49 protein-coding genes (1 of these 49 cut by a window edge) are annotated in these 57,671 nt (G+C 34.1%); 44 read left to right on the forward strand and 5 right to left on the reverse strand.

The features are described 5' to 3' along the window. The first annotated feature begins 56 nt into the window (after positions 1-56). The 26 genes from A5819_RS06395 (at position 57) to A5819_RS06520 (ending at position 32,221) form a co-directional block, all read left to right on the forward strand. Positions 57-500, forward strand: a complete 444-nt coding sequence (locus A5819_RS06395) for a DUF3290 domain-containing protein (RefSeq protein ID WP_086277679.1) — start codon at positions 57-59, stop codon at positions 498-500. A 23-nt stretch (positions 501-523) separates the two neighbouring features. Next, entirely contained in the window at positions 524-1,165 is a 642-nt protein-coding gene (locus A5819_RS06400) for a DUF421 domain-containing protein (RefSeq protein ID WP_086277681.1), read from the forward strand. A 933-nt stretch (positions 1,166-2,098) separates the two neighbouring features. After that, positions 2,099-2,983, forward strand: coding sequence for a site-specific integrase (locus tag A5819_RS06405; RefSeq protein WP_254907226.1), 885 nt, complete (start codon positions 2,099-2,101; stop codon positions 2,981-2,983). Positions 2,984-3,225: 242 nt separating this feature from the next. Further along, complete coding sequence (locus A5819_RS06410) at positions 3,226-3,852, forward strand: helix-turn-helix domain-containing protein (RefSeq protein ID WP_086277684.1); 627 nt, start codon at positions 3,226-3,228, stop codon at positions 3,850-3,852. Positions 3,853-3,888: 36 nt separating this feature from the next. Next, positions 3,889-6,519 carry a WxL domain-containing protein gene (locus tag A5819_RS06415; RefSeq protein WP_086277686.1) on the forward strand — a complete coding sequence of 877 codons (2,631 nt, stop codon included), beginning with the start codon at positions 3,889-3,891 and terminating at the stop codon, positions 6,517-6,519. A 13-nt stretch (positions 6,520-6,532) separates the two neighbouring features. Next, positions 6,533-6,862, forward strand: coding sequence for an LPXTG cell wall anchor domain-containing protein (locus A5819_RS06420; protein ID WP_176271372.1), 330 nt, complete (start codon positions 6,533-6,535; stop codon positions 6,860-6,862). Continuing rightward, positions 6,859-7,662: a WxL domain-containing protein gene (locus A5819_RS06425; protein ID WP_086277690.1), complete on the forward strand. Its 804-nt coding sequence runs from the start codon at positions 6,859-6,861 to the stop codon at positions 7,660-7,662. The genes A5819_RS06420 and A5819_RS06425 overlap by 4 nt, the downstream gene beginning before the upstream one ends. A 30-nt stretch (positions 7,663-7,692) precedes the next feature. After that, a complete protein-coding gene (locus A5819_RS06430) occupies positions 7,693-8,484 on the forward strand; it encodes a WxL domain-containing protein (RefSeq protein ID WP_086277693.1) in 792 nt (263 codons plus the stop codon). Between the two features lie 97 nt (positions 8,485-8,581). Beyond that, complete coding sequence (locus A5819_RS06435; protein WP_254907227.1) at positions 8,582-9,691, forward strand: DUF916 and DUF3324 domain-containing protein; 1,110 nt, start codon at positions 8,582-8,584, stop codon at positions 9,689-9,691. Positions 9,692-9,759: 68 nt separating this feature from the next. Continuing rightward, complete coding sequence (locus tag A5819_RS06440; RefSeq protein WP_254907228.1) at positions 9,760-10,383, forward strand: hypothetical protein; 624 nt, start codon at positions 9,760-9,762, stop codon at positions 10,381-10,383. 509 nt (positions 10,384-10,892) lie between these two features. Next, positions 10,893-13,433: a cation-translocating P-type ATPase gene (locus A5819_RS06445; RefSeq protein ID WP_086279661.1), complete on the forward strand. Its 2,541-nt coding sequence runs from the start codon at positions 10,893-10,895 to the stop codon at positions 13,431-13,433. 367 nt (positions 13,434-13,800) lie between these two features. Then, positions 13,801-15,210 carry an ABC transporter permease gene (locus tag A5819_RS06450; protein WP_086277698.1) on the forward strand — a complete coding sequence of 470 codons (1,410 nt, stop codon included), beginning with the start codon at positions 13,801-13,803 and terminating at the stop codon, positions 15,208-15,210. An 11-nt stretch (positions 15,211-15,221) separates the two neighbouring features. Beyond that, positions 15,222-15,863 (forward strand): ABC transporter ATP-binding protein, encoded by a 642-nt coding sequence (locus A5819_RS06455; RefSeq protein ID WP_086277700.1) that lies wholly within the window; start codon positions 15,222-15,224, stop codon positions 15,861-15,863. Positions 15,864-15,896: 33 nt separating this feature from the next. Then, on the forward strand, positions 15,897-16,565 hold the full coding sequence (locus tag A5819_RS06460) for a response regulator transcription factor (protein WP_086277702.1): 669 nt from the start codon (positions 15,897-15,899) through the stop codon (positions 16,563-16,565). Continuing rightward, a complete protein-coding gene (locus A5819_RS06465) occupies positions 16,552-17,886 on the forward strand; it encodes a sensor histidine kinase KdpD (RefSeq protein WP_086277704.1) in 1,335 nt (444 codons plus the stop codon). Before A5819_RS06460 ends, A5819_RS06465 begins: the two co-directional genes overlap by 14 nt. 1,105 nt (positions 17,887-18,991) lie before the next feature. Further along, positions 18,992-20,110: a site-specific integrase gene (locus tag A5819_RS06470; RefSeq protein ID WP_086277706.1), complete on the forward strand. Its 1,119-nt coding sequence runs from the start codon at positions 18,992-18,994 to the stop codon at positions 20,108-20,110. A gap of 282 nt (positions 20,111-20,392) precedes the next feature. Next, complete coding sequence (locus A5819_RS06475; protein ID WP_176271373.1) at positions 20,393-21,103, forward strand: DNA-binding response regulator; 711 nt, start codon at positions 20,393-20,395, stop codon at positions 21,101-21,103. Between the two features lie 252 nt (positions 21,104-21,355). Continuing rightward, positions 21,356-24,496 (forward strand): pectate lyase-like adhesive domain-containing protein, encoded by a 3,141-nt coding sequence (locus A5819_RS06480; protein ID WP_176271374.1) that lies wholly within the window; start codon positions 21,356-21,358, stop codon positions 24,494-24,496. Positions 24,497-24,515: 19 nt separating this feature from the next. Then, on the forward strand, positions 24,516-24,869 hold the full coding sequence (locus tag A5819_RS06485) for an LPXTG cell wall anchor domain-containing protein (protein WP_086277713.1): 354 nt from the start codon (positions 24,516-24,518) through the stop codon (positions 24,867-24,869). Between the two features lie 5 nt (positions 24,870-24,874). Then, the gene (locus tag A5819_RS06490; RefSeq protein WP_086277715.1) at positions 24,875-25,675 is read left to right on the forward strand and encodes a WxL domain-containing protein; all 801 of its coding nucleotides are present in this window, start codon (positions 24,875-24,877) and stop codon (positions 25,673-25,675) included. A gap of 29 nt (positions 25,676-25,704) precedes the next feature. After that, complete coding sequence (locus A5819_RS06495; RefSeq protein ID WP_086277718.1) at positions 25,705-26,472, forward strand: WxL domain-containing protein; 768 nt, start codon at positions 25,705-25,707, stop codon at positions 26,470-26,472. Between the two features lie 81 nt (positions 26,473-26,553). Continuing rightward, positions 26,554-27,645 (forward strand): DUF916 and DUF3324 domain-containing protein, encoded by a 1,092-nt coding sequence (locus A5819_RS06500; RefSeq protein WP_254907229.1) that lies wholly within the window; start codon positions 26,554-26,556, stop codon positions 27,643-27,645. A gap of 21 nt (positions 27,646-27,666) precedes the next feature. Beyond that, positions 27,667-28,332, forward strand: coding sequence for a hypothetical protein (locus tag A5819_RS06505; RefSeq protein ID WP_086277720.1), 666 nt, complete (start codon positions 27,667-27,669; stop codon positions 28,330-28,332). Positions 28,333-28,462: 130 nt separating this feature from the next. Then, positions 28,463-29,005 carry a signal peptidase I gene (gene lepB, locus A5819_RS06510; protein ID WP_254907230.1) on the forward strand — a complete coding sequence of 181 codons (543 nt, stop codon included), beginning with the start codon at positions 28,463-28,465 and terminating at the stop codon, positions 29,003-29,005. 119 nt (positions 29,006-29,124) lie between these two features. Beyond that, positions 29,125-29,586 (forward strand): signal peptidase I, encoded by a 462-nt coding sequence (gene lepB / locus A5819_RS06515; RefSeq protein WP_176271375.1) that lies wholly within the window; start codon positions 29,125-29,127, stop codon positions 29,584-29,586. A gap of 31 nt (positions 29,587-29,617) precedes the next feature. Beyond that, positions 29,618-32,221, forward strand: a complete 2,604-nt coding sequence (locus tag A5819_RS06520; protein WP_086277726.1) for a YfhO family protein — start codon at positions 29,618-29,620, stop codon at positions 32,219-32,221. Between the two features lie 169 nt (positions 32,222-32,390). On the opposite strand, the gene A5819_RS06525 is transcribed toward A5819_RS06520, so the two are convergent. Further along, a complete protein-coding gene (locus A5819_RS06525) occupies positions 32,391-34,022 on the reverse strand; it encodes an ABC-F family ATP-binding cassette domain-containing protein (RefSeq protein ID WP_086277727.1) in 1,632 nt (543 codons plus the stop codon). A gap of 430 nt (positions 34,023-34,452) precedes the next feature. On the opposite strand from A5819_RS06525, the gene A5819_RS06530 reads away from it, so the two are divergent. The 6 genes from A5819_RS06530 (at position 34,453) to A5819_RS06555 (ending at position 41,660) form a co-directional block, all read left to right on the forward strand. Continuing rightward, a complete protein-coding gene (locus A5819_RS06530) occupies positions 34,453-37,350 on the forward strand; it encodes a sigma-54-dependent transcriptional regulator (RefSeq protein WP_086277729.1) in 2,898 nt (965 codons plus the stop codon). A 250-nt stretch (positions 37,351-37,600) separates the two neighbouring features. Beyond that, positions 37,601-38,095 carry a mannose/fructose/sorbose PTS transporter subunit IIB gene (locus A5819_RS06535; protein ID WP_086277731.1) on the forward strand — a complete coding sequence of 165 codons (495 nt, stop codon included), beginning with the start codon at positions 37,601-37,603 and terminating at the stop codon, positions 38,093-38,095. Between the two features lie 281 nt (positions 38,096-38,376). After that, the gene (locus tag A5819_RS06540) at positions 38,377-39,375 is read left to right on the forward strand and encodes a mannose/fructose/sorbose PTS transporter subunit IIA (protein ID WP_086277733.1); all 999 of its coding nucleotides are present in this window, start codon (positions 38,377-38,379) and stop codon (positions 39,373-39,375) included. 33 nt (positions 39,376-39,408) lie between these two features. Continuing rightward, positions 39,409-40,221, forward strand: coding sequence for a PTS mannose/fructose/sorbose transporter subunit IIC (locus tag A5819_RS06545; RefSeq protein WP_086277735.1), 813 nt, complete (start codon positions 39,409-39,411; stop codon positions 40,219-40,221). Positions 40,222-40,242: 21 nt separating this feature from the next. Next, on the forward strand, positions 40,243-41,154 hold the full coding sequence (locus A5819_RS06550; protein ID WP_086277737.1) for a PTS system mannose/fructose/sorbose family transporter subunit IID: 912 nt from the start codon (positions 40,243-40,245) through the stop codon (positions 41,152-41,154). 131 nt (positions 41,155-41,285) lie between these two features. Beyond that, a complete protein-coding gene (locus tag A5819_RS06555; RefSeq protein ID WP_086277739.1) occupies positions 41,286-41,660 on the forward strand; it encodes a DUF956 family protein in 375 nt (124 codons plus the stop codon). A 58-nt stretch (positions 41,661-41,718) separates the two neighbouring features. Here A5819_RS06555 and A5819_RS06560 read toward each other — a convergent pair whose 3' ends face one another. Together A5819_RS06560 and A5819_RS06565 are read right to left on the reverse strand one after the other, a co-directional pair. Further along, on the reverse strand, positions 41,719-42,510 hold the full coding sequence (locus tag A5819_RS06560; RefSeq protein WP_254907231.1) for a hypothetical protein: 792 nt from the start codon (positions 42,508-42,510) through the stop codon (positions 41,719-41,721). A gap of 17 nt (positions 42,511-42,527) precedes the next feature. Then, positions 42,528-42,851, reverse strand: coding sequence for a PadR family transcriptional regulator (locus tag A5819_RS06565; protein ID WP_086277743.1), 324 nt, complete (start codon positions 42,849-42,851; stop codon positions 42,528-42,530). Between the two features lie 279 nt (positions 42,852-43,130). On the opposite strand from A5819_RS06565, the gene A5819_RS06570 reads away from it, so the two are divergent. The 4 genes from A5819_RS06570 (at position 43,131) to A5819_RS06585 (ending at position 46,170) form a co-directional block, all read left to right on the forward strand. Further along, entirely contained in the window at positions 43,131-43,658 is a 528-nt protein-coding gene (locus A5819_RS06570; protein ID WP_086277745.1) for an HdeD family acid-resistance protein, read from the forward strand. An 18-nt stretch (positions 43,659-43,676) separates the two neighbouring features. Further along, a complete protein-coding gene (locus A5819_RS06575; protein ID WP_086277747.1) occupies positions 43,677-44,078 on the forward strand; it encodes a hypothetical protein in 402 nt (133 codons plus the stop codon). Positions 44,079-44,183: 105 nt separating this feature from the next. Then, entirely contained in the window at positions 44,184-44,966 is a 783-nt protein-coding gene (locus tag A5819_RS06580) for an HNH endonuclease (RefSeq protein WP_086277749.1), read from the forward strand. Positions 44,967-45,081: 115 nt separating this feature from the next. Then, complete coding sequence (locus A5819_RS06585) at positions 45,082-46,170, forward strand: DUF5105 domain-containing protein (RefSeq protein ID WP_176271376.1); 1,089 nt, start codon at positions 45,082-45,084, stop codon at positions 46,168-46,170. A gap of 248 nt (positions 46,171-46,418) precedes the next feature. Here A5819_RS06585 and A5819_RS06590 read toward each other — a convergent pair whose 3' ends face one another. Continuing rightward, positions 46,419-46,619 (reverse strand): hypothetical protein, encoded by a 201-nt coding sequence (locus A5819_RS06590; RefSeq protein ID WP_086277753.1) that lies wholly within the window; start codon positions 46,617-46,619, stop codon positions 46,419-46,421. A 164-nt stretch (positions 46,620-46,783) separates the two neighbouring features. Here A5819_RS06590 and A5819_RS06595 point away from each other — a divergent pair, with 164 nt between their 5' ends. The 3 genes from A5819_RS06595 to dhaS all read left to right on the forward strand — a co-directional run bounded on the left by A5819_RS06595 (position 46,784) and on the right by dhaS (position 50,676). Beyond that, positions 46,784-47,362 (forward strand): TMEM175 family protein, encoded by a 579-nt coding sequence (locus tag A5819_RS06595; protein WP_086277755.1) that lies wholly within the window; start codon positions 46,784-46,786, stop codon positions 47,360-47,362. 443 nt (positions 47,363-47,805) lie between these two features. Further along, positions 47,806-49,944 (forward strand): hypothetical protein, encoded by a 2,139-nt coding sequence (locus A5819_RS06600; RefSeq protein ID WP_086277757.1) that lies wholly within the window; start codon positions 47,806-47,808, stop codon positions 49,942-49,944. Positions 49,945-50,127: 183 nt separating this feature from the next. Next, on the forward strand, positions 50,128-50,676 hold the full coding sequence (dhaS, locus tag A5819_RS06605) for a dihydroxyacetone kinase transcriptional activator DhaS (protein WP_086277759.1): 549 nt from the start codon (positions 50,128-50,130) through the stop codon (positions 50,674-50,676). A gap of 318 nt (positions 50,677-50,994) precedes the next feature. On the opposite strand, the gene A5819_RS06610 is transcribed toward dhaS, so the two are convergent. Next, on the reverse strand, positions 50,995-51,987 hold the full coding sequence (locus tag A5819_RS06610; protein ID WP_086277761.1) for a dihydroxyacetone kinase subunit DhaK: 993 nt from the start codon (positions 51,985-51,987) through the stop codon (positions 50,995-50,997). Positions 51,988-52,322: 335 nt separating this feature from the next. On the opposite strand from A5819_RS06610, the gene dhaK reads away from it, so the two are divergent. The 5 genes from dhaK to mprF all read left to right on the forward strand — a co-directional run. Next, entirely contained in the window at positions 52,323-53,306 is a 984-nt protein-coding gene (dhaK, locus tag A5819_RS06615) for a dihydroxyacetone kinase subunit DhaK (protein ID WP_086277763.1), read from the forward strand. Between the two features lie 56 nt (positions 53,307-53,362). Next, positions 53,363-53,950 carry a dihydroxyacetone kinase subunit DhaL gene (gene dhaL / locus A5819_RS06620; RefSeq protein WP_086277766.1) on the forward strand — a complete coding sequence of 196 codons (588 nt, stop codon included), beginning with the start codon at positions 53,363-53,365 and terminating at the stop codon, positions 53,948-53,950. Then, the gene (gene dhaM, locus A5819_RS06625) at positions 53,943-54,311 is read left to right on the forward strand and encodes a dihydroxyacetone kinase phosphoryl donor subunit DhaM (RefSeq protein ID WP_086277768.1); all 369 of its coding nucleotides are present in this window, start codon (positions 53,943-53,945) and stop codon (positions 54,309-54,311) included. The genes dhaL and dhaM overlap by 8 nt, the downstream gene beginning before the upstream one ends. Before the next feature lie 23 nt (positions 54,312-54,334). Then, complete coding sequence (locus tag A5819_RS06630) at positions 54,335-55,462, forward strand: glycerol dehydrogenase (RefSeq protein WP_086277770.1); 1,128 nt, start codon at positions 54,335-54,337, stop codon at positions 55,460-55,462. A 170-nt stretch (positions 55,463-55,632) separates the two neighbouring features. Next, on the forward strand, positions 55,633-57,671 hold the 5' portion of the coding sequence (mprF, locus tag A5819_RS06635) for a bifunctional lysylphosphatidylglycerol flippase/synthetase MprF (protein WP_086277775.1). The gene runs 553 nt beyond the window's last position; 2,039 of the gene's 2,592 nt are visible here — the first part of the coding sequence; it begins with the start codon at positions 55,633-55,635; the stop codon falls past the right edge of the window.

The raw sequence follows: 57,671 nt of genomic DNA on the forward strand, positions 1-57,671 counted from the left end.
AGCATATTATAGTACTATATATTTTTAAGACTAAATCTCTATGGGAGGTATTTTTATTGAATTTTTATGGTATAGATTATTTGGAATCGCAGTCTAACCTCAATGATTATATTAAGTATTTTTTTATTTTTGGTGCATTGATTGTAATGATTATTGCGTTTAGTTTGTATATGCGTCACCGTATTCAGACGAAATATCGAGATTTGAGTATAATCACTTTTTTACTACTATTGTTTTTACTAGGTGTTCAGTATTCAGATTATACACAAAATCAAAGTAAAAATTCACAATCATCTCAAATGGTCAATTTTGTGAAGCAGATTTCAAAAGAAAAAGGTGTGGACAAAAAAGAAATTCTTGTAAGTTCAACTCAATTAGTTGATGGAACACTCGTGAAAATCGAAAATAGCTACTATAAGACGACTTTAAGCACAGATCAAAATTCTTATGTCTTGGAAGAAGCATATTTGATGAATCCAGATATTATAATTACGAAATAAGTTAAAATAGAAAGGAAGATAGCATGCAATTATATAGTCCAATAATCATCAAACTTGGTTTAGGAATTATTTGTTTAATCATTCAGATTAATTTAATGGGAAAAGGCAATTTAGCACCTTCCTCAGCAATGGATCAAGTTCAAAATTATGTTTTAGGTGGAATTATAGGTGGGGTAATTTATAACGATTCAATCAGTGTATTACAATTTGTTTTGGTATTGATTATTTGGACGTTGCTTGTATTGACTGTCAAGTTTGCAAAAGAGCATAATCGATATGTAAAGTATGTTGTAGATGGTAGACCAATCACTTTGATCAAAGATGGGAAAGTTGATGTGAATGAATGTCTGAGGTGTGGAATTTCAGCAAATGAATTAATGTTTAAATTAAGAGCAAATGCCATTTACGAAGTTGAAAATGTTAAAAGAGCTGTCTTAGAGCAAAATGGCCAGTTGACTATGATAGAATTCGGCGACGAAAGTATTCGGTATCCAATTATTGTGGATGGTCAAGCAAACTATGATGTATTAGAATTAATCAATAAAGATATTGAATGGTTAACGGATCAAGTTCAAAATGAGGATTACAAAGGAATCAACGAAATATACCTAGGAGAGTATCTTTCAGGTAAGGTAAAATTATATGGATATGAACAGAATAAGTAATAACAAAATAAAATATAAAATCGACTATCGGTTTTATATTTTATTTTATTTTATTTGAAAGTTTACATTAACTTTACATACAGAACATATACACTTCATTTTGGTGAAGTAAACTAAAAGCCAACCTGCAAAAAAGGTAATTTTAATTATTGCTAACAAAACAAAATTATAGGCATATTATTTCTGGTTTTAAAGTCTTAAACCTATTTTTCAGCATGTTTAAAAAGTCATAAAATGAGATCAAAAAGATAAATATATAGATCGAAAATTGATAAAAATCAATATATTTCATAAAAAATATCAGCCTATAGTAATGTAGCGGTCAAAAAAAATTGCTCTACTAAGGTGAAGGATCAAACAAAGTAGTATATTGACTGAAGAAAAAAACATACAAGACAAAGACAAATAAACTTATATAAAAACAATTTTTTTGCATTATGTAAGTTTATAAAACACTCTATTTAAATGTCTTGGCACTATAAAAACCAATACATTACTTTAAATTTTTTAGTTACACGACTAATGTATACTAATATAACTGCATAATCAATATGTTTTATTAATAATAATTAATTAATGTAGGTAGGTATCAACATAATTTAATTTTTAGAGAGGGTCATCTTTAAGACAATTATATTGTATATTTTTTCAATTTATTCTCATTGTTAATTATATATTTTTTTAAGCCGTCAAAGAGAGGATAAAAATATGACAAAAAAAGGTGAAAATATATATAGAAGAAAAGATGGAAGGTGAGAGGGACGTTATAAAAAAGGGCGTAAAAATAACGGACAGCTAAAATATGGATACATTTATGGAAAAACATACACTGGAGTCAAACAAAAAGTATTTGAATACAAAGCAAAATATCAAGTTATTATTCAGTTGACAGGTGAAAATACGATGCTTTACAAAGAATAGGTCAGCATCTGGATGAATAATCATCGCATACAAATAAAAACTTCAACATATACAACATATATCTATAAGTTGAAAAAATATGTTCTTCCAATTATTGGAGATATTGAACTTCATCAACTAAGTGACAATAAAATACAAGAGGTTATCAGTATATGGATGCAACGAGGGCTTAAATCTTCCACTGTCCATGTACTTTATCAAATCCTCAAAAAGACACTTAAAGATGCGTATGAGCAACAAAAGATGATGTATAATCCATGCCAAAAAATAAGATTACCAAAAAAACAAAAAGTTTACGCAAAAGCAATAACGAAACAAGAACAAAAAAATTTAGAGAGCAGAGCCAAGAGCGTACCTTTGTATAAAGGATTACCGGTACTATTATCTTTAAATACTGGCTTACGTATTGGTGAAATTTCTGCACTTCGTTGGTCAGATATTGATTTAGAACAGCGTATAATTCACGTTAAAAATACCTTTCAACGACTGATATTGTCAAATAAAAATAGTAAAACACAGCTAATGTTGGATACATCCAAAACGGAAAGTTCGGATAGAATCATTCCAATTAGTCTCAATTTGTATAAATACTTAAAAAAATGGAAAAAAAAATCATCAAGTGAATTTGTATGTTCGAGAAAAAAAGAGCCTAGTGAACCAAGAATGATTACGTATTACTTCCATCAAATTCGGAATAGCTGTGGACTGATGAACACGCATTTTCATCAATTGAGACATACTTTTGCAACACGCTGTATTGAATCAAATGGCGATATTGCATCTGTCAGTAAATTATTAGGTCATACATCAATAAAAACAACATTGGACATCTATACTGATTCACTATTTGAAACTCAGCAACAAGTTATTCAAAAGATGGAGGAATGTAAAAGATAATTAAAACTTTTAAGAATATTAGTAATGTAAAAATGAACAAAACATAAACATAGACCTTATAGTTTTTAAACTCTCTTTTTTATATGATTATTCAAGCATCTATTAACTAAAAATAGAATCTGTTTATTTTTTAGCTGTCAATTTATCGTCAATTAACGTTTTGAAAATGCGACTGCAATTAACAAAAGAGAGACATAACTTGATTTATATAATACTAAGTAAAAAGTAAAGCAGGTGTACTTATGAAAATAGGAACAGTCAACAACAACGATATTAAAGAATTATTTGGAGACATAGATACAAGTGTATTTTCGATTAAGAAATTATTGAACAAATCAGAGTTAGATAATACATACGATATTATTATTATTTCTATCCACACAGATGAAGATATTCTATTTGCAATTGATTGGTTGGTAGCTATGAATTCATACAAATCCATATTTTCGATAATTACGATTTCTGAAGGTCTGACAGAGTCTACATCCATTCTTTTAAAGATTGGTGCTAATCAAGTAATTAAAAAATTAGATACATATCAATTGATGCTTAAGAATCTACTAGATACTTTAGAAAACATAGAAAAAAATTTAAATAATGAAGAGAATATCAACAAAGATAATAGGTCAATAACTATAAATGGTCACGTGCGATATCTAACGAAAACTGAATATAAAATATTCAATTTTTTATATGAAAATAAAGTAGTTAGTTATGAATGGATGAGCAATGAGATATGGCCAGATAGAGTAAAAAATAATAAAGCTTTGATAGCTAATTCCGTTTTTCATTTAAGAGAAAAACTTAAAGGGAGTGATTATTATAACATAAAAACTATAAGGAGTAAGGGTTATATGCTAACAGAGTAATTAAATAACCGATTTTAAACATAGGGGGAGTGATATATGAAAAAAAAAATAGTAAGAATAGTCTTAATAATGGCAACAATTTTTACATGTAATTTAGTTAGATCCAACAATAAAATTTCTGCAAAAGAATCAGATATTGCTCAAGAAACAATTAATTATCCTGTTTCAATTCAATATGAAGAAATTACATCTTTACCAGCAGTCAAAGAAAATTTTGGTTTGGCGGGTACAGCAAGTTGGTACAATAGCTGGGCTTGGTTAACACCAAATAATGCAAAAGCGAACGTTGGTAGTCTGTATTTGAAAAATAAAATACAATTAGATACAGATTTTACTATTGAAGGTAAGTTAGCTATAACTCTAAAATCTGCGGGCTCCAATGGTGACGGGATTGGAATTGGATTCCATACGGGAGCAGTAGATCAAATCGGAGGTAGTGGTGGAGGCTTAGGAATAACTGGACTGCCTAATGCATTATCATTCGTTTTAGATACCTATCAAAATAAAGGGGAACCTGTTGCGCCATATTTTGGTATTTGGACAACTAATGAAAAAGGAATTGTTACTGTAAATCAAACTTATGCTTCTGCTATACCTGCATCTGGTTATCAAGAAGTTAGTTACTCTTTTTCATATGATTCTTCTCAACGGGTTATAACATTCCAAATATTTGTGAACGGTAAACCTGTGTTTAATACAAATGGTATTTCTGGTTATCAACTACCTGTTCCCAGTACAAATAACGAATATGCTTTTGTGATTACAGGTGCAACTGGAGGAAACTACAATAATCAGTATGCCAGTGTTAGTAGCGCTAAAGTTCCAATATTAGTTACAAATAGACCTAAAGTAACTTTTGAGGAAATAAATAACTCTAATATCAAATTGACATTAACGGATGAAAACAATATAAATTATCCTGAGAACTCAATAATTAATGTAAATAGCAAATCATATATTGTGGATAGTTCTTCTAGTATATCAATTCCTTCGGCCGATTTAAGTGATCTTACTGCACCGCTGACGATATCGGCTAGTTCTTATAAAGAAAAAGACGGAAAAATAAGTAAAGCTAAAGTTTCAGAAACTATTCAGTATAAGTTAAATGATATTAGTCTCGAGATAACAAGTGTAGCCTCAGATGATATAAACTCTGAATCATCGACAACAATAACTGGTATAACCGATCCGAATGCTTATATAAGAATTACCGATACACCAGTATTGGAAACTATTGAACCGACTATTACAAGCACTGATAATATCATAATAAGCCCAGTACCTAATAACACTAATCATGAATTTTCAGATAATTTTACTATACAGGCAAATGAATTAGGTGAATTTTCATACAAAGTTATAGATGATAAGCACTTTACTGCAGGTTCTACTTTAAAAATTTATTCATTTCTAGCTGGTAAGAATACAACGAAAACACAAATTGTTCTGGATAAGACACCACCTAAAGGCGAATCAGTTGATTATCAAGTGCGCTTAAATGATCCGACTCCACCCCCAAATCAATTTGTGAAAAATCCAACAGATACAAATCCTCTTCCCCAAAATTTTTCTTATACTTTTAATGCAGAAACACCACAATCGGTTGTAGATAATTATATGAGTCAAGTTGGAGAACATCTGATTAAAGTAGATTTAAGCGATGATGCTGGGAATAAAACAACTATTACTTCGAAATTAATTGTTAATGAAGTTTCAGAAACTATTATTGGTGATGATTTTGAAGTATCGTACGCAGATATTCGTAATCTCACCGAAGAACAATTAAAACAATATATTTTAACACATAGTGAACCATCAGCGTATAAGCTTGAAAATGGGACAAAAGTCGATTTGAGTTCATTTATAACGGTTACTGATTTTGGAGGTTTAAATGATGCAGAAGAACTTCAGGCAAAATCTTATCTAATAACTTTAACAGTTAAATCATCAGATTCAGGACTAACGAATGATTTATCCACCACAATAAAGGTGACAGTGATAGATGTAGAGGCATTATTAAAAGTTGAATTTGTAAATGAAGCAAATCAAATACTGTCTGAATATACCACCACTCTAAACACACAAGTAGGTAATACTATAGATTTAACGCAAAATATATCGATTATCAATCAATTAACTAGTATAGAAAAAGCTGGTTATGATATTGTAAAACGTCCAATAAATGAGAATGAGGTTAAAATTAATAGTACGCTAGTTACAGTTCAATACAATATACAAGGTATTTTAAGTTTAACTTCGGTACCAAGCACTTTTAATTTTGGAACTTTGACATATGATGCTACAACTAAACGATTAGAAAACCCATCATTGGATGAACAATTGATTGTAACAGATACTCGTGCTGATGCAACTAATGGATGGCGCCTGACTGCGTCATTGAGTACACCGATGCAAAATACTGACGGACGTGAGTTAATTGACGCATTACGGTATGTGAATCAAGGAAAAGAGACAGTGTTGAATGAAGCAGAGCAAATCATTTACGCTAATACGAAAGGTACAACTGGAAGTTATACTGTCAGCAATGATTGGGGAACAACAGCAAATACGGACGGGATTAAGCTCCAAATCAACTCATCCGATATGGTATATACAGGAGAATATGTTGGTGTCATTACATGGAAAGTCATGGCGGGACAACCGTAAAGGAGAGAGGATAATGAAACAATTAAAGTGGATCTTGATTGGTTCCTCGCTTGTTTTATGGCTAGGAATAGTACAAACAAAATTCGTTGTCAGCGCAACTGAAAATGGCATCGGTGGTCAGGTCAATACAACAGGTAAAATTTCATTTTATGAAGAATCAGGGGAATCAAGCAGTACGGAATTTAGAGAATCAAATGCCGAAACACCGATAAAACCATTAAGAAAAGGTTTACCAAGTACTGGGGAGCAGGTTCGAATGTATAGTTATATTGGATGTTTAGTGCTGTTCATAGTTCTTCTCATACTCTTTTTACGGAAGCGTAGAAAGGAGGAAAAGAAATGAGAAGAGGATACCTATTTCTACTTACAACTATTGGCATTATGATTCTTAGTCATGCATGGGGATTATCCGCTTTCGCAAGTCCACAGAACTTAAATCAGTCTGGTGTGGTTACTGTTGAAAAAAGTCCTGTGACCAACTTGATTGATCCAGAAAATCCAGAAAAGATTGTTAATCCTGGAGAAGGTCCATCTACAAATGGAGCATTACGAATTGATTACGTTTCAACTTTGGATTTTGGGAGTAAAAAAATCAGTAAAGGTACACGGCAATATGCTGTGCTAGCGCAACAATTTTTTGGAGAAACAGGTCCTAGGGGTAGCTATATCCAAATAACGAACCAAAATACAGATAATTCTGGATGGACACTGCAAGTAAAACAGGAGATGCAGTTCAAGAATTTGAATATTAACAATAAAAAAGAACAGGAACTAAATGGTGCATTCCTGTCATTAGATAATGGCTGGGCAAACTCTATTGGAACAAGTAAAGCTCCTAATGTGACACGAGAGACGATTGCGTTAAATGCTATCGGTTCAGCGTATGAAGTGGCAACTGCAAAATCAAATAGTGGTAAAGGTGTTTGGACTATTGCTTTTGGAGCATCGAAAAATAACAAAAACAATCAAAAAAATACTCTGAACCCTGTGTTGGATGCATCAGCTAATCCAGTAATAGATGACACATATAAAAAACATGTTTATAGTAATTCAGCGATTACTTTAAATGTACCAGAGACTACTGTAATACATCCAGTAGCATATAAAACGGAGATAACTTGGATATTAGCCAAGTTGCCTTAATAGATAACAATCAATTAGGAGGAAAACAATATGAAAGCAAGAAGTATTTGTGCAATGACATTAGCAACGATTTTAGGAGGAGCAATTTTAGGTTCAACAAATGTAGCTTATGCAGCACCAACGGAATTAAACTCAACAGGAAAAGTAATTGTTGAAGAAGGGAAATCTGGTGGTGATGATCAAAAAACAATCGATCCAGAAAAACCAGATAATGAATTACCATTACCAGATCCGACCTCTCCAGATGAGAACACAAATCCTGATACGGGTTCACTAGTCATTGAGAAAACTACTAATCTAGATTTTGGAACAATCAAAACATCAGCGAATGATGTAACAAGCTTAGCAAAACCAATGAGCTTTGAAAGTGGTGCTAAAACAAGAGGAGCATATGTGCAATGGTCTGACGTACGAGCTGGAGGTACTTATGGCTACACAATAACTGCTCAAATGACAAGTCAATTTAAAGATACTACAGGAACAAATGTATTAACAGGCTCAACAATTGATTTTACCAATGGAATTATTGAAACATCAAGTAGTAATACAAATACAGCACCATCAAGTGTTCAAACTGGCTTCCAGTTGACTGAAGCAGCAAACGATGCTAAGACAATCGTGACGGCAAGTAAAGATAAAAAAGAAGGAAAAGGTCGTTATATAATGGAATTTGGACAAAGTAAAGATTCAACATTAGGCGTGGCAGGTACAGATGCAAATTCAGTTAAATTAACAGTACCCGCTACAACAGCATCAAATATGGCAGCAACAAATTACACAGCAACTGTAACATGGAAAATTACAGCAGCCCCAACGGTATAACAAAATTTATTATTACAAGATAGTCATTCTATCAGTACAGGGCAACAAGTCATACTTGTTGTCCTGAATACATAGAAATAAAAAAAAGAGGTTAGTTATGATAATAAAAATGATTTTTATAAAAAAAAGAGTAAAAGGTTTATTTATTATGTTAAGTATCTTTAGTTCCTTTTTGTTGACAGTACCTGTTAATGCTAATGAAGAAAAAACAGCAGGAATGGCAGGTTTTACGTACAGTATCAAATTTCCTGATAATCAGATAGACAAAGAATTGGGCTATTATCATTTAAAAATGAATCCAGGAGAGCAGCAAAATTTAGACATAGCTTTGAGCAATCCAAGTAGTGAAAAAGTAACAGTTGATGTGAAAATAAATGGAGCAAAAACAAATCAAAATGGCGTGATTGAATATGGGGAGTCCTCAATTAAAAATGACTCTTCGTTAAAATTTAATTTTACTGATGTGGTTAAAGCACCACAGTCGGTAGAATTAGCACCGGGCGAAACAAAAAACTTAGAGCTAAAAGTAAATATGCCTGAAACAGAATATGATGGAATCATAGCTGGAGGAATTCAACTGATGCGTGCTGGACAAGCTGAAGATGATCCAAATAATGGCGGGGGTTCTAAAATTATTAATCAATATGCGTATGTTGTTGCATTAGTATTGCAAGAAACCGATACTATTATAATTCCCGATTTGTCTTTGAATAGTATTAAAGCTGGACAAAGTAATTATCGTAATACCATCTTTATCAATTATTCTAATATCAAGGCAGCTTATTTGAATGATATGACAACGGAAGTACAGATTACAAAAAAAGGAAAAAGTACTGTACTATATGAGCGGAAGCAAACGGCAATGCGAATGGCACCTAATTCATTTATTGATTTTCCCATCAGTATGAATGGTGAACGAATGGAAAAAGGGGACTATGTAGCTGATATTTTAGTTACTTCTGGGAATCAAAAGTGGGCATGGAAAGAAGAATTTAAAATAACAGATGAGGATGCGAATAAATTCAATGAAAGAGATGTAGGCTTAGTACAAGAAAAAGGAATAAATTGGAATATAATTATATTGCTTGTTACAGGGTTACTATTGACCATCTTTATTGTTTTTTTACTTTTACGATATATCAGGAAAGACAAAGAGGCTAAAAAAATAGGTACAAGAAAAACAAAGAAAAATAAAGTGAAAAAATGAATGCTTTATAGGAGCTGGATTAAATGCTTAGTACAGATTGGATTCTTATCATTTGGGTAGCGTTGACAATGGTGTTATTTTTAGAATCACTATATTTTTTGTTACAATTCATACATGTAACATATCAAGTAAAAAAATTACCATCCAACAGGATAAAGAATAAGAAAAAAAAGAGAATGATTGCACGCAAACGTCAGCAGTTTTTAAAAAAGAAAAAAGTCAATATTCGATATAGTACAATTTTTTTGATATTAGCTATTATGTTTGGAGGAATGTCGGGGTATTTTTTTTATTACCAAGCAATGACTCTAACGAAAGATGATTCAGATTCTGTAGCTAAAGCATACTATCTTTTACGAGATTTTGAGAAAGAAATTATTCATGCGAAAGAAAAAAAAGAGGTAGAGGAAAAGGTTCAAAAAAATATTCGGTATTTAGCGACAGCTATGGCAAGCTATGGTTCTAAAAAGGCAAGTAAAAATAATTCTCGCGAAGGACAAATCATATTAAATCGCTATTACAATGCTATTAAGCAAGTAGGGATGAATGCAAGTACGCAAACAAATAATTTCTACGGAAATACTAGTATCGTGGATGATTTTTTAATGGACGTAAAGAAAATACAGAGATACGAAAAATCGACGTTTACGTATTACAAAGTAGATAAATCCGCCTTTTTAAAAGAGAACTAGGTCTGTTATAAAATGCTTAAGCTAGTGATTATTAAGTAGCTAGTAAAAGAGTTTAGAATCTTTTTTCTAACAATGATCTCCCATTTTGAAGACTTTGACAATTTTATATTGATAATATCTTTTCTTTTAATCGTTATAATGAAATAACATAATCGATTCATTCATTTAATTTTTGATGGCAGTAATTTGTTAATTATAAACGTTAACCTGTGAAACATTGATCTAGGCAATTTTAACAATTATATGATATTCAAAAGGATACTTCCTAATAAAAAGTGTATAAAAATCAGAACGCATTTCAAGTAGTGATACTTCGCGATGAGTACAAGTCAAGCTAATTTGATTTTTAGGAAGATAAAAATAAGTTTTAGGGGAACCTATATAGCTTTTTTTCGTTTTTACTAAACAATAAAAGTTGACTAAGAAATGAGAACTAACACTCGTATTGATAAAAAAAACAATATATGATTAGCAAATATTATTTTTTATCAAAAAAAGGCGGGGTTGTTATGAATAACATTAATTGGAACGGGTTAAAAAATGCTGATGTACAAGAAAGACTGCAGAAGTTTGGAAAGAATCGTTTAGAACAAAAGAAGAAAGAGTCATTTCTCTTAAAGATAGTGCACATTATTATGGAACCCATGTTTCTTTTACTTGTAATAGCAGCTTTGATTTACTTCTTTCTAGGGGAACCACAAGATGGGTTTATTATGTTGGTTTTTGTAGTGGTCATTATTGCAATTGAAGTTATTCAAGAATGGAAAACAGATCAGACTTTGAATGCACTTAAAGATTTGTCTGCTCCTAAAATAAAAGTAATTCGAGACGGACAAACATTAAACATTTTGAGTGAAGATTTAGTTCCTGATGACTTAATGTTAATTGAAGAAGGGGTCAAGATACCAGCAGATGGTTTTATTATAAAAGCAAATGACCTTCGTGTGAATGAATCTTCTTTGACAGGTGAAGCGGAAGCAGTGTGGAAAAAAATATCAGAATCAAAAGAGAAAACAATTGTAGACTATTGGCGGAAAGATTATGTTTATACAGGAACTCTTGTTATAACTGGTAGTGCTACAATTTTAGTAGATAAAATCGGAACTAAAACAGAATATGGAAAAATCGGAAATCATCTGGCAAAAATAGAAAAGAACAAGACTCTCTTAGATAAGCAAATAGAAAAACTAGTTAAAGTATGCGCGATTATAGCTTTTGTTTTATTATTACTCGTAGCAGTGGTTACATTTTTTAATGCTACGAATTTGAAGGTTGTCGATCGCATAATTCAAAGCATCTTAGCAGGAATTACCATTGCAATGGCGATGATACCTGAAGAATTCCCAGTTGTGCTGACAGTGTTTCTTTCAATAGGAGCGTGGCGACTAGCCAAAAAGAAGTCATTGATTCGTAATCTGGCAGCTATTGAAACAATGGGTGCTGTTTCCGTTCTGGCAGTGGACAAAACCGGAACTATTACAGAAAATAAAATGACGGTCACAGAAACAGCTATTACTGAAAATGAAGATCGCTTTGTACAAATTGTAGGGTTAGCTTGTGAAACAGATCCTTATGATCCAATGGAAGTTGCTATTTTAGAATATGCGAATAGGAAAGGGTGGTCAAGAGATCGCTTATTTTCTGCAACGCTAATCACCGAGTATCCGTTCACAGATGAGTTGAAAATGATGGGACATGTTTGGAAAACGGACTCTCAAATCATGATTGCGGTAAAAGGCTCTCCAGAAAGTGTTCTTAATAGATCCAATTTGTCGGAGGCAGAAAAGCAAGCAATCTTAAAGCAAATCGAAATTTTTGCTCAAAAGGGATTGCGTGTTTTAGCTGTAGGGGAACAAGCTGTTTCTTCTGAAACTGAAATCCCGCAAAGAATTGACGCGTGTTCGTTACAATTTTTGGGTTTAATAGGATTAACTGATCCACCTCGAGATGGGATTAAAGAGAATATCTTACTTTGTCAAAACGCAGGAATTAATGTAATCATGATTACAGGTGATAATGGCGTAACTGCAAGAGCAATTGCAACACAAGTAGGAATATTTAATACGGATCATACTATAACAGGAGCACAGATCGATGAGTGGTCTGAGGATGAACTAGTAAAGAAAGTCAAGCAAACAACTATTTTTTCTAGAGTCACGCCGGAACATAAAATGAAGATCGTTCAAGCGTTCAAGCAAAATGGTGAAGTAGTGGCTATGACAGGAGATGGCGTTAATGATGCACCTGCTTTAAAGTATGCAGATATTGGTATTGCTATGGGGGAAAGAGGTTCAGAGGTTTCTCGAGAGGCAGCTGATTTAATTTTGATGGATGACGATTTTTCAACAATTGTAGACACTATTAAAGATGGTCGAAGAATTTACGATAATATAAGAAAGGCAATCGGATATATTTTCGTGATTCATATTCCAATTGCTTTGACCGCATTGATGGGTCCCTTATTAGGAATACCACAAGCCGCTTTATTCTTACTCCCAACACATATTGTTCTTTTAGAACTTGTGATTGATCCTACTTGTTCTGTCGTATTAGAAAGGCAACCAAGTGAACCAAACAGTATGACTCGTCCGCCAAGAAATCCAAATGAGACCATTCTATCAACAGGACTACTGGTTAAAAGTTTTATACAGGGAATTATGATCTTTTTGGCTTCATTTGGAAGTTATTACATGACGCTCCTAAAAGATCCAGTGAATGATGAATTAGCAAGAACCATGGGACTAACTGTTCTGATCACTGCGAACATTTTTTTAGTACAAGTAAATAGTTCTAATCATTTGTTAGGAATACAAACTTTCTTAAAATTGTTTTGGGACAAAGTGATTTGGACCATCTTAGGTGGGACTTTGATCATATTGATTGCTTTGATCTATTCACCCATCAGCGGATTGTTAGATTTGGCAGCATTAAGTTTAAATCAATTTCTGCTTTGTGTTTTTTTAGGAATGGTATCGGTCTACTGGTTTGATGTAGTAAAAATCATTAAAAATAGAAAAGAAAATGTGGTACTTCACAAAGAGAGTAAGTAGCCATTAGTTAGTGAACTATTTATATAGCAGAAGTTAGAAAATGGATTATAGCTAATAAGCTATTTTTTATCTTTAAGAAATACGTCGTAAGTAGCTTAATAATTAAATCTTACGACTATTACAGACAGAGATATGTTGACGCATATCTCTGTTTTAATTAAGTAATGAAGTTAGAAATGATAAAAAAACTAAAAGTATGTTCAATTAAAGAAGACTTTTGGAGTTATTAGTGTCAAATACTCAGTAAAAAACTTTGTATCACCTAATAAGCAGCAATGGAAGTCTTCATGAGAGCTTTACAATAGAAATACATGCAATACATCATGATAGTGTACACTAGGTTCAAATCATCAAGGAGGTAATTTTTTTGAGTATTTTTAAAAGAATTGTTCAAAGTATTATCAATCTAAAAAAAAGAACTATAATCCTAAGCATATTATTTATTGTTGTTTCAGTCTTTTTAATTTCAGGAGCTGCTATTCAAAATTCATTGAAGAAAGTAATGAATGAAACAAAAAACCAAGTAAATCCAATTATTTCGGTGGAACTTGATTTGGATGCTCTAATGAAAGAAATGTACGGTGGAGAATCAAGTAATAATAAACAAAATATTGATGAGAAATTAGTAGAAAAAATTAGTAATTCTCCTTATGTCAAAGATTTTTCGGTTTATAGTGATGCAGCAGTAAGTACACAATTTTCAAGTGCTGAAACCACGAATGTACCAGATCAAGCGCCAAAAGGATATACAACACCAACAAATGACTTATCGATTTTCGACAGTACGAATCCTGATTTAGCTAAGACTGAGATAAAAGTTGTCGAGGGGAAATTACCCGATGATTCTGATTTAGAAAATCCAATAATGGTATCAGAAAAGTATGCAAAAGAATATCATCTTAATGTTGGGGATTCATTGAAGTTAGATTTAAATTCAGGATTTCAGGAAGAAAAAATGAAAAAAGAAATGAACGCAAAAATTTCAGGAATTTATACATTAACAGAAGATAACGATCCTGTTTATTTAAAAAAAGAAAAAGAAACCTTTTATTCTACACGAAAAGTATTGGATGATGTTAAAAAAATTCAAACTCAAGATGAAGAAATTAACTCACCAATCATGAATTATGAAAAAGTAAAAGTTGAACTAAAAAATCCAATGGATACAGATAAATTTATTTCAGAAATCAAATCGGTTGGTGGTGATTTTTCATCTATTAAATTTAATAGCACTTATGAGCAATATAAAACAATCAGTAACATGATAGATAAAATCATGAATATTTTTTCTGTTTTGCAACTGGTTATTTTTGCAGTAGCTGCAGTAATCGTCTCATTGATCATGTTACTGTCACTACGTGAAAGAAAGTATGAAATAGGACTACTTTTAGCTTTAGGTGAAACGAAGTTTAAAATACTGCTACAAATGTTTTTAGAAGTTATGACAGTGTTAGCCATTAGTTTTATGATTGGATTTGGTATTTCCAATTTCATTGTGAATCCAATTGCAACTGAAACAATCAATCAAGAAATGCAACAAGCAATTTCAGATAACAAACAAGAGCCAATGGTTCAGCGAGGACCAAATTATGTCGAAGATACAAGTGTGAAATTAGGCACAGAAATTCAAATTCAAAAGCAAGATAAGGTTCAAAATATGAGGGTAGCAGGATTTATTTTCCTGATACTGTTAGTAATCATTCTATGCTCAACAACAATTCCAACAATGAGCATTCTAAAGAAAAGTCCAAAATCAATTTTATCTAGTACAGAATAGGGAGGAACAGCATGCTTGAAGTCAAAAAATTATCTTATCGTTATAATGATCAAACCATATTAAAAGATATCAATTATTCATTTGAAAAAGGAAAAATATATTCAATTGTCGGGGTCTCTGGTGTTGGAAAATCAACATTTCTTTCTTTGATATCGGGATTAGAATTTCTCCAAGTAGGACAAATTTGTTACAATCAAAAAGAAGTAAGTAATTACGTAAAATATAGAAAGTCAATCAGTTATATTTTTCAATCCTTTAACTTAGTACCATATTTATCAGCAATTGATAATATCAAGTTAGGTTTAGCAATCCATCAGAAAAAAGACAGAAGTGTTTTTCCTTTCATTCAAACGATTCTAAATCAGTTAGGTATTAAGGGAGAAAATCAAACCAAGAAAAGTGCCCAATTATCCGGTGGTCAGCAACAAAGAGTGTCGATTGCCAGAGCGGTTGCTTTAGATACTGACTTAATTATCGCCGATGAACCGACAGGAAATCTAGACAGAGGAAATGCTAAAGAAGTGATGAATCTATTTAAACAATTAAAGGGAAAGGGAAAATGTCTTATTATTGTGACACATGATCCTATAGTAGAGCAACAATCTGATGTAGTATTGACTATTAAAGAAGGTCAATTAGTTAAATTAAATTAAATAATTTGTTATTCTTTAATAGAGGTGAGGGCTATGAAAGCAACAATTTTATTAATAGAAGATACAGATGAAATCAGAAATGGGTTAGATTTGAGTTTAAGAAAAGAAAATTATAACGTATATGCTTTTCCAAATGCAGAAGCAGCATTAGATTCTTTTGAATCAAATCATTACGATTTAATTTTACTCGATTTAATGTTGCCTAAAATGAATGGAGAAGAGTTTTTAGATAGAATAAGAGAGTATCAAATTCCTATAATTATCATCAGCGCATTAAATGATGAATTTACGCAAATCAATCTTTATCATCGAAAGATTGATGACTATGTTGTGAAACCATTCTCTGTAAATATATTATTATTAAAAATTGATGCTTTATTAAGACGTATCGAAACAAATACTCAAAACTCGTCTAAAAAAATACTTTATAAAAATATTATGATTGAAATAGGAAATTATATTGTTGAGAAAAATGGTGAGAAAGTTACGTTAACTGCAAAGGAATTCGAAATTCTTCAAGCAATGTTGCTCAATCAGGGCAAAGTTTTTTCTAGAGATGAATTTTTAACGGCACTTTGGGGATATGATTATTATGTTGACTCAAGAACAATTGATGTTCACATAAAAAATCTACGTAATAAATTGGGAAAAAATTTGATAAATACTCTCAAAGGAGTGGGTTATCGAATTGAAAAAGAATAAGGCCCTCCAGTTGTCAACAAAAGTCGTTATTGTTTTGTTTTCCATAATCATGTCTCTTATCGTATTTTTTATAGTGATTGGTGTGATTACTTTAAACTTAGGGAAACAAATAGAAAAAAAGCAACAAGATATATTCGATGGAACAACTACTCAAATACGCAAAATTATTGAAAAAAATCGAGATTATAGCTATTTAAGGCCTTTTGTAGTCAATGGCTATCGAATAATTATTACAAACGAACATGGCAAAACTATTTATCCTCGAGATGATTCAGAATCTTTCAATCAAGAGTTGGATGTGTTATTAGTACCAATGAGTGGGATTGTTACAAATTTCAAGGTAAACGAGCTAAATGTCTATATCAGTTATCCTATTCAACTAACACCACCCGATATCAGCAAAATTATATTGAGCTCAATTCCTTATGTTTTATTTTTGGCGTCTTTTAGCATTGCTATCATTATTACCATCTACGTTTTTTTATATAAGCGTGAAAGAAAAAAACTAGATGTCTTATTTGACCTTACAAAACAAAATGTAACGAATGATGAAATAGCTAATCTGAATTTAAAGCTGAGGTTAGAGGAATATGCAGAAATCGAATCACAAATAAAAGAGCTTTATTCAGAATTAAAACATGTGCAAAGTAAGCTGGAGAAAGAAGTTCAACTCGTAAAAAAACTGGAATCCAATAACTCAGCGTTACTAAAAGGAATGACACATGAAATGAAAACTCCTCTTATGTCGACGAAATTATTGATTAACCAGTTAGAGAGTTTAAATAAAACGAAGGCCAGTCGTGATATTTTGATAGAGCTGAATAATCAGACCAATAGTTTAGACCAACTAATTAGAGAAATACTATTTATCAGTCAAAAAAGTAACCTAAATTCACAATCAGAACAGTCTTCGATAAATATTATAGATGAGGTTGTTCAAAACTATGAAATACTGATAGAAGATAAAAAAATAACGATCTGTCGTGAGTTTAAGAATGATTTCTTTATGGAATTAGATACAAAAATCATTGAAAAAGTTTTTTCTAATTTAATAAGTAATGCAATAAATTACACGTTAGAAGGTAGCATAATATTTATAGAAGTCAATGGAGATAGTTTAACGATTAAAAATAGAATATCAGAGAACTATATAGTTGATGTGGAATTGATTGGTCAACCTTTTGCAACGTTTGATTCGACAAGTGGTACAGGTTTAGGAATTTATCTAGTTGAAAGGATGCTTGCTAATTCAGCATATATTTTGACAATCGAAGTTCAAGAAAATATGTGGTTTGTCGCAAAAATAAGTAAAGCAGAATGATGATTATTTTAGAAAAAAACATTAGGAGTGAGATAGAAAGATATTTTTATGGTTGATGTTTAAAAATTGAAAGATAAGATATATATGGTATGGGTGTTAATTTAATTTGAATAATTCTTAAATAGTTTATTTTAAAAGGTTTATGTCAGTGAGAAATCACTGACTTTTTTTATGCAAAATAATAGAAAAACAACCTACTATTCTTTAGAATTAAGTCGACTAAAAATAATCATAAGGCGTTATTAAGATGTCTTATACAAAGCTTACCGAAAATTCTTTAGATATTTTAATCTAAGTTATTGTTTTTATCGAAAGTAATAAACAAAAAATGATTCAAAAGGAGCTATTTTGGCATTTTTAGTCTATTCTTTTAGTTCTTAAGATGGTTGGAAAGGAGCGAGAGGGAATTATCCATTGGAGCTTTATAAGTAGTTCGATTTTATTGAACTTTTGAAACTTGGTTGTATTTAAAGATGCTCGTTGTTTCTTGTCCCTTTTTATTTTATATCCAACTGATTGAAGTAAGGATGCTTGATTTACTACTTAAGAGGAAAATAAGTTGAAACTGTTCTTTTTTGTGTTCTTATCAGAATCCTATTTATATTATAGAAATTGTGTGAGTTACTAAAAAAATGTTTTCTCAACTATTTCTATACTGTCATTAGCATTAGGTGTAATAAAAAATGCTCTGGTATTCTCAAATTTCAATCAAAAAGCGTCTACAGGAGAAGACCGTTGGACGCTTTAACTATCATTATAATGTGTTCGATTTTTTTCCAATATTAGTTGATAAAGATTCTATGTGATTAGTGGAATATAACTAAGTAATGGATACTATTCTCATTTCTTATTTCTACGACAAATAAGAAATAAGAAAAAGTAAAAATTTGTGAAAAAAAAATTAAATTTATCTGTTTAATTAAATTCACATTTATGTTAACTGAGAAATCTCTCAAAGTCAATAATCATTTCTATCGAAAATTTCAAAAAAGTTTAAAAAAAAAGAGAAAAACTCAATGTTTTTGAATTTTTTCTTCAAAAGAATTGATTTTTCCTCTGATAAGCCGTCAAAAAAATTGTCAAGACAAGAAAGGATTAATCTAATATGGTCAAAAAAGGTGAAAATATTTATAAAAGAAAAGATGGACGTTGGGAAGGTAGATATATTAAACAACGGACACCAGATAAAAAAATAATTTATGGTTCTATATATGGCAAGCAATATTTAGAAGTGAAAGAAAAACTAACATTTATTAAAGCTAGATATCTCACCTCGAATTGTTCTGTTGCTAGCTATAATGAGACGTTTGAAGAATTCATTGGAAATTGGATGATGACCACTATGAGTTATGCTGTTAAACCTACAACATACTCGAATTATACTCGACTGATCAAACGTCACATCTTACCAAAATTAGGTGATATAAAAGTTCAAAAAATTACACAAGAAATTATTCAAGAATTTGTTTATCATCTTACTAAACAAAATTTTGCTTCTGGTACTATTAAAAATGTCTTTAATATTTTAAAGAAAGCATTAAATACAGCTGTTAAAAAGAGCTACTTACTCCAAAATCCATGTGATAACATTATACTCCCCAAAACTACAACCAAAAAAATAAATGCACTTACTTTAGAAGATCAGAGAAAAATTGAAAGGTTGGCGTTAGCAGAAGAAAAATGCTCTCCTGTATTTTTAGCATTGTATTCAGGTATGAGAATTGGAGAAATTAGTGGATTAAAATGGGAAGATATTGATTTTGATAAAAACTTAATTCACGTCAGACGAACAATCACCCGAATTACCAATGAAAGTACATCATTGAAAAAAACTAAAGTCGTTGCTGGGTCTCCAAAATCTGATCATTCTACCCGGGTAATTCCTATAGCAGAAAACCTCAGAAACTACTTGTTGGAAAAACAAAGATATTCACAAGGGATATATGTAATTTGCTGTAATGGTGGGTTAACAGAACCGAGGACGATAAATTACCGATTTAAAAAAGTGGTCAATGAACTAGAACTTTCGGACATTCGCTTTCATTCGCTACGACATACCTTCGCAACACGTTGCTTAGAGCAAGGGGTGGATATTGCTAGCTTAAGCCAAATATTAGGACATCATTCAATCAAGCTAACTCTAGATACCTATGCGGATTCATTATTGGAAAACCGGATAAGTGCAATTGCAACAATAGATAATTTATTTTTGAAAGTCCACTAAAAATTGTTTCGTTAATAACTCCGTCAAAGAAATGGTCAAAAAAAGTTCTGGATTATTTGGAACAGTAAACAAACAATCTATTTCTTATTTGTCGTAGAAATAAGAAATAGGCAGCAGTAAATCAAAAGGGTTGTTCAGATAATTCAAAAAGCACTCATAGTCTACATTATAGAGGAATTAATTTTTTTTAGCAGTATATTTAAGGTGTTAAGGACTCTAATAATAAGCCAGCTATGAGTGAATAATATGTCAATTCTTATCAGAAAGGGAGCGTTAAAAAAAATGTATAAAATAGGCTATGTATCGTTGCCGAAAGAAGATGAAAATCAAATAAAAATTTTTTTTGAAGACAATCAACTTTCATTGATAGACTTAAAGAAAGAGGATATTATGAGCCATTTAAATGAATTAGATGGTATTTTAATAAAAAAAAATGATGTCTTGAGCAATACAACAATATTTAGATTGCTGATTGAAATAAGAAAAAAAACGACTAAGTTTTTATGGATTCTTTCTGGAGTAAAAGAAAACAATGAGCGTTCTCTATTCCTTGAATTAGGGGCTAATATGGTATTTGACAATTCTAATAATTTAGATGAAGTTGCGTTGATTCTCTCAAATAGCTTATGTACTGTGAAAGGCAACAAGAGTGAACAAAATATTTTCAGCGAAAGCAGTCCGAAAAAGAAAAAAAATGAGACCTCTTTTAAATTAATACCTCAAAATCTTAGTGTGCTTTTGAACAACGAAGAAGAAATTTACTTAACGAAGCAAGAGTTTAAAACACTAGAGATACTTTACAGACATAGTAAAACAACGGTTACATATGAAGATATCCTAAAAGAAGTTTGGAAAACAACAAGCAATGAGAATTACAGAAAATATCGTATAAGTAACTTAATATTTCATTTACGTCGAAAGCTAGATGAACATACTGGAACACATACTTATATTAAAACAGTTCGTTCAAAAGGGTACATGTTGGATATCTAATAAAGGTAAACTATTTAACTGTCATGGCGGTCGAAATTGTAAGGACGAATAATTGTCTTTACAAAGATGATGACGGTGACAGATTAACGGCCAAAAGGCTATTCTTTCTTTGAACGAAAGTGATATTGCTAAACGAGAGAACGCACTCTATCGTTTTTCTCAAATAGTGATATTTCAGTAAAAGAGAAGAAATAGCTGGTACATTTTAAAGACGAATGTACAAATGAATATAAATGAGGGGAGATGAGAAAAATGAAAATCGGAAAAAAGTCTTGGTTAGTTTTTGGTATTTTCCTGTTTGCTTTAATGTCATTAGTTTTTTTATCAAAAGCTAATACATCAACTATAAAAGCAGAAGAAACATCCGTTAGCTCAGGGACTGTAGATATAAGCCAATACGATCCTGCTACAGTAAAAAACGTAGCAACATGGGAAGAGTTCATTAAGGCACTTGCAGACACAAGTATCGCCGGCATAAATATAACTTCAGGATTTGCAGTACCAGATAATCCAAGAGCGAATTTAACTAGTATTTTAACTGGTGGAACATCAAGCAATGCAAGTGGTACTTCCCAGTATGTTTATATGGGAGTAGCCAATATTGGTCGTAAAGTTGTGATTGAAGGAAACAATAACACAATTGATTTTGGTTCTATTGCCTTGTGCTTTTACAATACCACTGGAGCATGGGATTTTACTTGGCAAAATCTAAATGTATACCATGGGAATATTTATGGTTTTACAACATTAAATGATTTAAGTGTTGCGAATCAAAGAGCATCAAAGATGACCTACGCTAATTTAAAAGATGTAGGGAGTCAGATGATCCACTCACCTTATACAGATGTTGTGTTATCGGGAAATGAAGTAAGTACCTTACAGCAAACTTCATATACTTCTCCTTATAGAACAAACTGGCAAACAACTGACGAGATTCAAATCAATTTTATGATTACAAACTTAACAGTTGCAGAAAATACTACAGTTACTATGAGCACTCTTCGTGCAGGAAATATCCACTTATTATCTGGTGGTAGTCTGATCATGAAGAAAAATTCAACTATGAATGTCACTGCTGGACAAAATGATTTAACAGGTGAAGGTGATGCAAGTCAAACCAATCTTTTCATAGCTGGTGGTAATTTAAGCTTGGAAAATGGGGCTAATCTAAATTTAAATCCTAAGCCGAATTATGCTGCACTCTCTCTCTATCAGGCAAACAGCTCGGTTAATATTGGAGAAAATGCAAAAATTGCGGTTACGTCAAATGGGCATACAGACAATAGTAATGGATACAACAGGAATATCATTTATTTAGCAGCTTCCTCTTCATTGATGGTGGATAAAAAAGGTTCCTTAGATATTAAAGCAACAGGAATGGTAGCATCTAACTCTAACATTATTCATGTTAATGGAAATGCAAGTTTCACGGTCCAAAAGCAAGGAACATTTAATGTGATAAGTGATAGTACATCACAAGCACAAAATCTATTGTATTTTGGTTCAAATGGCTCTACTTTCCAATTCGCAGATGCACAACGAGTAAACCTACAAAGAACGGCTGCATTAGATGGTACTGCTACGACAAACGGGCTAATTAATATTGCTGGTAGTGGGGGTAAGCTAGATGTAGATATTCAAAAGGTGAGCATGTGGAATAGAAATAATTTCTCTGACACGCCTTCAAACAGTTGGACACCTATGTATGGCATGCAACTAAGTTATAACACGTATACGCCAACTATCAGTAGTGCATCGTCATTAACTCAGGCAAATATAGATAGTTTTAAATCAACGTTTACGACGAGAAATGTCCAAAGGGTACTTTATGAGTATATTCCTGATGTGAAAATAAGTATTTTAAGTAAGGCAACAGATAATGTGAATTCTACAGATTCAACGACAGTGTCAGGTACGACAAACCCTAATGCGTATGTAAGATTATCAGATACACCTGCAGCAACTGGTGTGGCAAATGTGTTCTTGCCATCTGAGAATACAGTAGTGAGTCCTGTTACAGCAAGTGCAGAATCAGCGTTTACAGATAATTTTACTGTTCGTGCGGATTCATCTGGTAATTATTCATATACTCTACCAGGTGGAAAACGTTTCTTAGCAGGAACGACAATCTCAGCTTATTCTTTCTTAGATGGTAAAACCGATACTGCAACTCAAGTTGTTTTAGATGTTACGCCACCTAAAGGAGATCCTAGAGATTATCATATTGGTAAAGGGGACGGGGTACCGGATCCAAGTGGGTTTGTTAAAAATCCAACTGATACTAATCCGGTTCCACAAAATTATACGTATAAATATGCACCAGAAACGCTTGCGGTAATAAATACACTAGCAGGTACTGTTGGCGAGCATGAGGTTAAAGTCATATTAATGGATAATGCATTAAATGAAACAGTGATAACCTCAAAACTCATTGTCCATGAGACAACAAATAGTATCGATGCACAAGACATCACTTTGGAAACAAAAGTAATTAAAGATATGACTGAAACCCAGTTAAAAGCACAAATTTTATCACAAAGTGGTGCTTCTGCACATAAAATCGTTGATGGTGTTTATACAGACTTAACGGACAAGGTTCAGGTAACAGATTTAGCTGGATTGACACCAAGTAAGACCAGTGGAACCTATCCAGTTGTTCTTACAGTGAAAGCAGCCGATTCTGGTTTGGCAACAGATATTACTAAAGTAGTTCAGGTTACTGTACATCTTTCGGAGCAAAATATTAACGTTCAGTTTCTTGACGAAGCAGGTAATGCATTGAATAATGTCGTTACCATAAAAGGGAATGTTGGTTCTACAATAGACTTAACGAAAGAAAAAACTGTAACGGATGCTATTGCTTCTGTCCTTGCAAAACGTTATGTATTGGAAAGTTCGGGTCGTCCAACTAATGAAACAGCAGTTCCAGTTGTCTCGGAAGAATCTACAGTTTCGTATACGTTTCAAGGAACATTATCCATATATTCAGGTCCAACAGAAATTAATTTCGGTAGTCATGAAGTTAGTTGGAAAGGAACAAAAGATAATAATCCAACCTACGATCAACCATTGGTGATTTGGGATAATAGGAATAATCTTGCAAACTGGAAATTATCGGTGAAACTTGAAGGAGAACTAAGTATTCCAAGCAGCCCAACGCATATTCTAAGTGGAGTATTAAGCTATCAAACAGCATCTGATAAGAAAGTACTATCAACAGACGCTCAAGATGTACTTCAAGCAAAACATGATGCATCAGGTCAATATGATGTTTCAACAAGAACTTGGGGACCTGATAAGCAAGGGCTGCGACTAGATGTTCCCTCAGGTGCAGTGAAACTGACTGGAGAGTATGAAACAACTTTGATCTGGCGAGTAGAAGAAGCATATTAAGCAATAGGGGGAGAAATAAATGAAGAAAATGTTAAAAAATCGTTTCTTATTTGTCTCTATATTCTGCTTAAGTTTATGCTTAGCTACTTTTTCACCAGCTTATGCTGAAGAAATAGGACAGATACAAACAAAGGCTGGTGTAGGATTTTATGAATCCAGTACCTCTAGCTCATCAAGTAGTAGTGATTCAACTACGACGTCTACTACAACATCTGGATCAGAGGTCATCACAAAGCCAAAGGGTAGATTGCCATCAACAGGTGAATTAGTTAGAGCAAGCTTGAGTATTAGTGGTGTGATTCTAATTATTTTGATCTTGATTCTATTTTTACGAAAGAAAAAAGAGAAAAAGTCAGCAAGAAAGGAGCGTTAATTTGAATGAAAAAACAACGTAGAGTTATCCTTATTGCTGCAATAATAGCTATTGGAATTGGCATTAATCCATCAACTGTTTCTGCAGAAGCAAAGACAGACTCAGGCAGCGGGACAGTGAAATTCACTGGCGAACATCCGAAAGAAGTTGTTGACCCTGAGAATCCCAGCAAACCTGTCAATCCAGGAACATCACCATCAACGGATGGTCCTTTAAGGTTTGATTTCGTTCCAAAACTAAATTTTTGGAGTAATGAAATCTCTGATAAAGATCAAACGTATTTTGCGAACGCGCAACTATTTCTTGATGGAACAGGTGCACGTGGAAATTTCGTCCAAATTTCTGACTATCGTGAAAATAAAAGCGGTTGGAGCTTGCAAGTTCGTCAAGAAACGCAATTGAGAAATGAAACTACTAAAAATAAAGAATTAAAAGGTGCAGTGATTTCTTTCGATCAATCTTGGACAAATTCGATCAATGACAGTACGTATGCACCTATTGTGTCAAAAGAAGTTATCCATATTAATAATATTGGTGAAACATATGATTTGGCACAAGCAAAAGCTGGTACAGGTGAGGGGACATGGGCAATCATCTTTGGTGCAACAATTGATAATGACCAAAAAAGAAAAGATACACTTAGTCCGAGAATTGATCCAAAAGGGCAACCAATTCTTGACCCTGAGTTCAACAATCAACCAGTTTATCAAAATAATGCAGTATCTTTAACCGTACCAGGTAAAATAAAAAAAGATCCGGTACAATATGAAACGGTGTTGACTTGGGTATTATCCGAGTTGCCATAAATTAAAACAAATCCTAGGAGGAAACAAAAATGAAATTAACACACAAATTATGCGGAGCAGCATTATTAACAGTAGTCGGTGTAGGTCTAGCTTTACCATCAGCAACAAAAGCAGACGGAGGAGATGCAAAAGTACACTCTTCAACAGGTAAAATAAAATTCACACAAGAGGGTACTGGAACAGATATTCCAACACCTCCTGAAACAGATGGACCTGAAATCACACAACCACCGGTAAACCCAGATAATGGACCTTTGAAAGTAATCACAATCGCACCTCTAGATTTCGGTACAAATGAAGTAACAACGCCAACAAGTAATGGATGGGAATATTATGCTAAAACATTCAAGGCAGCTGAAAAAGATAATGCATCAAACATTATAGAAATGCCTAACTTTGTAACGTTTAAAGATGAACGTGCAGATGATCTTGCAAACAAATATACAGTAACAGCGAAAGCAACGACTTTTACAAACACAGGCGGTAAAGAACTAAAAGCTGCAACAATCACTTACAACAATATCCGTTTAACTACTACAGGTGACCAAGGTCAAATCAATCCAACAGCGGCACCAACTACACAAACATTAGCAACAGACGGAACAACACCATCTACATTTGTAACGCAAAATGCTGATGATAAAGGTTTCGGTCGTTTTGATTTAGTATTTGGTAAAATCGCAGATGGAAACGCAGATAAATCTGTAAAATTAAGTATTCCAGCAGCAAATAATAAATTATCAACAACAAGTGAATATACATCAACAATCACTTGGACAATTGCTGACGCACGATAAAAAATAGTATAAAAGTAAGGTTGAACAGGATCATCAAGGATCATCGGTGATGATCCTGTTCCCTTTTAAAGAAGGACTGTGATGAGAATGAAAAAAATGTATTTAAATTGTATTACAATTATTTTATACATAGTAATTGCTTTGGTTATCACCCCTGCATCTGCTTTTGCCAATGAAGGTGATCAAAAAGCTGAAGGCAGTGGGTTTAGTTATAAAGTAATATATCCTGAAAACCAACATAATAAAGTGGGATACTTTGATTTGCGAATGAATCCTGGTCAAAAACAAACCGCAGTAATTCAATTAAGTAATAGTTCAGATAAAGAAGTTATCATTGATATTGGGTTAAATAGTACAAAAACAAATAGTAACGGTGTACTTGAAAATGGCCCCTCTAGCTTAGAAAAAGATGCATCATTGAAATATGATTTTGCAGATATTGTAAAGGGGAAAGAATCGGTTGTAGTACCGCCAAAACAGACAATTGATTACAATATTGAAATCACAATGCCCGATTCTTCATTTGATGGGGTAATTTCAGGCGGTATTTATATGATCGAGCGCAATCAGGAATCTGAAAAACAAGATGGGATGATCAAAAATAAATACGCCTATTTGATAGGCATGCTATTAACCGAAACAGATACAGAAATAAAACCAGATTTAACACTAAATAAGGTTTATGCAGATTTAAAAAATTATCGTAACTCTATTATTATCGATTTTTCTAATACAAAACCTGCTTATTTAGATGATATGACAGTAGATGTTCAAATAATGGGTGAAAAATCTGATGAGGTATTGTACGATACAAAACAAACGAAAATGCGCATGGCCCCTAACTCCAAAATAAAATTTCCTGTGTCAATGAATGGTGACAAAATGGAGCCAGGAAATTATCGTGCTCATATTTTAGTGACAGCAAAAACTGGCGAAAAGTGGGAATGGGAGCAAAAATTCACCATAACCAACGAAGAAGCAGATAAATTTAATCAAGAAGATGTAAGTTTACTACAAGAAAATCGTATTAATTGGCAATTAATTTTGATGATTATTTTTATTGTCTTGATACTAATTATAATAATCTATTTGATTGTTCGCACATTAAATAAGAAAAAAGAGAAAAAAAGGATTAAAAATAAAAAGAAAACAAATAAAATTAAGAAAAAATAATATTAATGGGGGGATAGAAAGATGCTTTTATTGGACTGGGTATTTATTGCAACATTATCAAGTGCTATCCTCTTTGCATTGTTTTCTTTATTCTGTTTCTTTCGCTTGTTTCAGATTCGCAAACAGTTAAATCAATTATCTCGTATAAGATCAAAAAATACTCGAAAACGGAAAAAAATTAGACGAAAAATAAAAAAAACAACTGTAAAGCTAAAAAAGCAAAGGCGTAATCTTTTAGTATTTTCTATTCTGGCAATTTGTTTGTGTGCAACAGCCTTTTATTCGCGATACTATCAAGCCACAAATTTAGGAGAACAAGATTCTGATGGGATTGTCCAAGGCTATTATTTACTAAATGAGACAGTTAATCAAATCAATCAGTTAAGTGAAAATAATAATTCTGAAAAAGTTGAAAACAATTTAAGAGAGCTAGCGGCAAAGTTATCAAGTTTTGGAATGCGTGGCGCTGACGGCAGGTTAACGTCAGAAGGACAACGATTATTATCAAGGTATTACAATCAAATGAAAGAGCTAGGTTTAAATTTAAACAATCAAAGCAGCGAAATGGTTGATAATCCAGAGAAACGTGAAGAGTACATTAGTGTGATACAGAAAACACAAGCCACTCAAAAGAAAATAATTGAATATTTCAAGGTAAATGAACAGGCATTACAGCAAAAAAAATAATTGGATGATGACTATGTCAAATAGAAATTATAAAAGAAAAAATAAGAAAAATGCTAGGATTAATCCTATTGCATCCAAGAGTAATAAAAAGAAATCAAAAAAGAAAAAAATGATGAAGAGAAAAAAAAGAATGATAGAGTTTTGGAAAGAAATTATCATAACGGTAATGATAGTGTCTATTCTCTTCGGAATTCTATCATTAACGGTTTTTACTTTGCCAAAAGTAGAAGGATATAGTATGACGCCTACATTGAACAACAATGATCGTTTTTTTGTTAATCGTTTAGGAAAAGTCCAACGCTTTAAACTTATTTTTTTTAAAATCCCAAATAGTCAAGAGACATCTATTAGACGTGTAATTGGTTTGCCTGGTGAAAGTATTCAATATAAAAATGATCAATTATTCATTAATCAGCAAGAAACAGTCGAACGCTTTTTACAAAAACAGTTAAATCATGCCAAACAAAATGAAGAACTAGTAACAGATGACTTTCAGTTACAACAGTTACCGAATGTAAAATACGATACTATTCCAAAAGATAAATACTTAGTCTTAGGAGATAATCGACAATACTCTACAGATTCGCGTTATTATGGCTTGATAGATGAGAAGGATATCATAGGTATTGTTGAGATGCGAATCTTACCTTTGCATCGACTAGCAAGTTTTTAGGTTAAAGGACATAAAGGAAAGGAAGAAGTCTTCTGAAGATAAAACGAAATCATTATTCAAGCTGCGAAGAGATACCGAACAAGCATTCTAAACTTACAATAAAGAATGCTTTATTTTTTTTGTGGGTTTGTCTTTGTTTAGTATTATTATTTAAAATTAATACGCATGTTGTAAACGGTTCTTCAATGATTCCGACTTTTACAGAAGGGGACCGTATTCTAATCGATAAAGGAAAAACACCTAAGCGGTATGAACTTGTTACGTTGGATCCATTAAAAAAACCGAAAGAGTCATATATAAAACGAGTGATCGGTATCCCAAATGATACAATTAAAATAGACAAAAACACTCTTTATTTAGAAACAGAGGATAATAAAATCGTTACAGTAACGCTTGATGCGTCCGTTGCGAATGAATTAAAAGGATTAGAAAAGATTCCAAAAAACAATTATTTCGTAATGGGAGATAATCGAAACCATTCAAATGATAGTCGTTCATTTGGACTGGTTTCGATTAAACAAATAGAAGGAGTAGCATTTTTTCGATATTATCCATTAAACCGTATAGGATTAATTCAATAAAATTACTAGTCAAAGTAGGTGAACGAGTATTATGGACAAATTAAAAAAGATCCAATCATTTCGTATAAACAAATATGCTCTAGCAAGTGTTGTTATCCCTATTCTAATTTTAAGCAGCGTCTATTTTTCAATAGGAATCTACCCTGGAAGTAAAATAAGTATACTAGCGAGTGATTCATTTGGCCAGTATTCCAACTTTTTTGCAAATTTTAATACAATGATGAAAAGTGATCAGAGTATTTTTTACACTTGGTCAGGTTCGTTAGGATTAAACTATTTATCGTTTATTAGTTATTATCTAGGTGGCATTTTTACACCGCTTGTTTATTTTTTTGATAATCAAAATATTCCAGACTTTGTTTATTTTCTAACATTGATTAAAGTAGGGGCTATAGGCTTATCTTTTTGGTTCTTCTCGTCTCGAACGTTTAATATTCCCAAATGGGGCAATCTGATGCTTAGTATTAGTTATGCTTTAATGGGATTTACTGTTGCTAATTCAGAAGTTATTATGTGGTTAGATGGCATACTTTACTTACCGCTAATAATTCTAGGAATCAATCGACTAATGGATTATCATCGTCCTAATTTATTATTTTTAAGCTATTTCTTCTTATTTATCTCTAATTTTTATATTGGTTTTATGGTTGGTGTTTACTCATTTCTCTATTTTTTAGTACGATTATTGACAAACAGAAAACACTATATAAAGAAAAGCATTAGTTATTTAGTTACTTCCCTACTTGCTGGTGGCGCATCACTGGTTGTCCTGTTACCAACAATGATTGATTTAAAAACAAATGGAGAAGCTTTAACAGAAATAACAAAGTTAAAGACTGCCGCAACAGGTCCATGGGATTTAGTAATAAAAAATATGATTGGTGTATATGATACAACGGGTTATGGCTCTATACCGTTTATTTATGTAGGACTTTTGCCAATTGTATTTTGTTTCTTTTTTTTCTTGAGCAAAAAAGTAACACGTTTAAATAAGCTATTTTATGGGATTTTATTATTGATTATTATCGCTAGTTTTTATTTTGAAAGGCTAAATTTATTTTGGCATGGTTTTCATGCACCCAATATGTTTCTTTTTCGATTTAGCTTTTTATTTTCTTTTACAATAATATTATTGGCAGGGTATGGTTGGTCAAAATATAAAAAAGAAGATTTTGAAAAAATTGTAAATATTATCATAGGATTACTAATAGTTTTTTCAATAGTTCGTGTTGTAACTGCGAAAGGTGAAAGATACGATTATTTAACGTATACGTCATTTATTTTAACATTGATCTTTTTAGCAAGCTATTTAGTATTATTTTTTTTGCATCATAAAGTAAAAGGGAAACTGACTATTTTGATTGGTCTTTTTGTAAGTGTATTCGTTCTGGAAATTGGGATCAATACGGTCTATATGGTGAGAGGGATTGATAATGACTGGGGATATCCAGACCGATCTTTATATGATAAAGATTATGTAGCAGTTCAGCAGCTAGTATCACAAACTGAAAAAGAAAATACTCAGTTCTATCGATTGGAGAACCTAACGGCACTTTCCAACAATGAAAGTTTTCGTTACGGATATAGTGGTATTGGGATGTTTTCGTCAATTAGAAACCGTCATTCATCTAATTATATGAACACATTAGGATTTCGTTCAGCAGGTACAAATTTACAAGTTTATTATCAGAATAATACGTTAATTCCAGATGCACTGATGGGTATAAAATATAATGTCTCAAACAAACCTTTATCCAAGGCAGGTTTTGAGAAAATTGGTGAATCGGGAAAGAACTATTTATATAAGAATCAAAATGCATTACCTATGGGGGTATTAACAGATGAAAGAGTGTACGAACAAGATATTTCTTCAGATCCAGAACAACTATTGTCAGTTCTTTCAGGTATAGACAATAAATTTTATGAGACACTCTCTCCCGAAATCGTTAAGATAGAGAATGCAAAGGTAACGAAAGAATCAAAATATGGAAAAGATATACTTGTTTTAAATACAAAAGAAAAAGAGAAACCAATTGAAATTGAATGGAAAATTAAAATAGATAAGGCATCACAAGTTTATATAGATTTATTACCTGCAAGTTATGAGAACTTAAGCCCATTGAGAGTAAAAATAAATACAGATAAACAACAATCAAACACACCCATGACCAAAACGGGGCAGTATTATTCTCTGGGAAATTATCAAAATGCACAAGAAATAACTGCAAAAGTAATTTTTGAACATACGGATCATTTAGAATTATTTGAACCAAAAGTATTAAGCTTAGATACAGGAAAATTTGTTGAAGCCACTAAAAAAGCACAAGAACAAGGTGTAGAATTTAAGGTATCTGGACGAAAAGCTACTGCTGAAGTGGTTACTGAGAATGAACGAGTGCTTTTTACAACAATTGCGGCTGATAAAGGTTGGAAAGCTAAAATTGACGGAAAAGAAGTGGCTATCCGTACAATCAATGATGGCGTATTGAGTATCCTTGTTCCTTCAGGAAAACATCAAATAGAATTTGAATATTTACCACAGGGATTTAAGTTGGGTATGATACTTTCAATTTGCTGTATAGTAGTGTTTGTTAGTTATTCATATTTGCTGTTTAGGAATAGCAGAAAGTGGTAGTCTCATTAGATAGTTTAGAAACTTCTATTTGATAATTATCTGGACAATAGATCCATTAAAAAAGATCATAGACTATGAAGTCATTCCAAAAAGGGAATCTTTTGGAACGACTTCAATAGTCTATGATCTTTTCTATTAACAATAAGTTATTGTTCTATTGATATTCCCCTTAATATTCACTAGAAAACAGTTCATCTAATTGTTTTTGAACGTCTTTATTTTCCAAAAACTCATCATAAGTTGTATCTGCACGGTCAACGACACCTTTATCGGATACAGCAATAATGCGGTTCGCTAATGTTTGAATAAATTGGTGGTCATGTGAAGCAAATAAAATTGCGCCAGTAAATGCCATTAATCCATCATTCAAAGCTGTAATTGATTCTAGATCCAAGTGATTGGTAGGATCATCTAAAACAAGAACATTTGATTTAGACAGCATCAATTTAGATAACATCACACGAACTTTTTCGCCCCCAGAAAGGACGTTAACTGATTTCAGTACGTCTTCTCCAGAGAATAACATTCTTCCTAAGAACCCACGTAAGAACGTATTGTCGTCTTCTTCTTTACTTGCAAATTGACGTAACCAATCTAAAATCGTTAGATCAGTATCAAAGTCTTTGCTGTTATCTTTTGGTAAGTATGCTTGCGTTGTTGTAACGCCCCAACGGACACTACCTGTATCAGGTGTAATTTCTCCCATGATCACTTTAAATAATGTTGTTGTAACGATATCATTATCAGCAATGAACGCTACTTTATCAACGTTATTTAAAGAGAAAGAAATATTGTCTAAAATTTTCTTGCCATCGATCGTTACAGAGACATTTTCCACGTGGAGTAAATCATTTCCGATTTCTCTATCTGGTGTAAAGCCAACGAATGGGTAACGGCGTGATGATGGTTGAATATCATCTAAGGTAATTTTATCTAACATCTTTTTACGAGAAGTTGCTTGTTTTGATTTCGATGCATTCGCACTGAAACGAGCGATAAAGTCTTGTAGCTCTTTGATTTGTTCTTCTTTTTTAGCGTTAGCATTTGATTGTAATTTCGCTGCTAATTGGCTTGACTCTAACCAAAAGTCGTAGTTACCAACATATAATTTGATTTTTCCGAAATCAAGATCGGCCATATGCGTACATACTTTATTTAAAAAGTGACGGTCATGGGAAACGACGATAACGGTATTTTCAAAGTTGATCAAAAATTCTTCTAACCAGTTGATTGAACGAGTATCCAAACCATTGGTCGGCTCATCTAGTAGTAAAACATCAGGTTTACCAAATAGTGATTGAGCAAGTAATACTTTGACTTTTTGACCCGCTGTCAATTCACTCATTTTTTGATCATGAAGACTTTCAGGGATATTCAATCCTTGTAGTAAAACAGCTGCTTCAGGTTCGGCTTCCCAACCATCTAACTCAGCAAATTCACCTTCAAGTTCAGCCGCTTTTATACCATCTTCATCAGTGAAATCTTCTTTCATGTAGACAGCATCTTTTTCTTTCATTACTTCATACAAACGTTTGTGACCCATAATAACTGTTTCTAGGACAGTATTGTCTTCAAAATCAAAATGATTTTGTTTCAAGATAGCTAAACGCTCATCAGGACCTAAAGCAACATTCCCAGTTGTTGGTTGGATATCACCAGATAAAATCTTTAAGAATGTTGATTTACCAGCGCCATTAGCACCAATTAAACCATAACAGTTACCAGGTGTGAATTTAATATTTACATCATCAAAAAGTTTGCGGTCAGAAAATAGCAAACTTACATCATTTACAGTAATCAATTGTTTTCCTCACTTCATATAGAATAGTTAAACCTCTCTGCATTATAGCGAGGAAACCCACATTTTTCAAGGAATTTCAGACTTTTTCAGAAATACCTTATAGTTTTTACCAAAATGAAGGGAATTTAAAAAAGAAGTGTTTCATGTGGAACATTCTAATAAAAGGTTATTAGTATACTTTTGAAACGATACACTGTATGATACACATAAAAATAGTGTATCGTTTATCGGTTACGCATAGATTGTTACGAGCTAACAATCACATTTATCCCTAAGAGGTAAAGTTCTAAGGATTGCCATGAAACACTATGAAAAAATTGAATAAATGGAGAGTAGTACCTATTCGTTGAAGTAATCGAGAAAACGATAAATTATGAATGAGGCAGTAGATGAACTCGCTACGTTTTAAAAAAAGAAAGGAGAGACCAATTTGAAGCGTATTGAACGAATTTACCTTTATGTAAAAGAACAGACTGAAAATTTAACACCTAGTGATGTTTCTTTAGGCGGCGGAGTAACGACAGGAGAAGTTTCAGAAACTTTAGATATCCAAAGAACTAATGCCAGCAAAGACTTGAATCAGCTTGTTCGAGAAGGGTTATTAGAGAAAACGGACGGGCGTCCAGTTAAATATGTCGATAAAGCGATTTTTAAATATCAGCCGTTGTCTAAACCTGTCATGAGTTATCGGGAAGATAGTTTAGTAAATGGTCAAAATACTACCGCAGAAGAGCTACATAAGCCAACGAAGAAATTTGCTGGAGATGATATTTTTAAAGGAATGATCGGCTCAACAGGAAGTATGCGAACGCCTGTTGAACAAGCGAAAGCAGCTATTCTCTATCCGCCAAAAGGGTTAAATTGTTTAATTACCGGGCCAACGGGATCAGGTAAAACCTATTTTGCCCATGCGATGTTTCAATTTGCGCTATTGAATCATGTGATCGATCCAGATAAAAAATTAGTTGTTTTTAACTGTGCTGATTATGCTCATAATCCTGAATTATTGATGTCTCACCTTTTTGGTTATGCTGAAGGCGCATTTACAGGTGCGACGAAGGCCAAAGAAGGGATCATTCATGAAGCAGACGGGAGTATTTTGTTTCTTGATGAAGTTCACCGTTTACCACCAGAAGGTCAGGAGATGGTCTTTTATTTTATGGATCATGGCACCTATTCAAGACTTGGTGAAACAGTCAAAAATCGTCATGCAGATGTACGGATCGTTTGTGCCACGACTGAAAATCCAACCTCATCTTTATTAAACACTTTTGTCCGAAGAATTCCGATTATTATTCAGTTACCAAATTTTATCGATCGTCCGGCAAAAGAGAAAATTGATTTGCTAAGAGTCATGATTTCAATGGAAGCTTCACGCATCCAGCGTAAAATTTCCTTATCCGAGGATGTAGTCAAAGCGTTGATCGGCAGTGTGTCTTATGGAAATGTTGGTCAGTTGAAATCGAATGTTCAGTTAGTAACAGCTAGAGGGTTTTTAAATCATATTGACCAAGATGAACTAGCAATCACGATCGATGAGCTGACAGACAGTATTAAAGATGGCATGATGCAACTGGCAAGTAATCGGGAAACCTTAGCTGAGCTCTCTAAGTATTTAGAACCGCAAATGATTGTAGCCCCAAATGAACCACTAGTTACGATTCAGTCAGATTCCTATGAATTACCGTATAATTTATACGAAATCATTGGAGATAAAGCAGCCTTATTAAAAGCGGATGGTTTAGAGCAAGAAGTGATTAATAACTTTATTACGACAGATATCAATGTCCATTTAAAATCCTTCTATAAAGATCATGGTTTTACTTTTGATACGGAGAACAAACTAGCAGAAATCGTAGATCAACGGATTATTGACGTTACCAAAGAAATTTATAATTTCGCTAAACAAAAACTAAATTATAATTTTCAGTCAAATTTTATTTATGCGATGAGCCTACACATTAGTTCGTTTTTAAAACGAATCCAAAATGGCGAAGAGCGTCAGCATCAATTAAATGAAAATATCAGAAATATGGTGTTGGATTATCCAGTAGAATTTGAAACAGCCCAAGAAATCAAAAGAATCATTGAAATCAATTACCAAATGAAGATCCCAGAATTTGAAACCTATTATTTAGCAGTTCTCTTGATTTCACTGAGGGAAAACAAAGATGCAGGACGAATTGGGATCGTGGTTGCAGCACATGGAAAAAGTACCGCGACAAGTATGGTGCAAGTTGTATCACAATTGTTGAATGTTGATAACTTAAGGGCAGTTGACATGCCTTTAGAAATGCAGCCCAAAGAAGCGCTGCGTCAAATTGTCAATGTAGTGAAAGAAGTCAATGAAGACAGCGGTGTGATTCTTTTAGTCGATATGGGCTCACTTGCTACTTTTTCAGATGAAATCACACGGCAAACAGGCATCGACGTTCGTACGGTGGATATGGTCACGACCCCAATCGTTTTAGAAACTGCAAGAAAAACAACATTGATCGATACACAGTTAGACACACTATATGATTCATTGAAAAACTTCCAAGGTTATGCGGAGATCCACCAAGAAAGAGAGCTGGATCCGTTAGCGCCTTGGAAAAAACGCGTGATCATTGCGATCTGTGCTTCTGGTGAGGGGACAGCCAAACGGATGAAAGAAATGATCGAAGCCGCTGTGCCACCACAGTTAGGCCTAGAATTAGAAGTATTACCGTTGTCTATTATAGATATGCAAGAGCAACTTGTTGCGATTCAAGAAGAATATCGCGTTATTGCGGCAACAGGAATCACTGATCCTAAAATCGCTGCACCGTTTATCCCAATGGAAACATTTTTCTCAGGTGAAGCTGAATCTGTGATCAATCAGTTATTGATGGATAGTGAGATTTATGTGGAAGCTCAAAAAATGGACGAATCAGTTGCCCGAAAAATCTGTATGGATTATATGGAAGAAAGTTTTACTTTTATCAATCCTAAAAAAATCATCAATCCATTATGGGAGTTTGCAGATATCATCCGAACAAAATTAGATTTGCAGTTGGATTATTCCTTTTATGTGAATTTAGTCATGCATTTAGCTGGAATGCTCGAAAGAGTGCTACAGCATGATACATTATCACTTACTCAAGAAGAATTAGATCAAATTACATCTGAGCCTAGCTATGACGTGGTGATGAAAGCGGCACTATATCTTAAACAACTATTCCAATTAGAATTACCAATGGAAGAAATTTATTATATTATTCAACTGATTAAAAATACACAGTTGAATCAAATAGAAAATACAGAGGATACACTAGGGGCGATACACCAAGGAGATACACTGTTTTAGTGTATCTTCTTGGTGTATTTTCTTAAATAATCCCTTAGTTTTTCCTTTTGATGTACAATACACTAATTTTGGCACGAAACTTGCTTTAAATAAGTCGACGGATGAAATCTGGTCGTTACGTAAGCATTTTTGAATACTTTAGCTAATTTTGCTAGTCGTTATTTTGGCAATAAATGTCAGAGCATAGTATTTTATTAATAAAGTATTAAGAATGTGCTAAAGGAACTAATGAAATGAAGGAGAGCAAGACATGATGGATATTCGTTTAGTGCGGATCGATGATCGTTTGATCCACGGACAAGTAGCGACTGTCTGGACTAAAAGCACCAATGTAAACCGAATCTTAGTCATTAGTGATGCCGTTGCTCATGATACGCTGAGAAAAGCGTTATTAGTACAAGCGGCTCCACCCGGTGTAAAAGTAAATGTTATTACGGTCGATAAAATGATCGAGGCTTTTGCAGATGCGCGTTTTGATAATTTAAAAGTAATGCTGTTGTTCACAAATCCTGAAGATGTCAAACGTATAGTTGAAGGGAATGTAGTCTTTAACTCTGTCAATATTGGTGGTATGAGTTTTACAAGTGGAAAACGAATGATCACAAATGCTGTTGCGGTCAATAAAGAAGATATCGCAGCATTTAAGTATTTGCATGATCAAGGGATTAAATTGGAAATCCGCAAAGTCGTTGCAGATAACCAAGTGGATATGATGGAATTGCTGAAAAAAGAACAGTTAGTATGAGTCTTTTTTCAGATTCTATATAAATGGCGTGACAGACTGACTCGATGTTCATTATCGTAACTTATGCATAGAATTGGAAGGAGTGATCCGATCGATCGAATGTTGACGTAGTATCGTTGAGTAATAGTGGTCAGCGAAAATCATCTGACAGATTGCAAGAAGTAATTGAAGACACAAATTGAGTAACGCATTTTTTCTTTTTTATATTTTCTATTCAGTGTTTTCATCTGTTGGTGATTTAGTGATAAGTAGTTTGAAAAAAATATAGGAGGTATCAAATTATGGTAGGAATTATTATTGCTAGCCATGGGGAGTTTGCTCAAGGCATTTTACAATCCGGTTCCATGATTTTTGGCGAACAGGAAAAAGTACAAGCAGTTGTATTGATGCCTAGCGAAGGCCCAGATGATTTAAAAGCCAAATTAAAAGCAGCAATCGCAACGTTTGATGAAGAAGATGAAGTATTGTTCTTAGTCGATTTATGGGGAGGAACACCGTTTAACCAAGCAAACAGTCTGTTTGAAGAACATAAAGACAAATGGGCGATTGTCAGCGGTTTGAACTTGCCAATGTTGATTGAAGCATATGCGTCTCGTTTTTCAATGAATTCTGCTCAAGAAATCGCAACACATATTCTTGAAACAGCTAAAGAAGGCGTAAGAATCAAACCTGAAGAGTTAGAACCTGCTGAAGCACCAAAAGCTGCTGTGGAAGATACTCAGCCAAAAGGTGCATTGCCTGAAGGTACAGTAGTAGGCGATGGCAAAATCAAATTTGTTTTAGCACGTGTCGATTCTCGTTTGTTACATGGACAAGTAGCGACAGCTTGGACAAAATCGGTTTTACCAAACCGCATTATTGTTGTTTCAGATGCTGTTTCTAAAGATGATCTTCGTAAAAAATTGATTGAACAAGCGGCTCCTCCAGGAGTAAAAGCCAATGTTATTCCAATCAGTAAAATGATTGAAATTTCAAAAGACCCACGTTTTGGGAATACAAAAGCATTATTGCTGTTTGAAAACCCAGAAGATGTGGTAAAAGTAGTTGAAGCAGGTGTAGATATCAAAGAAGTAAATGTTGGTTCTATGGCACATTCAGTCGGTAAAGTCGTAGTAAGTAAAGTATTATCAATGGGACAAGAAGATGTTGAAGCTTTTGAAAAATTGGAAGATTTAGGCGTTAAGTTTGACGTTCGTAAAGTTCCAAATGATTCTAGCGCTAACATGGATGAAATCCTGAAAAAAGCAAAACATGAGTTAGCAGAAGCAAAATCAAAATAACTTAAAAATTCAAATGAAAATAGGAGGCTTATCATGTCTATTATAACAATTATTTTAGTAATTTTAGTTGCCTTTCTAGCTGGTATGGAAGGAATTCTAGATGAATTCCAATTTCACCAACCGTTAGTGGCGTGTACCTTGATCGGTTTAGTAACAGGTAACTTGGAAGCCGGGATCGTTCTTGGCGGAACTTTGCAAATGATCGCACTTGGTTGGGCGAACATCGGAGCCGCAGTAGCACCGGATGCGGCCTTAGCATCTGTTGCATCAGCAATTATTTTAGTATTAGGCGGACAAGGTGTTAAAGGTGTTCCTTCAGCAATCGCGATTGCTGTACCTCTTGCAGTAGCTGGTCTTTTCTTAACAATGATCGTTCGTACACTTGCTGTACCGATCGTGCACATGATGGATGCGGCCGCTGAAAAAGGCGATATCAGAAAAATTGAAATGTTACACATTTTAGCAGTATGTATGCAAGGGATTCGTATTGCGATTCCAGCAGCAGCTCTTTTATTCATTCCAGCAGAAACCGTTCAATCAGCATTAGAATCAATGCCAGCATGGTTGACAGAAGGTATGGCTATCGGTGGTGGTATGGTTGTGGCTGTAGGTTATGCATTAGTAATCAACATGATGGCAACCAAAGAAGTATGGCCATTCTTTATCATTGGTTTCGTTGTAGCGGCAATTTCTCAATTAACATTGATCGCACTTGGAGCCTTAGGCGTAGCGTTAGCATTGATCTACTTGAACCTTTCAAAAATGGGTGGTTCTTCAAATGGCAACGGCAACGGCGGCGGAGGCAATACTGGTGATCCGCTGGGCGATATCTTAAACGACTATTAAATTAAGAGGAGGAGAAGAGACATGGCAGAAAAAATTAAATTAACGAAAAAAGATCGTTTAGCCGTTGCATGGCGCTCTACATTTATCCAAGGTTCTTGGAACTATGAACGTATGCAAAATGGTGGTTGGGCATTCTCAATGATCCCAGCGATCAAAAAATTATATAAAACAAAAGAAGATCGTTCATCTGCACTAAAACGTCACTTAGAGTTCTTTAACACTCACCCATATATTGCTTCACCAATTCTAGGTGTAACGTTAGCGCTAGAAGAAGAACGTGCCAATGGCGCACCTGTTGATGACGTAGCGATTCAAGGTGTTAAAATTGGGATGATGGGACCTTTAGCAGGTGTCGGTGACCCAGTATTCTGGTTTACGATCCGTCCAATGTTAGGTGCCTTAGGTGCTTCCCTTGCAATTGGCGGAAACATTCTTGGACCAATCATTTTCTTCTTAGCTTGGAATATTATCCGTTGGTCATTTATGTGGTATACACAAGAATTCGGTTATAAAGCAGGTTCTAAAATCACAGAAGACCTTTCAGGCGGTTTACTACAAGACGTCACTAAAGGAGCTTCGATCCTCGGGATGTTCGTACTGGCAGCCTTGGTACAGCGGTGGGTATCGATCAAGTTTATTCCAATCGTTTCTACAGTTAAGTTAGATAAAGGTGCATATGTTGAATGGGACAAACTACCCATCAATGGCGAAGGTCTACAAAAAGCATTTGAAGAAGTTGGCTCAGGTAAAGCTCTTTCTGCAATGAAAGTCACAACATTGCAAAACAACTTGGATCAATTGATTCCTGGACTAGCAGCGTTACTACTTACATTCTTCTGTATGTGGTTATTGAAGAAAAAAGTATCACCAATCGTTATTATTCTTGGCTTATTCGTAGTCGGCGTAGCTGGCCACGTAATCGGATTATTATAATCTGTCTATGAGTTTTATGCTTGGGGTAAAGCCATTCGGTTTTGTCCCAAGTTTCATTTACATAGCTTAATCGTTTAAAAACACATATAATGATAAGTAACATCAATCACTGAGGAAATGGAGCAGATAAAATGGTTCAATCACTGAATACACAAGTAGATTTCATAACAGATGCCACCGCTTTTACTGGCCTTACAGATTATGGAAAAATTATGATCGGCGACAAAGGCTTTGAATTTTACAATTCACGTGATAGCCGTAAATTTGTCCAAATTCCATGGGAAGAAGTTGATTATGTGATTGCTTCAGTCATGTTTAAAGGAAAATGGATTCCACGTTATGCGATCCAAACCAAGAAAAATGGCACATTTACGTTCTCTTCTAAACAGCCTAAAAAAGTACTTAGAGAAATACAGGAGTATGTAGCACCAGATCATATGGTGCAGTCTTTAGGATTTTTCGATGTAATCAAACGAGCTTTTCGCTCAATTGGCAAGAAAAAATAAAATAGCCTAATTCAAAACTTGTTTGTTTTGAGTTAGGCTGTTTTTTTTTTAGCTGGAGCTAGCTTTGTTTCTCTTGTGTATAAAATTGAATAGCAGGCAGGACAAATAGTAGCAGTAGAAGCAGTGTTGAGAAGATAGCTTTGCTACCTAATGATAATGTAGCAGGGTTTACTACTCCTATTAGAACAGTAAATTCTAAAATAGCTAGAATCACAGTAGGGATGATTTCAAAGAAGCTACTTTTTTCTAAGTAATATCCGACTAAAATAATGCCAGATAAAATCAAGAGGATCAAAGCAAAGGTTTGATGTGAAAGGATGATTGTTTGTCCGATACCGTTTAATCTAGCATCAATGATGGGGACTAAAAAAGTCGCTAACCAACAAATAAAAGCAAGTAGAGCAAAAAAATAGCTAGTCTTTTTGGAAAAGCTGTAGTATTTCACCATGGCAAGGATGAAAAAAATGGCCGCAACAGACAATAAAATTGGCAGACCCGTTTTAAAGAAACTAATCGCTATTACAGGCTCTAGAAGAATAGTAATTAAATTAAACTGTAGAAGCAAAACAAAGATCAGCAGAACAAATTTTATTAAAGATCTTCCAGAGCTACTTGGTAGTTCTGCTAAAATATTGTCACTGATTTCTTGCGGATTTTTTCCGAAAAATTCTTTGGCAGAAGTCCCATTTTTTTGTGCATCCAAAATATCTTGCAAGATTTCTAAGAGAATTTCCTCTGTTTGTTGTTCATCTTTATTCACGTTTACGCGGATATAAACAAGAATCTCTTCATAGTATTTCTTGTTTTCTGGATTAAGTTGCTTTCTTAATTCATTATTTTGTTTGATCATAGCTTTTGTTTTCATGTTCAGCCCTCATTTTCCATAATGTGATTTACTCCTGTTGAAATCAGTGACCATTGCTTTTCAAATTGAAGAAGATAGGTTTCCCCAGCTGGTGTTAAAGAATAATATTTTCGTTTGGGTCCATCAGTTGAGGGGCGCATTTCCCCAACGATCAAGTGTTGTTTTTGTAGTTTTAGTAAGACTGGATAAATACTTCCTTCACTGACCATATTTAAACCGTACTCTGATAAAAGAGTGATCATTTCGTAGCCGTAAACGGTCTTTTTTTGAATGATTTTTAAGATGCAGCCCTCAAGTAATCCTTTTAGCATTTGCGTTGCATCCAACTGAATTCCTCCTTTAAGGTTAGTATCTTGTAATACAATATACCAAAAAGCTACTATGTTGTAAAGTAACATAGTGGCTTTTTAGGAAAAAGTTTGTTTAGAAATGTTTGACAGCGAGGACAAAGTAAAATCGATTGAGCAGAAATGGCAAATAGTTAAGTTGAAAGTCTGTTCGATTCGTATACAAACTTAACCTAGAGGACTTTATTTTTGACTAGACCAATATTTAGGAGTACCATAAATTTGTAGGGGAAAATAAGACAAAAGGAAGTGGATATTATGAATGAAACAAGTAGAAAAGGAATAGACTGGGGTTCTTTGATTCTAGGAATTCTGTTTGTTTTAACAGCGTTATTATCATTTCAAGATCCAGCTGGAAACTTGATTGCTATCGTGTTGGTTTTCGCTATATTTGCGATTTTAAAAGGGATTTTTGAAATTTTCGCTCGTAACAGATTAAAAGAATTAACTGGCTACAAAGCCTATGCACCAATTATTTTAGGTGTGATCGATGTTATTATCGGGGTGTACTTTTTATTTAATTTAAATATCGGTGTTGCAGCTTTACCATTTATTTTTGCAATTTGGTTTATTTTTGATTCTGTATTTGGTTTATTTACGTTAGACTTGGCCAAAGCAGTTAGTCCTGGCTATTTCTGGTTCACTTTAATTGTTGATATTTTGGGCATCATTTTAGGGATCATGCTATTGATGAACCCATTATCTTCAGCACTAACATTAAGTTTTCTAGTTGGATTTTATTTTATGCTTTTTGGTATCACGCATATCGTTTACGCATTTAGATAAGACAAGGAGGAATAAGTTATGACAAATTATGCAGAAAAAGAAGTAAAATTAGTAGAAAAAATCGGGAAAGAAATGGATAAGTTGGACGTTACTCTTGGGAAAATGGAAGATACGGACAGCAAAATCAAACATTTTTTTGAACAAGAAAAAGCCCTTCATGAAGTAAAATCAATTATCCGTAAAGAAAATAAAATTGAAAAAGAAGAACAAAAAGCACAGGATAAAGCAGTTGAAGATGCTGAAAATTGGCTCGATGATCAAGAATCATTGGTATATAAAATCAATGATGAAATCGATAAGCTAGATACAACATTAGGCAAAATCGATAGTGATGAAAATAAAGTAAAAAGCTATTTAGAACAAAAAAAGGCAATTCATGAAATTAAAAAAATTGTTAAGAAAACAGAAGAATTAGGATAATCTCTGATTTTTAAGCGAAAGTAGAGGATGGGTTGTTCAACCCATCCTCTACTTTTTTAGTGTAAAAATACGGTATAATAGAAAAAAACACGAAGGAATGACCATATGAACTACCACCGTTTTAAACTACCAGAAGCCTACTGCCCGAAATGTTCAAGGAAAGTCGAATTACTTTTTTCAGAAGAAACTTCAGCATTACCACAGTTTTATATCTGTTTTAAATGTAAGACCATTGGACAATTCGGTTTAGGTGAATTATCTGCTAATGAATTTCCAGCTTTTTCTACTGAAAGAAAAAAAGAAATCAAAGAAATTATTGAAGAAATTCCAGATAAATATAAGTATAAAGCGCAGGGGAGTCAACTGCGTCTTGAAGAGAAGTCAGATACCTACACAAGACGTTGGCTTAGTCTTTATGAATATGAGAAAGCCTTTGGTGAAGAGCTAGGGTTTGAAACGATTGATTTTAGAGAAGATAAGCGTTTGTGTAAATGGTGTAATCAACCATTAGAAGGTCGACGCAGATCATTTTGTTCGGATCGTTGTAGCCGAAACTACGGTAAAGCGACATTTTTCAAGCGGGGAATTTCCACATTACCATATAGGATTGCTAGTAGAGATCGATTTTACTGTCGGATAACAGGGGAAGATTTGGCGATCACAAATCGTTTTGGTGTCAGAATTCCCGCTAGTAATCAGCAATTAGAAATCCACCACTTGATTTTTGTATCTAACGGTGGTAGTGATCATGAAACGAATCTTTTAACTGTCTCTAAACAAGTTCATAAAGAGTATCACAAAGGTGAAATAAACACAGTTCAGGCAGTTGAAAAAATCAAAGCGGAGCAATTGCTACGACATAGCGATAAAATGTATACAAAAAAATAGAATAATCATTATAATTCTCAAAAAATTAGACTATTTCCTAGAAGATTGAGATAAAACGCTCTACTTACTATAGTAAATGGAAAGAGTGTTCAATAACTTTCAAGGGGAGAATATAATGAAAAAGTTAGGATTAGTATTTTTATCAGCAGTTGCTATTATCTCATTAGCAGCATGCGGAGGAACTGGATCTGCTAAAAAAAGTGGAGACGATAGCAAGACAGAGAAAAAAGCTGTAAAATCTAAAATCGCATCTATTACGATCGATGAAGGAGAATATGTACTTCAAAAAGAAGAAGCCGAAGATGGGGAAGGCTTTCTTGCATTGAAAGTAACAATCAAAAATGAAACAGATAAAAGCCTAGATATGAGTGCAACGGATATTATGCTTTACGATGAAGATGATAGTAAGATCGAGTCACTAAGTCTTTATCTAGACGAAAGTAAAACACCACTTCTTGCTTATGAAAAAATTTCTGGGAAGAAAAGTAAAACTGATTATGTAGTATTTCCAGTAGAGAAAAAAGCAAAATACAAATTACACTTTGAACCAAGAATTTATGAAGTAGAAAAAGAACCAAAACCGATTATTCTTAATGTGGATGCTTCTGAGTATAAAGATCACAGTGAAGATGCAGAAAAAGCTGTAACTGCATTTGTGGATGAAGTTTTCTTGGCAACTGAAAATGAAGATTACAATAAACTTGTAGCTAACGATCGTGATGCTTCCGTCAAAAATTTTGATGAAAACTTTAATAAAGCAATCAAGAAAAAATTCTACGACTATAAAGTACCCGATGAAGAAGGCTTAGCATTGGCAAAAGTCTTTAGAGAAGACAATGCCAAAATCGCAACAGTCAATTATGAGCTTGCCTCCTATTTCCCAGATGTAGCTGAAGTAACAGTGAACGTGGAAGGATTATCATTTAAAGAAATGAAAGATGAGATGGAAGCTGTAAATAAAGAATATTATGAATCTCATAGAGATCAAGAATATGATGAGAGGAGTAAAGCTGCTCAAAAAGCAGAACTTGATAAACTTCCTGAAATCTTCAAAAACACCAAACCTGTAAGTATTGATAGTTATGGTGATGGTTTTAAAGTAATCATCAAGAAAAAAGAAGATAAATGGGAAATTCAAACGAAGGGTTCAATCAATTATTTTGATAACCTTGAGCAAGCCTTCCGTGGAGATATGAGTAAATAAATAAAAAAAGATCGAATCTAGTTCGCTATGAGCTAGATCTGATCTTTTTTATTTATCTATGAGAGCCTAGGACATAACTTAAAAAGTTATGTTTCAGGCTCTTCGTATCCGATTAAACGGTGGGAGCAGAAGCAACCCCTTCGGAAATAAGCTGAAATTCACAAAAATTTGAAGAGCAATTTTCGTGAATCCCTTCTTATTTCTCGGGGGTAAACACTCCTGTCCCAACCTCGAATTTGCTACCATGTTTAGTAATATCTACGACGATTATTTGACGGACCTGAAATCATCCGAACCAACCAAACAGCAATAGCTACAGGAATCATGATCTTAATAGCAAACCATAATAAACCGCCTAAAAGTCCAAGTACAATACTCAAAACAATACTTCCTACAAAAAATAATCCGATAACCATTAATATATTCATTAGCATTGATTGTTGTCTCATTGTTAAAACCTCCATTTTTTCTCTCGTTGTCTATGAATAAAGTATAGCAAGAATCTTTCTTTATGAAATCCACCTTTAGGCTGATTTTCTCTCCACCCTTAGACGGGTCATATTCATTGCAATTACATAAAAAGTACGTAAAATAAAAACGAGGAGATGAAATCATGTCAAAATCAAGACTAGAGGCTTTTACAGATGCAGTTATCGCAATCGTGATGACCATTTTAGTTTTAGAATTGCATCAGCCAACAACAGATACTTTAGCTGGTTTAGCGGGAATAGAACGAAAATTATTTATTTATGTAGTGAGTTTTGTGATGCTAGCAATCTACTGGAACAATCACCATCATATGTTTCAGTTAGTTCATAAAATAGATGGACGTGTATTATGGGCGAATAACTTTTTCATTTTTACACTGACACTAGTGCCATTTGCTACTGCCTGGGTCGGTGACTTTATAGATAGTTTGATTCCACAGCTGACATACGGCATAATGACACTATTAGCGAATAGTTCATATTTGATCTTGACTCGAGAGTTGATTCGGGTAAATGGCAGTGACTCTACCCTTGGTGAACTGTTCCAACGTTATAACAAATCTTACGTAAGCATTTTTTTGAATATCTTAGGTTTGGTATTAGGTTGGCTGATTCATCCTTATTTTGTATTGATTTTAAATATCGGTGTGTTGATTATGTGGATCATTCCAGATAGACGAATTGAAAATCAGTACAAAGAATAACTATAATTATATATATATAATAAAAAGATGAAACAGACTGTTTTTTGGTTTTTTCATCTTTTTTATTTAAATGAAATTTATTTGCAGTTTTAAACGATAGTTATTCTCATTTTTTTACGATATTTAAACATTTTGTGAAAACAACTAAGGTTGTTTTTAGGGTAAAATTAGAAATGATTGTTTAAAAAAGAGCGTAATGAACATAGAATTAAAAAAAGAGCATAGAGGGGATCAGAACATCAGTCATTGATGTCATGTAAATCCAACTAAACTGTTTCCACAAAGTTTTTTGATAAAAAATGACCGATTCAATCTGATCAGCTTTCACATAAAGTTGATGGTCTGACTTTCAGGGGAAATGTTGGTTCCAGCCTCAATAAGTATAAAAAGGTGTTTTTAAATAAAAAGGTAAGATACAAGTCAAAAAGGGGCCGTTAATACATATGGAAAAGTTGAATCTTACAAAGAGTACAACAGAGAATAAAAAAGTTTTTTTAAGAAAAGAAATCGAAGCCAACCGTTTAGGTGAAGAACTCTATTCGGATGATGTATTAAGCCAGTATTCTGTCTATCTAATCAGAAAATTTGAGGTTTCGTCTGATTATGATCAGCCAGAACAATTCGAAGCTCTCTTAGTGGATCTTCCAGAGCAATTCAATCATGAATTTGAAGATTGTGTTGCAAAAAATCTTTATGTGAGGGTAACGCAAAAAGCTGTCTATGTGACATTACTATTAGCCTTGGCGCATCCACTCAGCAAGCTACAGATCAGTGATCTACGTACTTGGATCAGCAGCTTAGAAGTCCCAGAAATGCCTTTAGAGCATATGACTGGTTTTTCTGAAGAGGTACCAATAGAGATGGTAAAAGGGTTACAGGAAACCAATAGCGAAGTCTTACTTTTAACAGAGATGATGAATCAATTCAGTGAAAATCTGAATGATATCTACAAAGAAGTCCAATCAGTGAAAGATAAAAGAACGCCGCCCGTGGTCAAAGTAATTCCAAGTAAAGTTGCTGCAAAAGAGGCATTGGAATCTGAAAATGCGAAACAATTAAACAAAGTAAACGAAAAAATTGCGCAGCTAACAGAAGAGTTTTCAACCTTTAAAACACATGTGACTGATAAGTTAGCTAAACTACCGAAGCCAAAGCAACCGCCAAAATTCAAAATCACATTTGGTTCAGGAGAAGAATCAGGGCCAACCGTTGAAATGCGCTTAGAAGAAGCAATCAAACAGATAGATTTACTGGGCCAAAGAATGAATCATTCAGACCAGCAAGTGACCAAATTAAAACAGACAATGACAGAAAATAAGCAAGAAAAACGACCAAAGCTGAATTTTTCTGTAGCGAAGCAAAATAATGGTGAACAAAATAAATTAGCTGATAAATTAGCAACAACGAGTGAGGAAGTTACAACGATTGCTCGCCAATTACAACAAATCGATGAAAAATTGACTACAGTAGAATCAACTGTCTTAGATGCGAAGCCAGACTCTGAAGTGCTAGCTAGAATTGAAAAAGATCACGGACAATTACAAGAGACAGCATCGGAAACGGTTAAGTTAAACCAAGTCATTGATCAGTTAACAACAAAACTTGCCACGGTTGAAACTGAATTGACCACAGTCAAAAAAGAAAAGAAAAAAATTCCTACAGTAAGACTGACCAAAAGTGATTCGGCAAAAAAACTAGCGGAACAACATCAAAAAGATCAGGAACAATTAAAATCAAATGCAACAGAGATCAAAAAATTAACTCAAACAGTTGGTAAAGTAGATGTTCAATTGATCAAAGCACATCAAAAAATAGCTGAATTAGAACAAAAAATGCGCCAGACAGCCGCTGCACCAGCGGCTAAAAAAGAGCAAACAACAACGATTCAGCAAACGCCTTTTGCAAGAAACAATTCGATGATCGGACCAGTTGCACCGCCAGTTTCTAAAGCAGTACAACCAACTCAAACAGTACAAGAAAACCGGAATTTCCCATCAAAAGAGAGTTTTTTACAAGCCAATAGACCTATGAAATCTGTTATGGCTACTGATGAAGAAAGACCAACAGTCACATTAGCCATCGAAGAAATGCTGGACCGAGTTTCTGAAAAACACCCGCAATCAACAGAAATAAAAAGTCCTTGGACATTGGATGAAAACTACAGTCAAAACCTTAACAATGCTCAAGAATCGCAAGGGTCATCTTTACGCCGCTTGAAAAAATTAGAGTGGGATATCCATTCATTTTTCCAACAAGGAAGAGGTGTGGGACATAAAGGGATGATGCCGAAAGCTGATTTTTACACCAATATTCGTAAAATAGAAGTACTGCCATATCTATGGGCCTCCATCTGTGAGCGAGAAAAGAAAGATATTTTATTAGGAAACGAATTAAGCACACAACAATTGATCAATGACTTGAATGATTTTTTAGAAGAGGTAAATATACTTTCTAAAAAAAGAAAAGTTATGGGTAAATGGATTTATTGTCCTAAGGAAGTGGAACAAAAAATGGAAGGATATAAACTATTAAGCGAATATCTGGAAACGTATCTTGCTCGACAAAACGAGGGAAGAGCGTAGAAGAGGTGGGATCGACTGTTTAGTTGATCTCATTTTTTGTTTAGTACTATAAGTTTCTAAGGAATAAAGCGGATAAAATTTAATCAACTTTAGCTTAGTTTGTTTAAATATAGAAACATTGATTTTCTAAATGCTGATTAACTGGTACAATAAAAGTAATCAAGAAATTAAAGGTGCAGATAAATGACAGGATCATTGATTACGAAAAAGAAAATAGCGAAGATCTTTAAAAAACTTGTTGGTCAAATTGGATTTGAAAAAGTAACGATCGCAAAAATCATGCAGGAAAGCCACATGCGGCGTCAAACTTTTTATGACTATTTTCAAGACAAGTATGAATTGGTGGACTGGATTTTCCAGCAAGAGGCAATTGAAAAAATTGAAGATAACCTTGCTTATGAGGCGTGGCAGACTATAGTAGAGAATCTTTTTATCTATTTTGAGGAAAATCAGCTTTTTTATCGAAGGATTCTACAATTTGAAGGTCAAAATTCATTTCAAGAATATTATACACAGCATTTAAAAGCATTGATCAACCAAGTTCTGGTGGTTAAAAACAGATCTGAAGGAGAGCTTAAGGAATCGGACCGTTTGTTTTTGGAAGAGTTTTATGCAAATGCCTTTGTTTCATTAACGAGCAAATGGATCATTGGAGGATGTCAGGTTGATTCACATCGATTTGCGGAGCAGATGAAAATTGCCTTTTTAATGGGATTTGAAGAAAAACAATGAACAATGATGTATATGTGGAAATTACATTATTGTTCATTGTTTTTTGTTTGGGACTGAGAAGTTCATTCCACTTTCTTATGATCTAGCTACATGAGGCAGCCCTATCGACAAATAGACAAATACCAGTAAAGATAAGGACCATCTTTTCTGTTATTTCCTAATTTGCTCGAGGGCTAATCGCCTCATTCCGCTTTTCTGTGATCTAGCTGCATGAACTAGCTCTTCGGAAAAAAGACAAATCCTATTAGCGACAAAAAAGCGTCACGAATAGGATTTTCTATTTTTCAGTCAGAGCTAAAAGAGTTCATTCCGCTTTTCTTATTTCCAGCCAAAAGCATCAGTTGGTGCATTCAAATAATCTATCCATTTTTCTTCTTTAACGGTTAATAGTGTTAATGAAAGTCCGTTGGTATTATAGGCGGTTAAAAAATTGCCAATTCGTTTGTAAACTACTTCAATATCTTCAATATCCAACAATTGTTGGACGTCATTCATGAAAATACCTAGCTCAAGTAAAGGGATTCCACCTAAACCGTTTACCAAGACAGCCGCTTTGTTTAATTCGTTTCTTGGATATTGTTGTTTTAACTTATTAACTAACTCGATTGCGATCCTTTCAGAAGATTGCATTGTCTCAATACGATAACCAGGTTCTCCATGGATGCCGATGCCAAAGTACATTTCATCTTCTGCCAATTCATATTGTTGAGGGATCATCCCAATAGGGGAAGCGGGTGAAAAAGCGACTCCTAATGTTTTGATTTGAGAAATTAGTTGTTTACCTAGTATTTGTAGTTCGTCTAAAGAGTGGCCAATAGTAGCGGCGGCTCCGAGTATTTTATGAACAAAAACAGTTCCAGCAACTCCGCGTCGTCTTTTCTCAAATGAACCACTTTCAATAGAGCAGTCGTCATCAACGATGACATGGGAAACGAGCAGACCTTTTACTTTGGCTAGTCGTTCAGCTTCAAGAAAGCTTGCTAAGTCCTTTTCAAAATTTTTGATGATCAACAAGGTTCCGCAACCATTGTAAGTTTGCTCGATAGCTTGTAAGATCTCACCACTAGTTGGTGGCTCAAAGATCGCTCCCATTATGGCACAATCCAGCATATTTTCACCAATATAGCCGATATGAGCTGGCTCATGTCCGCATCCTCCTCCACTGATTAGGACTACTTTATTTTCTGCGATTATTTTTTTAGTGACGATGCCAGTTTGAGGTTGCCAGTTTAATTTGTCATTATATGTATAGACGATCCCAGCCAATAATTGCTGCCGAATATGCCCGCTTGAATTGATTAATTGCTTCATTGAGCCACTGCTCCTTTTCCATTAATATCAGTTTCTATTATACGCTGTCTTTTAAGCGAAAACTATAGTTTAGAAAAAAATCAAAATGAAAGCGGACACATAAACTTGTTTGTCCGTTGCAACTTTTTTCATATACGAGTATTGTAAACGTATACAATAAATATAAGTGGAACAAGCTCGTTCAGTCTCGACAGAAAAATAGGAAAATATGATTGAGGTGCTTTTTGCCTCACTCATATTTTATCTTTTTTCCGAGAGACTAGCTTGTGAAGCTAGATAAAATAAAAACTGCACAAGTTCGATCAGCCACAACAGAAAAAACAGGAGGGAATATCATGAAGAAAATTATCAATCAAGCTCAAAACGTAGTTCCGGAAATGGTACAAGGATTTGTCCGTGCTCATCAAGAAAAAATCGAGCAAGTACCAGAAACATTTGTTTTAAAGCAAAAGGAAATTGGTAAACAAGTTGCTTTGATCAGTGGTGGTGGTAGTGGGCATGAGCCAGCGCATGCTGGATTTGTTGGCTCAGGTATGTTGCAGGCTGCAGTTTGTGGTCAGGTATTCACATCACCAACTCCTGATCAGATTTTTGAAGGAATTAAAGCGGTCGATCAAGGGCAAGGTGTTGTAATGGTCGTAAAAAACTATTCTGGGGACATTATGAACTTTGATATGGCGAAAGATTTAGCTGAAATGGAAGATATCAAAGTTGGCACAGTGGTTGTGGATGATGATATTGCAGTTGAAGACAGCACATACACTCAAGGAAAACGTGGTGTAGCAGGTACTGTTTTAGTTCATAAGATTCTAGGCGCAGCAGCACGTAATGGTGCATCAGTTGAAGAAATAGTTGAATTAGGAGAACGCGTGGTTAAGAATCTAAAAACAATCGGGGTTGCTTTGACAGGCGCAACAGTTCCTGAAGTAGGAAAGCCGGGATTTGTATTAGCAGATGATGAAATTGAGTTTGGTGTTGGTATTCATGGTGAACCTGGTTATAAACGAGAAAAAATTAGACCATCTAAGGAGATGGCAGAAGAATTGTTTTCTAAATTAGCAGCAGCATTTCAATGGAATAAAGGAGATCAATTCGCTATTTTAGTGAACGGATTAGGTGGGACACCTTTGATGGAACAATACATTTTTTATGATGATGTAATGAGTTTGTTAGATGTTGAAGGCGTGAAGGTTTCATTTTCAAAAGTTGGCAATTATATGACTTCATTGGAAATGGCAGGAATTTCTGTAACGTTATTGAAAGTAGAAGATGATTGGGTAGCAGCGCTGAATGAAGACGTTGATACAGTAGCTTGGTAAAGGGCAATCTAGATTGAGTATTGCTATGTATAGTTTGAAAAACGGAGGGGACTTTAATGTTCACAGTAGATAATCTAAAAAAATCATTACAATTATTCAAAGAAAAAATCGATAAAAACAAAGACTACTTAAGTGAGCTGGATACACCAATCGGTGACGGTGATCATGGTAATAATATGGTACGTGGTATGGATGCTGTTAGTGAGAGTTTGCAAAGTAAAGAGCCTCAAACAGTGCAAGATGTCTTCAAGCTTACTGCAATGGCTTTGATCAGTAAAGTCGGCGGAGCTTCAGGTCCACTTTATGGAACAGCTATGATGGAAATGGCCAAAGCTGCTGCAACAACTTCAGATGTATTACCGATTTTAGAAGCTGGCTTGGCAGGAATTGAAAAACGTGGCAATAGTAAACCAGGTGAAAAAACCATGCTAGATGAATGGGCACCAGCAATCGAGGCAATCAAAAAGGATACGTTAACAGAAGCCTTACTTGAATCGGCGGTAGAAGCAACTAAAGAGATCACTGCAACCAAAGGACGTGCTTCTTATGTTGGTGAGCGTTCCATTGGACATATCGATCCAGGAGCAATGTCCAGTATGTATTTCTTTCAATCTTTAATGGAAGCGGGTGTCTTTGATGCGTAATGGTGTAGTGATAGTGTCTCATGTTAAAGAGATCGGTGAAGGTGTCGATCGTTTGATCAAAGAAGTTGCGAAAGATGTTCCGATAACAGTTGCTGCTGGATTAGAAGATGGTGCAGTAGGAACTTCTTTTGAAAAAATCATGGAAGCTTTTGAAAAAAATTCAGGCGAAACATTATTCGCTTTTTATGATTTAGGTAGTGCCAAAATGAATTTAGAAATGGCAATTGATATGACGGAAAAGGAAGTACTTTTGTTTGATACGGCTTTAGTAGAAAGCGCTTATACAGCGGCTGCGTTACTTCAGGTAGATACACCGATCTATGCCATAAAGGAGCAATTAGCGCCTTTAAAAATAAAATAAGATAAGAATAGGAGTTTTCAAACATGAGAAAAGCGTTTATTAGTCCAACGAAATACGTTCAAGGTGAAGATGAGTTATTGAATTTAGGTTATTTTGTGACAACATTTGGCAAGAAAGCTTTGTTGATTGCCCATGCTGATGATGTGAGTCGTGTAAAAGACAAATTAGATAAAACAGCTGAAACCTTTAATATTTCTTTTGTAGAAAGTAATTTCCACGGAGAAGCCTCTCGAGTTGAAGTGGCTCGTTTGCAAAAAGTTGCGGAAGAAAATGAGTGTGATTGTGTAATCGGTCTTGGCGGCGGTAAAGCGATCGATACTGCAAAATGTGTGGCAGAAGGGCATAACTTGATCATTGTACCTACGATCGTTGCGACAGATGCACCAACTAGTCACTCAGCAGTGCTTTATACAGAAGATGGTCAATTTGATAATTATGCTTACTTTGTGCAAAGTCCAAGTGTGGTGTTGATCGATACAGTGGTAATTGCGAATGCGCCAACGCGTTTCTTGGTTTCTGGTATGGGCGATGCGTTATCTACTTATTTTGAAGCAAGAGCAACCCATAATTCATATTCTAATGTCAATGCTGGGTTGCCTTGTGGCGCACGAGAAGGTGTCTGTCCACCAGCGAAAGGAACAAATACAGCGTTGGCCTTAGCTAAATTATGCTATGAAACAATTCTAGAAGATGGTTTAAAAGCCAAAGAAGCTTCAGATAATAATGTGGTAACCCCTGCATTGGAAAACATTATTGAAGCGAATATCTTACTTTCAGGTTTGGGGTTTGAAAGTGCTGGTCTGGCAGCAATCCATGCAATTCATGATGGTTTGACTGTTTTACATGATGCACATGGCGCAACTCATGGTGAAAAAGTGGCATTCAGTACGATTTGCCAGCTAGCTTTAGAAAATGCGCCGAAAGCTGAATTATATGAAGTATTAGATTTTGCTTTATTGATCGGTTTACCAGTATGTTTGGCGGATTTAGGTGTAAAAGAAATTTCGGATGCGGAACTAACAGAAGTCGCTGAAAAATCATGCATCCCAGAAGAATCGATCCATTCAATGCCATTTCCGATTACTGTGGATCAGGTCAAAGCAGCGATTATTGTAGCGGATAAAATTGGGACGGAATACAAGAATCATTAGTATTAGTAAATAGATAGAAGTAGTCGTTGAGCTTAGTTATTTAAGTTTAGCGGCTATTTTTATAGAAAATAGTCGATTTCAAGAGCTAAAGTGGAAAAATAATTCGTTATACGCTAACATATAAAAGAAAATATATTATAGAACTGGATCATAAGAAAAGCGGTGAACAAATGAAAAACAAAATAGACCAGTTATTTCATTGGATGAAAGAGCATAGTTTATTATTAAAACTAATATTTCTTGGTTCTGTGCTGATTTTTGTAGCGAATCAAGTAACCCATATTGTACAGGGGATGACGTGGGAAGATGTCTTTCATACAATGGGACAACAGAATCGTTTTCGGATTCTCGGAATGATTTCAGCAGGCTTGATTGGCGTTTTGCCGATGCTTTTATATGATTTTGTAGTTGTAAGTGTACTTGAGGAACAAGGCAAGCCTAAAATGAACCGCTGGGAGTGGTTTGTGTCTGCTTGGGTCACCAATACGATCAATAATCTTGCAGGTTTTGGCGGTGTAGTTGGGGCAACGCTACGGGCTAATTTTTATGGAAAAGATACGCCGCGTAAAAAAGTTGTTGCAACGGTCTCTAAAGCGGCTCTATTTATGATTTCTGGTCTGTCGATCCTATCGTTTATTGCGTTTGTTGATGTTTTTTTTATTCGACCAGATAGCTTATTCCGAGAATATTGGGTTTGGTTACTTGCAGGAAGTTTGATTGCGCCAGCATTATTACTATTTACGCAATTAAAAAAATATACTTTATTTAAAGATTTTTTTCCGAAAGGAATATTTTTATTGTTTGGTGCTTCATTGGGGCAATGGCTAGGTGCGATGTTTGTCTTTTTAAGCGTGGGTGCTTTGATGCAAGTCGATGTATCACTGGTATCAGTTTATCCAATGTTTGTGATCGCAACCTTGATCGGAATGCTGACGATGGTGCCTGGCGGAATGGGTACATTTGATGTACTGATGATTTTAGGCTTATCTCAATTAGGTGTGAGCCAATCGACAGCTGTTGTATGGTTGATTTATTATCGTTTATTTTATTACGTATTGCCGTTTATGACTGGAATTATTTTGTTTATTCATCAAACAGGAATCAAAATCAATCGATTTTTTGATAATTTACCGCGGATGTTTTCACAAAAAGCGGCACACTTTATTTTAGTAGCGGCACTTTATTTTGCTGGGATCATGATGGTTTTATTGTCTACGATCACAAATCTATCGAATGTTAGTCGACTGTTTAAACTTTTATTGCCGTTTTCTTTTGATTTTTTAGATCAAACGTTTAATATGCTGATTGGTTTTTTACTATTAGGACTAGCCAGAGGGATTTCGATGAAAGTGAAAAAAGCCTATTGGCCAACGATTGGATTATTGATTTTTGGAATCATCAATACCATTTCCAGAACAGCTTCATGGCAATTGGTTCTTGTTTATCTGGTAATTCTATCGGCCGTTTTTTTAGCAAGAAAAGAGTTTTATCGGGAAAAATTTGTCTATTCCTGGGGTGCATTAACTGTTGATAGTATTTTATTTAGTTTCTTATTCATTATTTATGCTGTAGCGGGGTATTATAGCTCTCATCCAGATAAAGTAGGTCCGATTCCTCACATGTTTTTGCTATTTCCATCGGATGATGTCTGGCTATCTGGTTTGATTGGATTAGGAATTTCGATGATCGGTTTGATTACGCTCTACCAATACTTGGCAGAGACGTCCAAACATTTAGGTGATTCGTATCAAGGAGATCGTTTAACGGCTCTGATTGAGAAATATGGAGGTACAGAGGGCAGTCATTTACTGTATTTAAAAAATTACGCCTATTATTATTATCAAGAAAATGGTGAAGATGAAGTCTTGTTTGCCTATCAGATCAAAGCCAATAAGTGTTTTCTTTTGGCTGACCCTGTTGGAAATCAAGAGAAGTGGGCCAAAGCTACGCTAGCATTTATGGATGCAGCTGATCTGCTTGGATATCAAGCGGCATTTTATCGAGTTAGCGAAAAATATACCATGATCCTACACGATTTAGGGTTTAATTTCATGAAAGCTGGTGAAGAAGGACTTGTGTGTATTTCTGGTAAGGATAAAGCCTCAGTTTCTTTTGCGCCTGATCGGATGGAGCTACAACATTTAACGAATTTAGGGTATACATTTAGGATGTATCGTGAGCCTATCTCAGCTGAGCTGTTCCAAGAATT

The sequence above is a fragment of the Enterococcus sp. 7E2_DIV0204 genome (assembly GCF_002140855.1).
Classification (GTDB): domain Bacteria; phylum Bacillota; class Bacilli; order Lactobacillales; family Enterococcaceae; genus Enterococcus_L; species Enterococcus_L lemimoniae.

Bases quoted from the DNA above. Each gene is read 5' to 3' on its own strand.
- A5819_RS06480 (WP_176271374.1), top strand. From the start codon at position 21,356: ATGAAAATCGGAAAAAAGTCTTGGTTAGTTTTTGGTATTTTCCTGTTT.
- dhaK (WP_086277763.1), top strand. From the start codon at position 52,323: ATGAAGAAAATTATCAATCAAGCTCAAAACGTAGTTCCGGAAATGGTA.
- dhaM (WP_086277768.1), top strand. From the start codon at position 53,943: ATGCGTAATGGTGTAGTGATAGTGTCTCATGTTAAAGAGATCGGTGAA.
- A5819_RS06555 (WP_086277739.1), top strand. From the start codon at position 41,286: ATGGTTCAATCACTGAATACACAAGTAGATTTCATAACAGATGCCACC.
- A5819_RS06425 (WP_086277690.1), top strand. From the start codon at position 6,859: ATGAGAAGAGGATACCTATTTCTACTTACAACTATTGGCATTATGATT.
- A5819_RS06540 (WP_086277733.1), top strand. From the start codon at position 38,377: ATGGTAGGAATTATTATTGCTAGCCATGGGGAGTTTGCTCAAGGCATT.
- A5819_RS06575 (WP_086277747.1), top strand. From the start codon at position 43,677: ATGACAAATTATGCAGAAAAAGAAGTAAAATTAGTAGAAAAAATCGGG.
- A5819_RS06560 (WP_254907231.1), bottom strand. From the start codon at position 42,510: ATGATCAAACAAAATAATGAATTAAGAAAGCAACTTAATCCAGAAAAC.
- A5819_RS06520 (WP_086277726.1), top strand. From the start codon at position 29,618: ATGGACAAATTAAAAAAGATCCAATCATTTCGTATAAACAAATATGCT.
- A5819_RS06610 (WP_086277761.1), bottom strand. From the start codon at position 51,987: ATGAAGCAATTAATCAATTCAAGCGGGCATATTCGGCAGCAATTATTG.
- A5819_RS06595 (WP_086277755.1), top strand. From the start codon at position 46,784: ATGTCAAAATCAAGACTAGAGGCTTTTACAGATGCAGTTATCGCAATC.
- A5819_RS06550 (WP_086277737.1), top strand. From the start codon at position 40,243: ATGGCAGAAAAAATTAAATTAACGAAAAAAGATCGTTTAGCCGTTGCA.
- A5819_RS06505 (WP_086277720.1), top strand. From the start codon at position 27,667: ATGCTTTTATTGGACTGGGTATTTATTGCAACATTATCAAGTGCTATC.
- dhaL (WP_086277766.1), top strand. From the start codon at position 53,363: ATGTTCACAGTAGATAATCTAAAAAAATCATTACAATTATTCAAAGAA.
- A5819_RS06485 (WP_086277713.1), top strand. From the start codon at position 24,516: ATGAAGAAAATGTTAAAAAATCGTTTCTTATTTGTCTCTATATTCTGC.
- A5819_RS06460 (WP_086277702.1), top strand. From the start codon at position 15,897: ATGAAAGCAACAATTTTATTAATAGAAGATACAGATGAAATCAGAAAT.
- lepB (WP_254907230.1), top strand. From the start codon at position 28,463: ATGATAGAGTTTTGGAAAGAAATTATCATAACGGTAATGATAGTGTCT.
- A5819_RS06590 (WP_086277753.1), bottom strand. From the start codon at position 46,619: ATGAGACAACAATCAATGCTAATGAATATATTAATGGTTATCGGATTA.
- A5819_RS06420 (WP_176271372.1), top strand. From the start codon at position 6,533: ATGAAACAATTAAAGTGGATCTTGATTGGTTCCTCGCTTGTTTTATGG.
- A5819_RS06475 (WP_176271373.1), top strand. From the start codon at position 20,393: ATGTATAAAATAGGCTATGTATCGTTGCCGAAAGAAGATGAAAATCAA.
- dhaS (WP_086277759.1), top strand. From the start codon at position 50,128: ATGACAGGATCATTGATTACGAAAAAGAAAATAGCGAAGATCTTTAAA.
- A5819_RS06455 (WP_086277700.1), top strand. From the start codon at position 15,222: ATGCTTGAAGTCAAAAAATTATCTTATCGTTATAATGATCAAACCATA.
- A5819_RS06535 (WP_086277731.1), top strand. From the start codon at position 37,601: ATGATGGATATTCGTTTAGTGCGGATCGATGATCGTTTGATCCACGGA.
- A5819_RS06470 (WP_086277706.1), top strand. From the start codon at position 18,992: ATGGTCAAAAAAGGTGAAAATATTTATAAAAGAAAAGATGGACGTTGG.
- A5819_RS06405 (WP_254907226.1), top strand. From the start codon at position 2,099: ATGAATAATCATCGCATACAAATAAAAACTTCAACATATACAACATAT.
- A5819_RS06415 (WP_086277686.1), top strand. From the start codon at position 3,889: ATGAAAAAAAAAATAGTAAGAATAGTCTTAATAATGGCAACAATTTTT.
- A5819_RS06435 (WP_254907227.1), top strand. From the start codon at position 8,582: ATGATAATAAAAATGATTTTTATAAAAAAAAGAGTAAAAGGTTTATTT.
- A5819_RS06440 (WP_254907228.1), top strand. From the start codon at position 9,760: ATGGTGTTATTTTTAGAATCACTATATTTTTTGTTACAATTCATACAT.
- A5819_RS06600 (WP_086277757.1), top strand. From the start codon at position 47,806: ATGGAAAAGTTGAATCTTACAAAGAGTACAACAGAGAATAAAAAAGTT.
- A5819_RS06410 (WP_086277684.1), top strand. From the start codon at position 3,226: ATGAAAATAGGAACAGTCAACAACAACGATATTAAAGAATTATTTGGA.
- A5819_RS06630 (WP_086277770.1), top strand. From the start codon at position 54,335: ATGAGAAAAGCGTTTATTAGTCCAACGAAATACGTTCAAGGTGAAGAT.
- A5819_RS06430 (WP_086277693.1), top strand. From the start codon at position 7,693: ATGAAAGCAAGAAGTATTTGTGCAATGACATTAGCAACGATTTTAGGA.
- A5819_RS06545 (WP_086277735.1), top strand. From the start codon at position 39,409: ATGTCTATTATAACAATTATTTTAGTAATTTTAGTTGCCTTTCTAGCT.
- A5819_RS06570 (WP_086277745.1), top strand. From the start codon at position 43,131: ATGAATGAAACAAGTAGAAAAGGAATAGACTGGGGTTCTTTGATTCTA.
- A5819_RS06500 (WP_254907229.1), top strand. From the start codon at position 26,554: ATGAGAATGAAAAAAATGTATTTAAATTGTATTACAATTATTTTATAC.
- A5819_RS06585 (WP_176271376.1), top strand. From the start codon at position 45,082: ATGAAAAAGTTAGGATTAGTATTTTTATCAGCAGTTGCTATTATCTCA.
- A5819_RS06445 (WP_086279661.1), top strand. From the start codon at position 10,893: ATGAATAACATTAATTGGAACGGGTTAAAAAATGCTGATGTACAAGAA.
- A5819_RS06580 (WP_086277749.1), top strand. From the start codon at position 44,184: ATGAACTACCACCGTTTTAAACTACCAGAAGCCTACTGCCCGAAATGT.
- A5819_RS06400 (WP_086277681.1), top strand. From the start codon at position 524: ATGCAATTATATAGTCCAATAATCATCAAACTTGGTTTAGGAATTATT.
- A5819_RS06490 (WP_086277715.1), top strand. From the start codon at position 24,875: ATGAAAAAACAACGTAGAGTTATCCTTATTGCTGCAATAATAGCTATT.
- A5819_RS06495 (WP_086277718.1), top strand. From the start codon at position 25,705: ATGAAATTAACACACAAATTATGCGGAGCAGCATTATTAACAGTAGTC.